The organism is Bariatricus sp. SGI.154, assembly GCF_050313795.1.
In the GTDB taxonomy this organism is placed as follows: domain Bacteria; phylum Bacillota; class Clostridia; order Lachnospirales; family Lachnospiraceae; genus CAMBRQ01.
In genome coordinates this window covers 1-57,671 of record NZ_JBNPMC010000016.1, presented here as the reverse complement: position 1 = coordinate 57,671, position 57,671 = coordinate 1, and the positions used below count along the sequence as shown (strand labels likewise).

The following is a 57,671-nucleotide window of genomic DNA, read 5'->3' as shown; positions in this document are numbered from 1 at the left end:
ATACCATTAATCGAGTGTCATTCTCTATAGAATTATTGGTCCATGTCCAAGGTGCTTCTGGATCACCTACAAAACGAGTTCCATCCATATTTTGAATTTCTTGCCATGATACGATTTCTTCTTCTAAAGAACGTCCTTTTATTTCTTGATTATGTTCATCATACCAATAATACGGAATCATCTCACAAGAAAACACTCTGCTTTCTCCACATTTAGGGCAATAAATGTCAATTTTTACATGTCCCCCTACCAAGTCAGCTAATTCAAAAATATTATCCTTTGTAATCTCTATTTCATCGTACAAGCCTTTATTTACAAGAAAATCCCCAAATACATTATCTATGCTTTTTATTTCTCTTGGTGACCGTTCATTAAACACATTTCTAACCATATGTATTGTTTTTGTCATTTTTTCATCTCCCATCCAATCATTTTGAAATACTAAAATCAACCTATGCTATCGTGTATATTTCAGCAAACAAACCGGAATTTAACTAATCTACAAATTATAATCGTCTAACTCTTTTTCTATTATACTCTCCCTATACAAATCCTACAATCACTCTCCTGATTTCTCCCCGTTCTTCTCCAACTCCGGAGCATAAACTGCTGTAACCTTCAGTTCCTCTTCCCTGCTGTCATCGACCTCGACATAATAATCTCCCACATAATATGAGCTATAATTACCTTGCAGGGAATACAGCTCCAGTGTATTAAAATCCACAAGACACAAATCTCTTGGTTTCCACGGTTCATCCTCTGGTCCATAAGTCTCCATCACTGCTATTAATTTATCCAGACAGTCCTGACAAAGATGTTTCCGGATAAATTTCACATCCAGTATACTGTTCTCACCGTAACTTACAGTTACATCTGAGATTCCCCTATCAGAATTCGGGCTTGCATGAAAAAAGCATCCTCCCTCCCCGGTTCCAGTAAATGTCGTATTAATATGCCCTTGTGGACCTGTCAGATTCCCTGCATCATCATGATTCCGTATCTTCATATCCAATACATACCAGTTATTCACACAGATGATTCCAAGATCATCATATTTACGAAACAGCCCCATCAGACTGCGGTTATCATAACCACACAAGTAACATTTGTCCGGATCCTTCAACTTACTCTTTACCGATTCCGGTTTTTTCCACTCACAGACCACAGATTCTTCCTGTACCTCATTCTTATTATTTTGCCTATAACCTTCTACTCCTTTTCCAACTCCAATGCCTGCCATCAGACTTACTATGGATACTGTGATAATTATTCCAATTTTCTTCATACTGCCTCCGCACTTTAGAATTAGTAGATTAACTCTATTAGCGTTAGTATAACAGATATGAAAATGTATTTCATCATATAGCACATGAATTCCAAATATTCACGCACTATATTGCATCTTCCGGATCTTCAAAAAGTCCACGCCCATACGCACACTATTTCCCCGCCTCTTCAATCATCACTTCCAAAACACGAAGAATCTTGTTTTTCTCCTTTGCTGGCAAGTGTTTCATCTTTTCTTCCAATTGCGTACATCTCGTTTTTGTGCCTACTTCCAGCACATCCATCAGGATTTCGTCTGCTGATACATTCAACGCATTAATAATCCTTACAAATGTATCCAGCCTTGGCGTCTTCACATCCCGCTCTATGGCACTTAAATAATTACAACTCAAATCAACCATCTCTGCCAGCTGTTCCTGCTTTAGTCCGGCAGCTTCCCTGCTCTTTTGAATCCTTTTCCCTATTCCTTGCATATTATCTTCTCCTAATCATACTAATTCTTACGGCGTTACAATCGTACTTTTAGTATATTTGCCAAGGATTTTTCTATACAGTATCTGGTAGAGTTGCACCAACTCTAATGGTGTTGAATCAATGCACTTTTGATGTCATGGCACAGTTATGGCTCTTCCACGACCTAAACTGGCACAGTTCTGCGATTTACATGTAAATATACACATGCTAAAATTGGTATTGTCAAAATTATATGCAGGAATTGCGCAGCGGTACCGGAGTCATTGCCTCTCCCTTTTGGTACTGGCTGCGTTTTTTCTTGCAGGAGGTGAATCGGCTTTACAATTTTATACTGTATTTGCATCAGGCAGCCTGTATTGACCGGGCTGCTTTTTTGCTGCCGGATAAACTGGCATGAGGCACTAAAAAACTATAAGCATCGGGGCAGGATGGATATTCCATACTGCCCTTTTCATATGAAGGAGGTTTAACTTACGTGAGAAAACATACAGTCAAAGAAAACCCGCCGAATGAAAAGCGTCGTCCTGACTACATGCGGATTATTTACACAGCATCCCTGCTGTTCACGCTTCTGGCATGCAATATCCAGCCGGTCTTGGCAGCTAACATGTGGGACAAAGCAAATGAAATCATGAAAGATGTCTACAACCAGATTATCCTGATTTCTACCATAGCTGCTGTTGTAACAGCATCTGTGGCTCTTTTAATGATGAACTTTTCCAAATCAGGAAAAACCGTGGACGAATCCCGTGCATGGCTCAAGCGTATCGTCATCACCTGGGCAATCTTAAACGGTCTTGGCTTCATCATGGCTTACATCACACCGTTCTTTGCCGGAGGTAAATGGAATGGCTAATCCAGGAAAGGAGGTGCCTAAATGGGAATCTTAGATGGAATTGTAGAATGGATTGCAGAACAGGTCATGAACATTCTGGATCTTATTACCACTTCGGTCTTAGGTGCTCTGGGATGTTCCATGGATACCTTTTTAAGATATTTCCCCGCAGCCGAGAGCATGTATCAGGTATTTCTGGCTCTGGCAATTGGTCTGATCCTACTGAACTGGGTCTGGCAGTTATTTAAGAATTACTTTGCTGGTGCCGGAATTGAGGCAGAAGATCCACTGAAATTATCCATGCGCTCTTTCATCTTCCTGTTCCTTACTTTCTATGCAAAAGATATCGTAGATCTTTTACTTGACATTGCAGGAACACCATATAGCTGGATACTGACAGAAGATCTGCCTCCGCTAAAATTCGCAGACTTTAACTCCGTTATCACAGTTATCCTCGGTGTCTGTGCCAATGGAGCTGTTGCGATTACTGCACTGATCCTGGTACTGATACTGGCATGGAATTACATCAAACTGCTGTTTGAAGCGGCAGAGCGTTACATTCTTCTCGGCGTTCTCGTCTATACAGCCCCAGTCGCTTTCGCAACGGGCTCTTCTCAGGCAACCGGTAATATTTTCAAGAGTTGGTGTCGGATGCTTGGGGGACAATTTTTCCTGCTGCTGATGAACGCCTGGTGTTTACGGCTCTTTACTTCAATGGTCGGGACCTTCCTTGCCAACCCATTATCTCTCTAATGTGAGATACAGAATAACTTGAAATTCAACACTGATACAAAACAAAGAAAGGAAATTTAAATATGAAAAAAGCAAAAAAAATAATCGTAATGTCCTTAGCAACAACCATGCTGCTTGGTTCAACCCTTACGGCACATGCAGCAACACCACAATATAAACCGTTATCAGAATACGGATATACCGGTGTCCCAAATATTACTGTGAAGCTGCCTGACAGTTACCAAACTGGAATATCTAACGCAGTAGAAGATGCTGTGAAAGACTTAGATATTAAGCTTCTGAATACCACGACAATCACCAGAGCTACATATATACACAGCAATGTGTTCTATTCAAAAAGTAGATTGAATATCCAGTGGAATGCTGTAGATGATGCAACATCATACGAGATTAAGATTACAAAAGCAGATGGAACGGAACACGTATACACTACAACAAATAATTATCTGACTGTAAATCAAGGGGCAGATGAGTTTGTAACAGGCTGCTTAAAACAGAAGGTAGGAACGAACTGGGAATCTGCAACCGTGGCAGTTCGTGCAGTTAAAGATAATGGCAGCGTCTACAGTTTATGGTCTGAAAAAGCAGCAATATCCTGTAATGCAATCCATTAAGCAACGAATCCCCATTTATCGTCCCAATGGTAACCTTACTTTTTCAGGAGGAACACATGAAACATAAGAGAAATATTATTTTATTGCTGACACTTACTGCCTGCATGGTCATACTCTGTTCCTTCCCAGTCTTCGCGGCAGAACTTACGGAAGCAGAAGTGGAACAGGCAGTGGCAAACCAGGGAAAGGAAGCCGTTACCGGTAATATATTCATCTGGTTTCTCTGCGCCATCGCATTTTTAAAAGTCAGCCAAAAGATTGATTCTTTCATGGCAAGCCTCGGCATTAATGTAGGAAACACTGGCGGGAACATGATGGCAGAGCTTTTAATCGCCGGAAGGAGTCTGGCAAGTTCCATGCATTTACGTGGCGGCGGTAGTGGCGGTTACCGAGCCCCCTCTTCTCCAGGTGATGCTGCTGTCGGTGGAAGCTTCCTGTCAGGTGGACTGGCCGGAGCTGTCGGAAGGCAGGTGGAACGTAGCGCAGTCAATACGGCAACTGGCTACACAGAGCATTCCAGCATCGGCAGTGTCATGTATCATTCTTCTTTAAATAAAGGTGGAGACTTTGCCAACAATGTGATCAGCCGCATTGCACAGGGTAACTACAATCAGGTCGGTTCCATTAAAGGAGCAGATGCAGAAAAGGCTTATATTTCTTATATGGGCATGAAAGTAGATTCCACACACCCTTTATCCAATTATTCCAATATGGAAATCGGAGGTGGACGGATCACCGGAACGGAATCTACCGAATCAGGTTCCAGAGAGTTTGCTCTCTATCATGCAGACCAATATATGGCACCCTCACAGGGTACATATGAAACTGTGCAGTCTGTAGACGGTGCTACATGGTACAAGCAGTATGCACAGGATGCAGTAACTAAAACCCCTTATGACGCAGGCGGTGGAAAAGTTGCCTACCATGAATCCATCGACCAGAAACTGCCCCCGACACCTCCAAGAAAGGATCGAATTTAATTGGCAAATCATCAGACCGGTCTGAATGAAGCAGTTCGGGTAGGCAGAGCTGCAGCTTCTATTTCAGGTGCTGTAAAAGGTGCCACAGCCGGTCCCTTTGGAGCCGTCATTGGTGCTGCAATTCAGAACCGGGAAACCTTTAAAAAGGCAGTCGCCGTAATTATTTCTGTGCTTCTAATTCCAGTATTATTCATTGTCATGCTTCCAGGACTTGTCTTCGGAAATCTCTCCGAAAATACCGGAGCACTTACCAGTAACAGCAGGATCAATGAAAATATACGTGCTGCCAATGAAGCCATTGTAGAAGTCTTACAGGAATGTCACGATGAGGTACTTGCTGAGGTGAATGCCGCGGCTTCTCGTGTACCGGAAAATGATGCCGTATCTATTACGGATCCCTATGCTTACTATATCTCTGTAAATGCCAATCAGCTCATTGCCCAGTTCTGTGCAAGTAAAGACAACTATCGGGATATCAACCTTACGGAACTGAAGCGGGTCATCCGGGCGAATAAGGATGGACTTTTTACTTATGAAGTATCAACAGAGAGAGTTACCATGGAAGTTACGGTGGATGCCGGCGCAGAAGGGGACGCCGGTGAAGGAACAGATTCTCATACTCAGACAGTTACCTTTACCCGGCATAACTTTGTAATCAACTATGCCGGTGATTCTTATTTTGCAGACCATGTCTTTCATCTGAACGACAAACAGAAAAAAGTGGCAGACGCTTATGCAGAAAATCTGACCCTCTTTTTTGGTTCCTCTGCTTCCGGAGTCGCAACTGCCAATGTATCCGATGAGGTGCTTCGCTACCGGGCAACCGTAGAACGGATTGCTACAAAATACGGAATGACTCCCTATGTGGAACTAATCCTTGCTGTGATGATGCAGGAATCCGGAGGACGTGGTCTTGATGTCATGCAGGCGGCAGAAGGTGGATTTAATAAGAAATATCCCCATGTGCCTAACGGTATTACGGACCCAGAGTACAGCATCGAATGCGGAATTCAGGAACTCAAATATGCCCTGGATAAAGCCGGATGCACCGGTCCAACAGATCTTGACCGGATCAAGCTTGCTTTGCAGGGATACAATTACGGTTCCGGTTATATTGACTGGGCCATGGAACGGGACAGTGGTTATACCAAAGCAAACGCCATCGCTTATTCTGATATGATGTGTGCCCGCCCTAACTGGCCTTATTCCAGATATGGCGATAAAGAATACGTAGACCATGTACTCCGGTACTACATCATTACTTCTACAGGCGGCACCTATCCTGCAAATGGAATGCAGATACCTCATTACCTGCAGACAGATTACGGAAATATTCCATATGGCGGAGGTTCCATTGCAACCAGCGGATGTGGCCCGACCAGCTTTGCCATGGTCGCAAGTTATTTAACGGGCAAAACCATCACTCCGGTAGATGCAGTTTCCTGGTGTGGAAATTCTTACTACAAACCAGGTGTCGGCACTTACTGGTCCTACTTTGCAGCGGCAGCCAGTCATTTTGGATGCGGATCGGTCACCCATACCAACGATCCCAATAAAGTCCTAAAAGCACTGTCAGAAGGCCATCCTGTCATCAGTTCCCAAAGTGCAGGCTTATTTACCAGAGGCGGACATTTCATTGTCCTTCGTGGTGTAACGGCTTCCGGAAAGGTACTGGTTAACGATCCGAATGACAGTGCATCCAAAAACTATATCAACCGGGAATTTGATATGATGTCAGAAATTCATGCAACAGCAAGTGCATATTGGATCTTTGACAAGAAATAAAGGAGAGCTTATGAGCAGAAAAAAATTGATTCTTTCCATCCTGCTGATGATCGGCATGATCGTAGCAGGCATTGTACTGCCTGCCTTATGGAAAGCAGAAAAACAGAAAAACCATACGGCTGACCCAAATCAGCCCGCAAAAGAAATCCAAACGGAAGGAGAGAATACTGCCTCACTTCCCACATTGAAATACGTTGCCTTTGAAGAATTACAGGCATTTTTTGCAGACATCCAGATTAATGAACTAAAGCAACAATTTTCTCTGTATCTCAAAGAAACTGGGAAAACAGACATTACCTCTGTGACCTTTCTTCCAGAACAGACCACCTATCCGGAAGGAAACGACATCATGCTTACTTTTGCTTTCTCTGATAATACTACCCTTCCAGTTACCTGCAGCACCAGTACCGGTGCTTTTTTATTTGGGGAAGAAAAACTGCAAGTCAGTGAAAACATAATTACCTATGAACGTAAGACGGATCAAAAACTTCCAGCTGTTACTACAGAAGAAATAGAATCCATGCAGGAAGGCGGTTTTGCTGATACCCCAAACGATATCGAAGCAACAGAACCGGAAAAGAAAACTAATGCAAAGGAGGTGCAGCCGTGAACAACCCTGAAGAACAACAAATTGCCTTAATCCCCCGTAATTTTATTGAGCGGGGTACATTCATGGGAGGAATGTTCAAGATCCGCAATGCAATTGAAGGCACCATTCTTGCCATCGGGATTGCAATACCTGTTGTGCATCTTCCCCTGTCCCTGACCATACGGATCATCATTTTATGTATGACATCTCTTCCAGCAGCCATGGTCGCCCTGATCGGCATTGGAGGGGAAAGTCTGACGGCTTTCCTGATGAATGCTGTCCGTTTTTTGTTTAACCGCAGAATCCTATACCGGCTGGATACCAAACCGGAGCTAAAGGGAAAACAGCGTAAAAATCCTCGTCAAAAAGAACCAAAGACGAAAAAGAATCGGGAGAAAAAAAAGAAGCTATCACCTCAACCAATGGAGACAGCCACACATGATAAGGAGGTTACCTATAATATGCCATCTTCTTCAGAGGAAGGGATTACACCCGATTCAAAAGTTGCTCCCACACCAGCTTCTAAAAAAAAAGAACGTCGGATTTATGATATATCTACAAAACGCGGCATCAAGAAGCAGGCCAGGGAAGATATACGGATTTTGAAATTTGAAAAGAAACAAAGAAAAAAGGAACAGGCGAAAGCCCTCAAAGTTGCGAAACGTGAAAAGAAACAGCGTTTAAAAGCTGAAAAGCAAAAGCATAAAGAAAAACTGCATCAGGATAAGCTTGCCCAAAAGGAGGCAAAACGTTTGGAGAAAGCTACGAAAAAAGATGCACGCTCCAATAAGAAACAACCTGATCCTTCACCTTCCGCTTCCTCGAAAAAGAAAAAGCGAAAGGACATGACACTGGAGGATTATCTTCCGATTGATAAAATTGCCAACGGGATCATCTATACCACTGACCACCGATATGTAAAGATTCTGGAGATTGAACCTATCAACTTCCTTTTGCGAAGCGCAAGGGAACAGCAAGGCATCATTTACAGCTTTATCTCCTACTTAAAAATCAGCCCGGTCAAATTACAGATTAAGATGATCTCCAAAAAGGCAGATATCAATAAACATCTGGAACAGGCAGCACTGGAACTGTCCCTTGAGACTAATCCTCACTGTCGGGAACTGCAGAAAGATTACATCCAGTTCGTAAAGAAATTAAGTTCCAGAGAGGCCGTTTCAAGACGGTTCTTTCTAATCTTTGAGTATGAACCATTCAATGTAAACCGGAAAGTAGAAGAAAAAGAAATCCTTGCTGCACTGGAGACAGCCGCCCAGACAGCTAAGACGTTCTTATATCAATGCGGAAATCAGGTGGTTACCCATGATAATGAAGATGAATTTACAACCGATGTCCTATACACATTATTAAACCGAACCCTTTGTACGGAAAAGCCTCTGCAGGATAGAATCGCAGATGTCCTTGCACGCTATATGAAGGAAGGTCGCCAGGAAGAACTGGATCATATCCGGATCAACGAGTTCATTGCACCGGAGTCCGTAGATTTCCGACACTCCAATTATGTGCGGATCAACGGAATTTATCATGCATACCTGTTGGTTCCAAGCGACGGCTATAAACAGAAGGTCGCACCCGGCTGGCTGTCCTTACTGATCAACGCCGGGGAAGGCATAGACATTGATTTTTATCTGCATAAACAGCCAAAGGATAAGATTCAGCAGCGACTTGGACAACAGATCCGTATCAACAGGTCAAAGATCAAGGATGCATCCGATACAAACGCAGACTTTGATGATCTGGATTCTGCAATACGATCCGGATATTTCCTGAAAGCTGGTCTGGCAAATAATGAAGACTTTTACTATATCAATCTTCTGATTACGATTACTGCTTCGAATCTTGAGGAACTGCAGTGGCGTATTCAGGAAATGAAGAAACTATTGATTTCCCAGGATATGGATCTGCACTCCTGCTACTTCTTACAGGAGCAGGGCTTCCTATCCTCACTGCCGCTTGCAAACCTGGATAAAAAACTCTATGAACTGTCAAAACGAAATGTCCTGACTACGGGAGCTGCAAGCTGCTACCCGTTCACCAGCTACTCCATCTGTGATGACAATGGCATCTTATTCGGAGTAAATAAGCATAACAATTCACTGGTCATAGCGGACATTTTTGATTCCAAACAGTATAAAAACTCCAACATTTGTATCCTTGGATGCTCCGGTGCCGGTAAGACCTTCACCATGCAGACTATGGCACTTCGGATGCGGCGGAAGGGAATCCAGGTCTTCATCATTGCTCCTCTGAAGGGGCATGAATTTTACCGGGCCTGTAAAAACGTAGGTGGAGAATTTATCCAGATCTCTCCTGCCAGCCAAAATTGCATTAACGTCATGGAAATCCGCAAAGTTGATAATTCTGTCAATGAACTGCTAGACGGACCAACACTGGATGCTTCCGCTCTGGCTTCCAAAATCCAGAGGCTCCATATCTTCTTCTCTCTCCTGATTCCTGACATGAATCATGAGGAGAAACAGCTTCTGGACGAGACACTCATTAAAACCTATGCCAGAAAAGGGATTACACATAAAAACGAATCCCTCATTGACCCGGATCATCCAAACCAGTATAAGGAAATGCCGATCCTTGAGGATGTCTATAACATCCTGATGGAAAGTCCGGATACCAAACGTCTGGCACATATCCTAAACCGTCTGGTCCATGGCTCTGCTTCTTCTTTCAACCAGAAAACGAACGTAGACCTGACGAACAAATATACAGTACTCGACATTTCGGAACTGACAGGTTCCTCTGACCTTCTGACGGTCGGCATGTTCGTTGCCCTGGATTACGTCTGGGATAAAGCGAAAGAAAACCGGACAGAGGAAAAAGCGATCTTCGTTGATGAGGTATGGCAGCTCATCGGTGCTTCCAGTAACCGTCTGGCTGCAGAATTTGTTCTGGAGATTGCCAAAATCATCCGTGCCTACTCAGGAGCCGGCATTTTTGCCACACAAGATTTAAATGATTTCTTTGCTCTGGATGATGGTAAATATGGAAAAGGTATCATCAACAACTGTAAGACCAAGATCATCCTGAACATGGAGGACGAAGAGGCACAGCGGGTAAAAAATATCCTGCACCTGTCAGAAACCGAAGTCATGAATATCACACATTTTCAAAGGGGGAATGGCCTGATCTCAACAAACAACAATAACATTACGGTGGAATTCAAAGCATCCACACTGGAAAAAGAGCTGATTACCACCGACCGGCAGGAGCTTCTGGAAATCATTGAACGCCAGAAACACAAAGAAGCAAAAGCCGGTTAACACCCAGGGCAGCAAAATCGCTGCCTTTTTCATATCTTCAAAGTAAGGAGGAGACTTATGTTAGAAAGAACAAATCAATCCATCCACCGGCTGCTCGCATTTCTGCTTGCAGTACTGGTTACTGTCGGCACCGTATTTTCCGGCGGCATGACTGTTCATGCGGCAGACGGTACCGTCAGTTTTCACGCAGGAGCGAATATTCCGTATGGAGACTACTTTACTTCCCGCATGACATTTGATGGGAACAATACCGCTTACTGTGTGGAACCACTCAAGAAAACCCCTGCTTCCGGCAGTTATTCCTATGACCTTCTGGCAAAGGATTCCCCGCTTCGGAAAGCACTGTATTACTTAAATGGCGGTTATGGCTATGAAAAAACTGTAAAAGACAAATATTTCAGCGGCTGGTCTGATGACAATTCCTATGTAATCGGACATCTTGTCGTCGCCTATATTTATGCAGGGTATTCTTCAGATACCGGAGCCTTCCATGGTGCACCCCAGAGTTTCATTGACAAAGCAAAAGAAGTTGCACAAGCAATCAAAAGCCTTCCTGCTCCCCCGGAAAGCTTCCGGGCATTTATTATTCCTGGAAGCGGAAGCCAGACTGTTGTTGGAAGCTGGTATCAGGTTCCTTACGGTTATCTGGAAATCCGTAAATCTTCAGCCAACGCCTCTGTTTCCGAAGGGAACAGTAACTATAGCTTACAGGGTGCCGAATATGGCATCTACAAAGGAGACAAACAGGTACAGACATTGACAACAGATAAAAACGGCTATGCAAAATCCGGAGAACTGGAGGAAGGTAATTACACGGTAAAAGAAACCAAAGCTTCCAAAGGATTCATCCTGGACACCAAAACCCATAACGTCACTGTCAAATCCGAAGCAACCACGCCTGTAAATGTGACGGAAATCCCACAGAGCAATCCAATGGATCTGCTCCTTCAGAAACTGGACAAGGAAGCACAGGAAGCACAGCCACAAGGATCTGCATCTCTTGCGGATGCACAGTTTACAGTAAAATTCTATACCGAACAATCCGATCAGGATCCTGCCACAAATGGGGCTAACCCGGCACGCACCTGGATATTTAAGACCGATGCAGAAGGGAAATCTCATTTCACCAAAGATTATATGGTATCTGGAGATGCTTTCTATACACAGACGGATGGAAAAACCATTTGTCTCCCGCTCGGTACAGTGACTGTTCAGGAAACAAAAGCTCCTGTCGGATACTTTTCCAATGATACTGTATTCGTACAGAAGATCACAGCCGATGGTGTCAAGGAAACCGTACAGTGCTACAATACTTCATCTGTCGAAGAACAGATCTACCGTGGCGATCTGGAACTGGTAAAGGTATCCGATGGAGAACAAACACGTCTTTCTGATGTTCCATTTACCATCACCTCTGTTACAACCGGAGAAAGCCATACCATCGTGACGGATAAAAATGGATATGCCAGTACTTCTTCCAAATGGAACAAACACACCCAGAACACCAACCGTGGAGAAACATCTGAAGATGGGGTCTGGTTCGGATCTTCCACGCCAGACGATTCCAAAGGTGCCCTTATCTATGATCAATATGTCATTGAGGAGCAGAGATGTGAATCCAATAAAGGAATGAGTCTTTTAAAATTCGAAGTGACTGTATATAAAGATTCCGTTACCATTGACCTTGGAACCCTGACCGATGACCTGATTGAAATCGGCACAACAGCTCTGGATAAAGAAACAGGTACCCATATGAGCAAACCGGAAAAAGAAGTCACTCTTGCAGATACTGTCGAATATTCCGGACTAAAGAAAGGTCAGTCCTATAAGCTGGTTGGAACACTAATGGACGCTGAGACCGGTGAAGCAATTCAGATTGACGGCAAACCTGTAACTTCTGAAAAGACATTCACAGCGAAAAAATCCTCTGGTACAGTAGAAGTTTCTTTTACCTTTGATGCTTCCTCACTTTCCGGAAAAACAACTGTTGTATTCGAGGAACTGTATCAGGAAGATAAACAGCTGGCTGTCCATGCGGACCTTTCTGATGAAGACCAGCAGATTTCTTTCCCGGAGATCGGCACGCAGGCCATAGACTCTGAAACCGGTGAGCATATGGCAAATGCTGATGAGAAAGTGAAACTCATTGACACGATCCAGTATAAAGGGCTGGTTCCAAACCTTAAATACACTGCAACGGGTACACTCATGGATGCGAAAACTGGAGAACCTGTTCTAATTAATGACAAACAGGTAACTGCCAAAACAACCTTTACGCCGGAAACTAGCTCAGGCACCGTAGATGTAGTCTTTGAATTTGATGGCAGTTCGCTGGCCGGTAAGACAACCGTTGTTTTTGAATCTGTAACACAGGATAAAAAAGAAATTGCTGTTCATGCAGATCTCGAAGATGAAGGCCAGCAGATCTTTTTCCCGGAAATTGCAACTCAGGCAAACTGCCCGGATACCAATACCCAGATGGCAGTTCCAAAGAAAGAACTGACCATTACGGATACCGTTTCCTACCATCTCATTCCAAATAAAGAGTACAAGTTAACCGGAACTTTAATGGATAAGGAATCTGGCGAACCTTTGCAAATCGATGGAAAAGAAGTTACGTCCGAACTGACCTTCACACCAGAAGATGCGGAAGACACTGTAGAGCTTACTTTCACACTGGATGCCACTGCTCTCGCAGGCAAAACGATAGTAGCCTTTGAGTCTGTATCTTATCAGGACAAAGAAGTTGCTTTCCATACCCAGATTGATGATGATCCACAGACCATCTATTTCCCAGAGATTAAGACTACCGCTAAAGATGGAAAAGACGGCGACCAGGAAGTCCTTGCAGAAAAAGAAACCTCTATTATTGATACCGTTTCTTACAAGGATCTGGTAACTGGCCTTACCTACCGGGTCGTAGGTACTTTGATAGACAAGGAAACCGGTAAGGAAGTACTGATTGACGGAAAACCTGTAACATCTGAAGCAACTTTCAAACCGGAAAACTCTGAAGGCACTGTAGAAGTAACCTTTACCTTTGATGCTACTTCTCTTTCTGGACACGATGTAGTTGTTTTTGAAAAGCTCTATGTATCTACCGGTGATAAAGACAACAAAAAAGAAGTGGAACTGACGAATCACGAAGATATAAATGATAACGACCAGACAGTGAAAATTACCGATGTACCAAAAGATACTCCGGATATCTCCACACCAGTCAAGACCGGCGATGATACCCCACTTCTTCTTTACGCAGGTATTGCTGCAGGTGCCCTTCTGCTCGCAGGTATTGCTACAGTAATCTATTTCCGGAAAAAGAAACAAAAATAATCTTTAATTTCAGTGCAGGCGGTCCATAGAGACTGCCTGCTTTTTGGTGATGAATATGGAAACAACCTATATCCAGACAGATATCAAACATGTTCGTAGATTTTTAGATGCCTGTGATGGGAACTGGCATCACTGCATCCATGTGACCTGCCCTTCCTGTAAAACTTCTGGTATATGCAGGGAACCCGGATTCCTATTTCATCCGGATACCACAGCAGAACCGCTGATTCTTCCTCTTTCCGATGCCCGGATTTTATTTTCCTGTTATCCGGAACCGGAAGAATGCATAAGCAACATATCTGTATCTGCTTTTTTATCCTTATATCGCTCTTACCTGAATACTAAAACAGCAGTCAAGTCCGACTGTCCCTGTATGGAACTCCTAAAAATGCAGGAAGAGAAAAACTATGACTGGTAAGTTGCGTTTTTGCTTGTTTCTGCGTACAGAATGAATAAAGACAAGGAGGTGTGCAACATGCTTACTCTGATCATCCAAACGATTGACAAGGGCTTTACTACCCTGATTTTTCTCCCTATGGTTTATATCCTGTACTGCAGATTTACTTCTTTACACAAAAAGAAAAGGCAGGCGCTCACCATCTACCGGATCTGCTTGATACTAATTGCACTGTTCCTGCTCCGATACTTTTGTAATAAGTTTATCTTCACGGCAGTTAATTACCAACGTTTTACAGACAGTGGCCTTTTTCCATTAATCAAAACCATTTTCTATCCAGAACATTCATAAAAAATGGCAGAAAGTGGTAATAAGGGAACATTTGGGTACCTGTTTCCGTCCCTGATATATGGGAATTCATCACACTTTTACTTACAATATACGTATAGAAAACGTAATAAACTTACTAATAAAGGATAAATGTACGTATAAAAAACGTAATGCGAGGTGAATCATGATGAAGAAACAAATCATACGCTGCCCTTACTGTGGCAGCCCGGCCATTTTAAGAGATACATGTTATGTCCATGGAAAAAATGCATGGGAAGGCAAACTTTATGTATGCAGCCGCTATCCGGTCTGCAATTCCTATGTCGGCGTCCATCCCGGCACCACTCGCCCTAAAGGCACTCTGGCAAATAAATCTCTTCGTGAGAAACGAATCCGTGCACACCGAATCTTTGACCAGATCTGGAAACAGGGAATTCTATCCAAGAAAGATGCCTACCGGTGGATGTCAGACAAATTTTGCCTCGACACCACACAGGCACATATCGGTAATTTCAGTGAGTACATGTGCGAACGACTTATAGAAGAATCAGAGAAAGTCCTTCGCTACAACCATGTACCGCTGTGCCTTGCAGGGTAAGGAGGGTGGATGACATGAAAAATAATCCTATCCCCTACAGCCAGCTCATGGAAGAAAATATGGATTTGGTGCCGCAAATGGTAAATGTCCTGACACGGAATTATTCGAATCTTTCTCTGGAGGAATATGAAGAGCTTACGCAAACCAGTTACCTGGCACTGTGCAATGCAGCTTCTAAATACGATGGACACCGTCCCTTCCGACCATATGCCAGAGCTGCAGTCCGTAATGCGATCTACGGATACTGGCGTACCGTTTACCAATATAATAAACGATTCTGTTCCTTAGATGCATTGCTGGAATCCGAGGACGGTCACTCTTATGAAGGTGAGTTTCACCAAAATCGTACTTCCCTTTCCACGGAGCAGGAAGCGATACAAAACCTGTCCACTGCATACTTGAAGGAACTGGAAGCAACAAGCAGCAATATGATACAAAAAGGAATTGCCACTCTCCGTCTGCAGCAAGACGGTTACACCGATCGAGAGCTTGCAAAACTATATCAGGTTCCTTCCAACAGGGTAAGGGCATGGCAGAGCAAGGCGAGAAAATGGCTGAAAGAAAATGAGCTATTATATGAGCTATTAGCATCATAACAAGAAGGAGGCAGTTCTATGCTGACACTTTATACCGCCATCGGCACATTAAAATTTGTCAAAAATACAGATGGGAAATCCACTCCTATGGTTCTGAATAATCATCAGGAATTCGGACTATGCGATCACGAACTTATTCTCTGGAGCTGCCTTGCCTTCCAGATTCTGCAGATACACGAACTGGAATCTGCTTACAATGTGCGGCTTAAAAACAGCGGCAGACCGGACGGACTGGCATTTTCCCACTATCTGAACCGACTGCTTTTGCGCGGTCTGATTGCAAAAGGAGAAGGAGTGACCGGCGTAGATGCACTCTATCAGCTTTTAGGAAAACTTCACATCCTTCCGGTTCACGAAACTTTCTCCACCCGGCTATTTACCTGTATCCAGCTCTATGTAGATGGTAAAATCAAGCCCGGAGATTTTGGAAAATATCTGCGGAAAGAAAAAAACACGCCTATTGAGGAAACCGTCATAAAGCTTACAAAAGCCATTCCGCTAACCACTGCAGAACTGGTGACCTGTGTGGAGCAAAAGAAAGCTCCAACGCGGGAAGAAGATGTCCTCACACAACTCTATGATGGGACAGAATATACCTACCAGACACTGGCTGACCAGGCACAGATTCTGCATATCCAGTATCCGGTCCTGCAGGCTGTCGGCAATCTGTATCTTAATAAACAAATTTCATTCCAACGATTCTGAAAGGAGCACTATGCCAAAACCATTACTATCCAAGCTGGTTGCCCAGGCGGCAATCGGCTTTTTTTGTGTACTGTTCGGATGCATCATCGGGATGCAGACAAAAGATAAAATCCTTCTCATTATGAGCCTCGTAATCGGTGTATGTTGCCTGATTCGGTGTATCAGCCTGTACCATCTCATCCATTCCGGTTCCTACCTGACAGTGGAAGGATATTGCAGCAAACGGGAAGTTTCAGCCTTTAAGAAAACACAGCAAATTCATCTTATCGGAACCGATGACCGGGAATATCAGTTCACGACAGATAAAAGTGTAAAACTGCTTCAAGGGCACTATTACCGAATGTATTTTCGCAAATCTCCTTATAACGAGGAAGAAAGTATGGGGATCAGTGATAATTTGCTCGGATTCGAGGAGCTATCCTCGGGTTCTCCCTCAAAAGATTGATCCAGCTCTCATATACTTATCAACACAAAAGGATTGCCGTAGCAAGGTTCTTCCTTGTCTACGGCATCTTTTATATTACCAGTTAACATGGTAACACTCATATTTCATAATGTATTCTTTCATAATGTATTCTTTCATAATGTATTCTTTCATCCTGACCTACACTTAACGATATTTATGAATCAGCCTTTCCAGCGATTCTGCAAACCGTACATCATCTTCAGCGGTACGTTTCGCTGGACCTTTTATATGGTTTCTTTTTTTCGCATTTCGTGCCTTTTTTGCTAAGTGCCTCTCCATAAGCATCTGGTCAATATTTTCATTCGTATACCATCTGCCACTCTGATGTATCCCGTATGCTCCTTTTCCAAGAATCATCGCAGCAACACCATAATCCTGTGTTACCACAATGTCATCCTTCTGGCAGACGCTGACCAACTTGAAGTCTACCGCATCAGCTCCTGCTCCAACTGTCAAAACTTCGCTGTAATCAGACTGCAGAATATGATTCGTGTCACACAGTAAGATTACTGATATCTGATATTTTTTCGCAATATGCTCTACAATAGATACCACCGGACAGGCATCTGCATCTACCAAAATCCTCATGCTTTCTTCCCCTTTGTTAAATCATAGCTTTCACCAATCATCCGTTTGATATCTTCCTCCGGGACAGTTCCATCCAGAATGATAGAATTCCAGTGTGTCTTATTCATATGGTATGCAGGAACAACCGATGTAAAAGTACTTCGCCAGAAGTCCCTCCACTGCGGATCACATTTCACATTAATCCATACATGTCCATCTTTGTTATAGATTAGAGCAAATGTCTTCTTAGACCCTTTATGGCGCATCACACACCAGTTAGAATCGTGGAATGGATAATCCTCGTATACCTGCTCAAAAGAATGACAATATGTAATTACTTCTTGTTTGCTTTGCATGGTCATTTCCCTTTATCTATAATACAGCTAATTACAGTTTACCAACAGAATACAAAAAACTATATAAACTACTATCGCTTGTTTTTATCATATCATAAAAAATGAGGCTACTTTCTTTTTCCTCCGTTATAACAAAATATCTTTCTGATATAAATGCTATATAAGTATCTTTTGTTACTTTCATTTTTCTATATGCTAATAAACTTTTCAAATCTTTAGAAATACAATCAGCAATTAATTTAGCACCTTCAAAATCTGTTTCTTGATTCTTAAATGAATAATCATACGGAAGGAAAAACATAATATTTTTGTTAACAGATATCTTTTGCATTGTCTGTCTTATAACCTTTCCTTCAGGAAGCTTTAATAATCCCTGTTCGATATTTCTTAAATCCTCTTCTGTTTTTCCTCGAAAACACTTTATTATATCAAAAGCAGTTTTACTACCAGAAAATTTAGAAGGACCAATTTGTGTAACCCCTGGGCAAAGTTCTGTAACTGAATTACTCAATGTGCTTTTTGCTTCCATATATCGGGTATCTACTAATATCTTAAAATCTAACTCATAAAAAGAATTATAAATATCACTTTGTTTCTGACTTTGTTCACAATGTTTTCTTAAGATGAAGGTTTCATTTCCTTTATCCTTTTTCAATTTAGAAAAATTAACGAATTCTGTTAAATATTCTTCACAATCAATCGGATGTCCCTCTATATAATTTTTAATTATTACTGATGCAGGTAATGGTTTTATAAATAATTGCATTTTATCATATGTCATATATTTACTCTTTTCTGATTTATTATTTGTAAATTCTATTGTACTATATACTTTTGTTTTTTCATAGTTCAATATGTAGTAGATTCTCCTCCGAAACCAATATATAGCATTTCGTTCATTGACACTTACTATATCTTGTGTTACTATAATACTGTACTTGAGTTTTTGTGTTATCCCCTAAAGGGAGTCTGGACCATTCTTCCAGAACACACGTAAGTTTATGTTGGAAATTAGAGTCATTAGGATAGCCGTATTATGCGGTCACTTAATGGCTCTTTTTTTATTTATGGGAAATCTGGTATACAGGTTTCCTATTCTTTTATTCATTTTTATTATTTTAAAGCCCTAAGAGGCAGAAAGGAGAATTTTTATGTCAGCAATTATTCATGTTATGGGAAGGGTAACAAAGGATCCTGCCATGCAGCAAGGAAAGAACAACGGATCAGAGTACATCAGTCTGGATCTTGCTTCCTCTCAGAGGAGCCAGAACACACAAAATGGTCAGAATGGATACGAGTCCATGTTCTATCAATGCTATTTTAACAAGTTCCTGGCAGAGCGTCTGATCAAAGCCGGTGTAAAATCCGGAACCTGTATTTATGTCTATGGAGATCTGGAAATCCATCCATTTCTCTATCAGCAGGGACAGAAGGCTGGGCAGCCAGGAGTTGGAGCCAAAATTAATGTCAAGGACTGGCAGTTTTGCCTTTCCAACAAGCCGGAAAATGAGAATAACGGAAATTCTGGAAATCATCAAAATGGCAATAGCATGCCTAATAACAACAACGGAGGTGCGGCTACCCCAGGAAGTGGCAGTTATCAAAATCGCGCTGCTCAGGGAGGCGGCTACATGAATGGTGCTGGAAATCAAAATGCAGGTATACCAAACACCGCAGGTGCCAGAACACAGGGCAACTCTTATGCAGTTCCACCTTCTGGACCGATTGGAAACAACATGTACCAGCAGAGCTATTATCCACAACAGAACATGGCATATGGACAGCAAAGTGGCTTTACCGGGGACGGTTTTCAGGGAATCCCGGAAGGCATGGCTGACCAGCTTCCGTTTAACGGATAACTCAAAAGAAATAACAGGTTGAGGAATTGCTTACCCATCGGGCATGGCGGTTCCTCTTTTTTTGTTTACAGGAAAGGAATCATACAATGAAAGTACGAAGGAAAAAAAGTAAAGGTTTAAAAATATTAAAATCTGTTGTTCTCGTTTTGTTTCTGTCATTACTGTTTGTACCGGATAATATAAACCGCTCAGTGATTGCGGGCATTGCACTTGCAGGTATTTTAGGAAGTCTCCTCTTCCTGATTGTCCCGCGTCTTCCCCGCATCCCATCTCCGGCACTCAAACGAAAGTCAGCATATTCCTCTGGGAATCCAGACGGTATCACCGATATGGAAACTCTGCTCTGGAGACAGATCAGTTACCAGATTACAGGGAAACTGAAGTCCTCTTATCCGAATGCCACATGGGAATTTACTAAAGAACCAACTGTAGACAGTCTTCTGAATGGAAATGCCCTGCGTATTCGTACCTTCCATACGAAAGAATATAATTTTGCTGAAGTCCGGCTGGACTGTTATGGAGAACTGGTACTTTCTATGATGACGATAGAATCATTAAAGCCAAAGTCGGAACCTGCAGGCACTGATTCCATCGGTCAGGTGGATCCCCAGTCTTGGTATACCCTAATTGGCAAGCCATTACTCTCCAATCTGATTGGAGATCTGCAGGCAAGAGGACATCAAAAATTATTTATCAGCGAAAATGGAGAAATATTTATCAAAAATGGAGATTCCAAGGAAATCAAAGGTACTTTCGAGCATTTTCCGCCCCAAAACTACTGGGCAGCTCTCACAGATATTTTTATCCGTGATGAGCTGAATGCAAAAGAAAACGAAGGCACCCTGGAATTATCCTGGATGTAAAAAAGGAGGAGAAATACTATGCCAAATGGAAACCTGATCAGTAACTGGTCTTTCAAGCGAAAACTTCCGGAACCTTTTGAAGATTATACGGATGATCCCATCAGGAAGGATGTCTATTCCAAATACTGCACACAGCCTCAGAAACGTTCGACACTTCATGCGTCCACGCTCCGGGCGATTCTTGCATACATGGAACTGGAAAATCCGCCCGGTGGAACCGCTTCTGAAGAACTCGGGGCAATTGGCAGCCAGGGGAATAATTATACAATAGCGGAATATCCCAGCAAAACCGGAGATTTGCATGTGGTGATCTATAACCGGACAAACGGAAAATTCATTGCCGGTATTTATCCCAAACCAATAGATTCCGAAACAACAGCCGACCAATATCTTTTGAAGGAAGATAAGAACAGCGGAGCTGCACTTTTGTTTGCACTTCTCCCTACCATTATGCAGGATGACGAGTTTAACGAATATTATCAGGAGTTGAAAAAGCACCGTGACAATGGTTATACGGATATGGAAGAAGCCGTGAAAACTGCAGCCGTCCTTTGTGACAATATCTATCGCAGATTACGATACGGAACTTCTCTTTCTACCGGCGGGATTCCCAATGATACTCCTGCCAATGGTGCTATTCCTAAGCTCAAACCATTCGCAGTACAGCAGGGTACTTACGCTCCTACAAATACGCTCTTTGGTACTTTTCAAGTGCTGATTCCCGGTTTCACCACAAAAAGGAACACGGAATCCATTGCCAAAGAAGACTTTATCAGTAAATACGTCTTATCTGAATCACGGATACTCACTCCCCAGGAAGAACTTACTGTTCCAACGCTGGAACCATGGTATATCATACCGCCAGAGATCAAGCGGATCTGTGAACATGCAAAATTGACAACAAATACTGTTTCACCTATGCGGAATTTTCTTCTGCGGGGTCCTGCAGGAACCGGAAAAACAGAAGGTGCCAAGGCGATTGCTGCTGGCTTACATCTGCCCTACCGTTGCATTACCTGCTCTGCCAATACGGAGATATTTGATCTGCTCGGTCAGATTCTTCCGGACGTGGATGGAAAATTATCCAGCCTTCAGAGTGAATATCCATCTTTCCAGGATATCATGTTAGACCCAGCAACTGCTTATCAGAAGCTGACCGGTATTTATGACGAAGAGGTGACGGAGGATGTGGTATACAAACAGCTCATCGACACAATCTTTGATGAAATGCATGCGCATTATAAGAACCAGTCTTCCCACCAGAAGTTTAAATACGTAGATACCCCTCTTGTTGAGGCAATCCGACACGGTTATCTGGTGGAACTTCAGGAGCCGACGGTCATCGCAAACCCCGGTGTTTTAGTAGGACTCAATTCCCTTCTTGACAGATGTAACAGTGTATTTCTGCCAAACGGAGAAGTGATCAAGAGGCATCCGGATACGACCATCGTTGTTACAACCAACAATGATTATGCAGGCTGTAAACAGATGAACCAGTCTGTCATTTCCAGAATGAATCTGGTGATCGATCTGGAGGAGCCGGATGAAGAAACACTGGTACAGCGCGTTCTCGGGATCACCGGATGCAAAGATAAGAAAATGGTCCGCACTATGGCACAGATCGTCAAGGCTGTTTCCGAATACTGCAGTGAGAATCTGATCACAGACGGATGCTGCGGTGTACGTGAACTGATTTCCTGGGTGCAGTCCTATATGGTCTGTGGTGACGTCCGGGAAGCTGCACATTACACGATCCTTTCTTCGGTATCTGCTGACGCAGAAAGCCGTTCGGAAGTGGAAACCGGCTGTCTGGATTCTATTCTCGCAGCATAGGAGGGTTGGTACATTGACACAGAGAAAACCTTATAACAATTTAAAAATTACAGAAGAAGATATGCTGGATATTTTCTCCGCAAATATCCATTATCTGCGGAAACTACCACGCTGGAATCTTTCCCAGAAAACCCTGGCAAGGATTCTGCATATTCCAACAAAATCTTACCGTAAGTATGAATTAGGAAGAGGCTTTCCACCCGTATTTGTGGTCTACCATCTGGCAGTCTATTTTGGATACACCATGGAAGAGCTTTTGACTGAAAAATTATTTTAAAAAGAAAGGACGAATTAAAATTGAATAGCAACCAGAAAAAATTAAAACAGATGATTCGGGATCAGGAACTTGCCATCAGTGACAAGGAACTGTTCACCTCATCTGCTTACCAGAAATACCTGACCTCTATGGCGAAAGCGGCTACCAGCCGCTACCGTCAAGGTCTTCAGACTCTGATGGAATGGAATGCCCGGGCAGACGCAGGCATTGCACATACGGATAACTATAAAATCCATATCAATGCTGCAAATGAAATCACCCAGAGTTTTCCTTCCCGGTATCTCCGTTCCGAAAGCCTTGTCGGATTCAACGGGCATGAGACTGCGCACCTGCTGTTCTCAGATTTTACAGCCCTAGGGCTGTATCTTGGCAACATAGAAAAAGGTGCCTTCTACCCATCCAATCCTTCCTTTACGGAATTTTCCTATCAGACAAATTGTGAAGAAATACTGGAGGCTATGGATAGCAAAGATAAAGCGACCTGCCTGACTCTGGCATCCTGCGCCTCTCATATCAATAATATTTTGGAAGACATCTATATAGAGGCACGAATGTGCACTTCTCATCCGGGCACTTTCCGCCGGGGGATTGAACTGAATAACCTGCGGATGTGTGAACAAATGCCATCAATCCAGAGTCAGATTGAAAAGAAGTATTCTGATTTTGCAATCATGGCAAATCTTCTGCTTCAATACTGCAGGGCGGGAACCATCAATAACCTGTCCGGTTATAAAGGTCCTTATTTGGATTATCTGGAAGATTGCATGCCATATGTAGATGTTGCCATTTATTCAGATGAAACAAAGGACCGTTTTCACGCTTCTAATCACATTGTGGCTATTCTATGGGAATACATCAAGCCTCTGATCGAAGAGACAAAAGAACGAATGGAGCAACATTCTGCATCGGATGCAAGTCAGATGTTAGAGGAACTTTTGGGTAACCAGATTCATGGTGCCACCCCATTGCCTTCTGGCAAAGGCGGTACTATGCCAAAGCAGGCTGAAGAAGGGAAAAAGGAACAGAAAGCAAATCCCTTACCGTGTACTCCTCCTGCCATGCGTCAGGAAAGAACGCAGGCTGCCCAGGATGTTGTAGCCGAAGAAGGAAACCGGATTGCACTTGCGAAAACGAATACCATCCTTGACGAAAATAATCCAGGAATTACTTATAATCACCAGTACCTTGGCACCGGTTATGAAAAGTCTGCCAACGACTTGTTCCGGATCCTGAATGGCATCGCTACAGAGAAAGCAGAAACACAGTACCAACAGGAAATGACCGAAGAACTGCAGAAGGCAGCAAACGATATCCATTACGGAAATGCTCATACCGGAGTTCATGTTACAATCAACCGAATGGCATATGTACCGGATTCTTTAAAACAGTCATATCAGGCCGTAGCACCAATGCTTATCCGGGCGTCCAAACGCCTGCAGAAGTCTATCGCACCGCTTTTAAAAGAAGAAAGTGAGGGTGGAAAATTAAAGAACCTGCAATTTGGAAAACGTCTGGATACACGTGCAATGCACCACGAAGATGGAACCTTTTTCACCAGGACCAGGCTTCCTTCTGAAGAGCAGAAACTTGCAGTAGGACTTTTGGTAGACGAGAGTGGATCAATGAGCTGGGGAGACCGGATTACACATGCGAAAAAGACGGCCATTGTGCTTTATGATTTCTGCCAGAGCCTTCAAGTGCCCATTACTATATATGGCCATTCAACTGGTGGCAGAGGCGTAGAACTTTATTCCTATGCAGAATTTGATTCTATCGACACATCAGACCGCTACCGGCTCATGGATATGTCTGCAAGAGGTGGAAATCGTGATGGTGCTGCTCTCCGTTTTGTGGCGGAGCATCTGGCAAAACGTCCGGAAAAGCAGAAACTTCTGATTATCATTTCTGACGGACAGCCTGCAGATACCGGCTATTACGGCACTGAAGCAGAAGCCGACCTGCGTGGCATTAAAAAGGAGTATTCCAAAAAAGGGATCAAACTCTTTGCTGCAGCAATCGGAGATGATAAGGAAAATATTAAGCGAATCTATCAGGATGGCTTTCTGGATATTACAAAACTGGAAGACTTACCAAAAAACATGACGCTGTTAGTGAAACAATACCTGAAGTAGAAAGAAGGGAAAAGCTATGAATCAGAATCAACCACCACGGATCTCCGAGCAGATCTATAAAGTACAAACGGATCGCAAACTCATTGCTGTTTATGACAGGCTTAGGTATGCACCACTGACCAGTTATGCTCAAATACATGCCAAAGGTGAGTACCAGGAAAACGGTCATAATGTCAACTCCCTGATTGGAATCACGATCCAGGATTATTCCAATGGAACGGGAAATAAAAATATCATCGTCCAGTTCAATCTGGCACCGGAACAGATCCAGTTTTTCTTAACTAGGATCACTGCCGGCTTCCAGGAATTTGAATGGTCGCTGAGCAAAATATACGGAAACCCTGATGCCCAGGGCTACTCCATTGCACAGCAATTTTCTATTTCCCGGCATGTAAATGACCAGAACGGGCGGATGATGAAAAGCCCCTGGCGGATTCAGATTGTAAATGGCAAAGGCATCAAGGTCAAAAATCAGAATGGCGGCTCTTATATGAAATCCGGGAGTTTTATTTTAGAAAAGAACGCCTTTATCCAGCTAACGGACATGGACCTGTATACGTTACTAAAACGCACGGATTCTTACATTACCAACTGGGAATCCTGTATGGCACCTTCCCTTATTTCAAATGGGAAGCGGGCTTATGCAGAACAACAATCTCAAAGAATCCAACAAAACGGACAATATCAAAACCCGGCACAGGCATCGCCTTATGACGCATAAAGTTTATGGAAAGGAAGCGGCATTTGCTGCTTCTTTTCTTTTAGAAAGAAAGGTGAACATATGAAATACTCAGATATCTGCACCATAGATTCGCAGGGACGTATTGTTATTCCTGCGAAATTGCGCAGACTTTTAAAACTTGAGAATGGGAATCCCCTGGAAGTAGAATTATCCAATCAGGAAATCCGAATTCGAAAATGCAGAGAACCTCATCAGGATACCATAAAGCTCCAGAGTATTCTTTCCATTCTTTATAGTTCAATCAAACACGGAGCCTTTATCTGCACAGCCCAGTATGTCATTGCAACAACAGGGATATATCTTCCAGAAGGCACTTCCCTTCCGGAAAGACTGGAGCCTTATATCGCCTCTGGAAATGAGGTGGTTCTGGATATAAGTCAGCCTCTTTATATGCTTTCCCATCACAGGGAACCCGTAGCGGCACTGTTTCCAATCCGCAATGACAAGGAACTGCCTCTCGCTCTGGCTGTCTTATCCAAAACACCACTTAATGAGATGGAAATGGGATGTGCAAGGTTAGTGGCAAAAACACTAGAGAAAGAATTTTGTTAAAAAGGAGTGTGATCACCATGAAAAGAACAAATATCAGACCGATAAGCAACATTGATAAAAAGGCAATTACCGTGACTGGAACCTTATTCCTGCCGCTTCGAATCGGGGAACGTGCATGGATTTCTACTCAGACACATACTTTCATGACAACTGCTGTGGAACGTATTCTGGAAGTTTCCAGAAACAACATTGTTTTCGAAACCCGTAACACCCAATATAACCTGAAATATGAAAACATACCGAATGAAACTGAGGTGATGTGTGCTTGACTACTTATGAACTGGGAAGCAGCCTGGAAAAGCTGCTTTCCAAACTAAAGCAGAACCGTGAGAATGTCCCTTTGGATATCCTGAAGACCTATTATAAAGTTCCTTACGAGGAATTAATTGCACAGGTAACTCAGACAGCCACTGCCTTTGTCAAATCAATTGTAGCCGGTCAGTTACTGATCAATCCTGACGTGTCAATGGACGAGCAGATAGATGTAGTCAATCAGACGATTCAGGATTCAGGAATGATCAAACAAATCAGCCACTGTATGTCACAGACCTATGATGTGACTCTTATACATCTGATGGCTTTAGAACTACGGGAAAAAGTAGAGGCAGCCTTATATCCCTATATTGCCAGGAAAAACTGTCTCGTGGCAGATCTTGACGATATCGAAAAGGAACCAATTATCTACAATACACTCACGAAACAAGTATATGAAAATGACCACTGGATAGACCGGGAGTTGGACCTAAAAGGTAAGCTCCTGGTTTACCCCAAAACAGAAGAAAGGGATGCATTATGAAAGTTTATGTATTATGCAGTTATGGGGATTCGCTCAATGATCCGTCCATATCCACTGACTATCAGGAAATATATGAGAAAATGGAAAAAAGTTATAAGATGGTTCTTGAAGACGTTTATCAAACCGAGGAAGAAAAAGAATATACTTATATTTCAGGATACAGTGCCCGTGCTGTTATTCACGGTGACTGGTTGGAGTGGTCCATTACCGAGCTTGATCTTACGGTAGCACCCCAATATGATATCCGAAAAATACAGCAAGCTTAGAATTGTAATATTCTGTATCAAATTACTACGAGCCGCCCATCTGGACGGCTCATATATTTTAAATAAAATCACGATCACAAATAGAAAATAAATATCTCTTACAAACAAAATAAAAGCAGTATCCAAAGACGATGTTTCTAAATATACAAACAAGAATCTGTCGGGCTCTTTGCAGAACCATCACATTTGTAACCATTCTTACTTCTTCCCTCGATTGATAATCTCACCACTATCATCTATCCACTGTTCATACCATCCGGCATTGTCATACACATAAGGAGTATCTTCATTTTTCAGAAGACTTTCCGGCATTGTAATTAAAAGCATACTTAATACCACAAGAACTGTTACACCTCCAATCACATCCCACTTTTTAACATGAGTCTTTACAAAATACACAGTATATGAGATGGCAAGAGGAAGCCAACAAATAAGAGCAGTAAGCATTCCCGGACCATAAAACGGAGAGTAAATGCCGTTTTCCAACAGCATTGTTCGGGAAGAAGTTGCTCCCAACAAATGAATGATTACTTCTGCATACCCGAATAACATCACAGCAAAACTCATTTTTCTCTCATACTTGTTCGTCTGTACAAGAATAAACCAAATCAATGCCCCACCAAAGTTGGTAATCATGTCTGTAAGTTCATTCATGGGATACCGATCTCGCAAAATAGCATCCGAAGAAAGATTGTAATAATAATGGAATCCGCCTGGAATGACCCACTCTTCCCAGACATGGAATACAAGAACAATGACAGTAAAAGCCGCCAGCTTTCTGAGTATATTCCAATCTTTCCAATGTACGATTAACTGTACTGTCAATATAATGCCCATGATCAGCATACAATACAGCCATCCTTTTTCAACAAACCAAAGCCACATAAGCAAAACTCCTTAATAAGTAAAATACATCCGATAAGAAATGTTTTATCAGTTTTCAGGGATAATCGGCACATACAGGAAACTATCGTACTTTCCCCCGGTGTATATGCGGTGCCTGCCTTTATTATGGTCTTTCGGCATATTGGCGGTGTCTACCTTTGAACCGGCGAACATCTCCGAGCCTCCAATCGTATACATTTCAGGTTTATCATCCGGAAAATAAGTGTATCCCTCTTTCGGAATCGTTATTTTTGCCATTTTCAGCTTGAATGGTCCTGTCCACATTTTCTGTGTCTTATATGGAGAAACAGTAATACGCAAAATATCCCCCTTTTTGAATTTCAATCCCATTGGCCATATCAGTATATCCACAGGGACGATTTCGCCACTTTTCAGCTTTTGTTCCTGTTTCATGGACTGTCTTGGATTTTCCTCTGTACTCTTTTCTTGGTCGAGTTCACGCAGAGAGACACGAATATAACCTTTTGCCGATGTATCCATGCCCGGACCTAAGGAGTATTTATATTTCAGTCCGTTCGGACGGCGTTTTTCCAGCATTACGCACAAATCCATATCATCATGGTCAAGAGCAGAAACCCACAGCCGCAGCTTCATATAACCGGTAAGCTCTGTGTCTTCCGACATCTTCATACTAAAGCTGACACCACTTCTTTTACGGTCTGAATTATACCCTACATAACTTTCTAATGAAACCGGACATTCTCTTAGAGCATTTTCTCCGGCGTCAAGGTACAGCCTCTTATATCTGGTACGGGGAATAGGAAAATCTTCCTCCTCACGGTCAACAATGTCCTTACCACCGGGATTGAGAACGCTGACACGTACTTTCGGAGTGTTCTCCCAGCCATTATCTTCACCTTTCAGATAACGGTCAAAAAAGTATCGCAGTTCTTCGGTATGCCCTTTGTGATAATAATCATCCCATTCACCTGTATTGTGGATGCGCAGCCATTTATCTTTTGAAGAAATCCGGCGGTAGCCCTCCAGTGTTCCGTAGGTGTGGATAGGATTGGTATAGCTGGCTACAATGTAGGCCGGTATATCAATTGCTTCCAGATCAGCTTCTTTGTCCTCCCACCAACTGCATATTGTGGGCTGCTTATTCATCATGGCAATAACATCTTCAATACCACCGTTTTCCGTAGAAGCAAAGGAGTCAGACAGCATCTTGACAAACTCCGGCATCATCACACCTCCACGTGTGGCAATCTCCCGATAGCAGTCAGATAAACCTTCCCATGGAGCAATCGCTGCAAGGTGCTTCGGCTTTTGTGCGGCAACAAACCACTGGGAAATAGCAAGCCATGAATTTCCGCTCATACCGATTTTCCCATTGCACCACTGCCTACTTGCCGCCCACTCAATAATATCCGCGCCATCCCTGCCATAGTCACTACCAAAAAAGAGGATAATGCCTTCTGAATTGTACGCTCCACGCACATCAGGATTAATGATTGCATAACCGTGATTACACCAATAAGCAGGATCAGGACCTTCAAACTTTTGCAGACCCGATGTAGCATCCATAGGAATGCCGGCATGATTCGGTGTATCGTCCAGCCATTGGGAACCGATTTCTTTTCCATATGGACTCATAGCCATAATAGCCGGATGTGGTTCATCATCATTCGGACGGAAAATATCCGTATAAATTGTTACACCATCCCGCAAGGTTATTGGTACATCTCGTTCTAAAATAATGTCACAAGGCAGAGGCATATATCCTTTCAAGCGAATTGTCCCCTTTTTCAGAAGAAGAGTTTCCTGCTTGAAGCCTGTATAGCGAGCACAGGGAGAATCCACCGGCAATGCACCTCGTACTGCTACAGTCATTTCTTTTCCATTTTTATCTTGTAAAATCATCGTATTGTTCTTCATTTACTGTTCCTCCGCTTCCGGTACAAAATATTCGTATCCATTGTCCTGTTCGTATTGTTCTCCATACTTCTCATAGTAACCACGATCGGTAAATTCGTAAGGAGTGTTTTCACTGCTGAGTATCGCTTCAGGCAGATTGATTAACAAAAATCCAAGTGCCCCCGTTGCAACAATCGCAATAATCCATTGTGTAAGCTTTGGCCGATTCTCTTTTTTCTTAAACAGATGAATGGCAAGGCCAATACAGACAGGAAGGAAACCAAACAGCGAAGTAATAAGCCCTGGCGAATAAATGGTACTCATTCCATATTTGCTAAAAATCTGCATATCCTGGATTCCAATACCGATGTGCATCACCACTTCCATCGCAGAGAATAGCATGATTGCAATTCCTGCAGGCTTTTTAAATCCCCATACCCTGAGTACAACACAGCCAATGACAACTGCACCGAAGTTGGTAATCATATCGGTCAATCGGTTCATCGGATATTTGCTTAGAAGCAAAGAACCGTGATTGATGTTATAGGAATAGTGCAGTCCTCCCGGTAATACCCATTCCTCAATTACGTGCAATATCAGTACAATGACCGCCAATGTACAGAGAATATTGAGTATCGACCAGGTTTTCCTGTTTTTATAAATCAGATAGCTTAATATAACACCAATCGCTCCCATCACATACAGCCATATAGATAACCACCCTTGTATAATTGCTTCCATACCCGTCGCTCCTTTTTAATTTTATTTACGATACAATTGTAGCGGAAATAAATCTGTGATACAATTGTTTCAAACCAAGTGCTACACACAACCCAAAACTTGTAGCGAAAAAGCGGAGGAAGCATATGTATCATATCAGTAAAGATAAGCGAGCCGTTCAATCATCCGAACTTATTTATAAAGGACTGTTGGAATGTATAAAGAAAAAACCTTTTGACCAGATCACGGTGAGTGATTTGCAAAAGGTTTCCGGAGTAGCGAGAACAACGTTCTATCGGGCATTTGACAATATTTCCGATGTGCTGTATTGGAAATGCGATACTTGTTTTTATGAAGTTTTAGGAAGCTATCACCCGAAGCTGTTTCAGGGAGAACTTGATCTTGCCAGACACTATTTTGACTATTGGGTAAATCATAGTGACATATTAGAACTGTTGATGCAAATAGGCAGACAGGACATTATCTATGCCTGTCATATGAAAAATGCTGATATTTTGCAACAGCGCTTTGGAGAACTTCCTGGAATTAATATGAAACACGGCAATTATTTTATTGCTATCCGTACCGGATTTACCATCAGTATACTAACCGTCTGGCTCAAAGGCGGAAGAAAAGAAAGTGCTGATGAATTGGTGCAGATCATTGAAGAACAACTCAGTATATTGACAAAAAGTATAACAAAAAGCTAATGATACTTTTTCTTAACTTTTTTATACCTTTTTCCAAATCAATTTCTAAAAATGAATGTAATTTTTCTTATGCCTTGGTGATTACTTCTTGAACAATATTGCTCCAAAGCACTTCATCTCTATATTGAACTCGAATCAAATCTACAGTATACAAGTCGCCTATCCGGACGGCTCTTTTTATTTGTACCTGATATAGTAATCCTCAAAAGAAATATTACATTCATCTTTCGCTGTAACAAACTGATATGTTTTAACCAACGTCTTCCTTTCTTCAGCATCCTTTTGAATTTTCATGAGCAACGATGAAACCTGAAAATCATCATAAGCATGTTCAATTAGGATACTCATAAGTTCGTTTAACACTTCCTGTCTTTCGTAGTCAGATTTTAAATCTATTCTCAAAATCCCCATACGTTTCCCATCTACTGCATATTTTAAAGAAGGACAAATCTCTATTGTTCCTATCAGATAATTGGTTTCTTTGTCAAGGATGCTCCAGCGTACAAAATCCTGTACTTCATACCGCTCCAGCCAGAATTCTACACATTCTTTGAATTTTTCCAAATCTGTATAATAAAAATCATCCCCACAGCAATCTCCATTGAAAAATCTTGCCGCATCCGAATCTGAATAGCAGGAAAATAATGCCTCTGCATCTTCTCGCTTAAGTTTTCTTATAATAAAATGCTCTGTTTCATACACAGGGCAATCTATAAATGGATTCATCTTTTGTACTCCTTTCTATTCCGGGAATATCATATCCCACGTATTATTTTCCGGATGGTAACATAGGATAAAGTTCTGCATCCGATTATTCACAACTGCTCTGCAGTCATATCGATACATCAGAATACCCGCATAATGCTTCTTATCAGATTTTAGCACTTCAATATCTTTCAGTAAATGCCTGGCTCCCTCAGTATCCTCATATTTTATCATTCTGGGGATCATTTTACCGGTGCTGGTAAACCAGCAGTCTGCTGCAACCTTATGTGGCACTCCCCGAATTGCTTGCTCCTGAAGCTTTTCCTCTTCCATACCGATTGAAAATCCCATCAAATGACACCTCCTATTCTACCTTTACTTTCTTATAATCAACTGTACGTTTTTCCCGACTGATACCACCTGACATGTGATCAATCCTGCTTCCTACAAATACTGCCCGTTTTAAAGAATCCCTGCCATAACGCATCCGAATCTTATCTACAGTTGCATCCATATGCTCCAGCTTTTCATAATCCGTTGTATCAAACATATCAAGCTGCCGCATATCCATATGATCCTTAATCCTGCTGGTATGAATGCCCAGATGCCGGATTGCTTTCCCATTCCAAAGAGAATCAAAGAGCTGACATGCACAACGATGGATTTCTATCGTAATGTTGGTTGCATTATTCAATGTCATCTGATGGCTTGCATACTGAAGATCAAATGTTTTGATTCCGACGGCGATTACCTCTGCACGGACGCCTGCCGCCCGCAGTCTGGTTCCAACTGTCTCTGCCAAAGCAAGGAGAACCAGCTTGGCTGTAGATACATCTGTAACATCAAAAGCAATGGTGGTGCTGTTTCCATATCCTTTATTTGCTGGAGCTTCTGACTGAACCACAGAAACATCCATCCCGTTCGCAAATGCCCAAATCACCTCTCCATGCTTTTTCAAATGACTTTTCAGCATAATCGGATCAGACTGTGCCAGCTCACCAATCGTATGGATTCCCATATGAAACAATTTCTTTGCAGTAGCTCGCCCAACGAAGAACAGATCCGTTACCGGTAGCGACCACATTTTCATTTCAATCTCATGCTTCCATAAGGTATGGACTCGGTCAGGCTTTTGGAAATCACTTGCCATTTTCGCCAGCAGTTTATTCTCCGATATCCCGACATTCACCGTAAATCCTAATTCTTCCCTGATTTGATTCCGAATACGGTTGGCTGCAGTGACCGGTTCTCCCCACAAACTTTCGGTGCCGGTCATATCAACAAATGCCTCATCCACGCTATATTGCTCAACATCCGGAGAGTATTGCCGAAGGATCTCCATAAAAGCAGCGGAACATCTTTCATACAAACTATAATTCGGAGGAACCAATTTAAGCTGCGGACACTTTTGAAGTGCCTCCACAATACTCTCGCCGGTTTTGATATTATATTTCTTTGCCGGGATTGATTTTGCCAGGATAATTCCATGCCTCATGGCCATATCACCTCCGACAGCAGCTACTTCATCCCGCAGATCTACTTTTCCTCCTAAATGATAGAGGCGGTAAACAGCCTCCCAGGAAAGGAAGGCTGAATTCACATCAATATGAAAAATCACTTTATCCAAACTTATGTTCGCCTCCTTTTAAATTATTATATCGAACTGGTATTCTTTTTACAAGAGTGAAAATATGGAATCTACACCTCATCTGATATTTTTTACAATCATTGATGTTATAAATTCCCCGTATATACAATATATAGTTTTTGATCATTTGACATCTTCTATATATAGTGTTAAAATAATTTTGTAATCATTATTTGTGTCATCCGTAATGGATATTCACACGCAGTTTAGGTTTGTATATAAGTCAGGAGGATTTCTCTGCCATCACAGAGCAGAGCCTTCTGGCTTTTTTATTTTGCAGGAATCTGCAGCATATTAGAGAATGAACGCATTTGTGTCCATTCTCTTTTTTTGCCTAAATGCAGGAAGGAGGGAAGGACAAACGAATTATTCACAAAAATGATTGCCCAATAATTTACCAGAAGGGAGATTTTTATGAATTACAACGAATTTCAAGAAACATTACTCAAAGAACTGGAAAGCAGGCTTGATTCCCATATCAGCCTGAATCCTATCACAACGACTAAGAACAATAACACCCTGAAGCATGGAATTGAATTTTCCAATGATACATCCAATATAAGCCCTGTTTTGTATCTGGACGAATGGTATGAATTCTATCTGACCGGAAAATCTCTTTCACTGATTGCAGAAGATATTGTTGAGCTGTATCACCAGGCGGCAGATGTTTCCTTTACGGACACAGAAATGCTACTCAATTATGAAAAACTTCAAGAAAAGCTCCTCTACAAATTAGTCAATTTCAAGTCAAATCAGTCGCTACTAAAAGATGTACCGCATATTCCTTATTTGGATCTGGCAATTGTCTTTTATGTACTTTTGGACTGTAAGGATAGTAGAATGGCAACGGTTCTGATTCGAAATGAACATCTAAAGACCTGGGGAAAAGATCTAAATACCATCTTCTCAGATGCAAGAAAAAACACTCCTCGTGTCTTTCCTGCTGAACTCACACCTATGTCTGATTTTCTGCAAAATGCTTTTCCTAGCTCAAATGAGTTTATAGATTCAGACAGAGATTGTGTCATGAAATCAGAATTGTTCATACTCTCTAATGCTATAAGACAACACGGTGCTATCTGTACACTGTATGATGATCTCATGAATCAAATCGGTAAAACATTACAGGATGATTTTTTTGTCATTCCCAGCAGCGTACATGAAGTTCTGTTATTAAAAGCTTCTGATACTGACTGCATGGAATTAAACGAAATCATTCGGGAAGTCAATGAAACAATGGTCATCCCAGAAGAAATTCTTTCAGATCATGCATACTTTTATTCTCGGGATCGTAAGGAACTCCTGTGTGCTTAACCAAAAATGCCATAAAATAACACCGAGCCGCCTGATTAAATTCAGACGGCTCCTTTTACATTAAAAATAAACTCTGTTGTTCATAGTCCTGCCTTCGTGCCAACTGTGGCGGCTTTTTATGCAGTGCATATTCCAAAAACGTGTCTTCATATACCCAATCTTCCAATTCGGATCTTTCCAGAATCAACGGCATCCGATGATGCACAGGACTGACCGATTCATTTGCCTGGGTAGTTAAGATAATGAAATGGTCTTCATCCTGAAAGCGATTGTAAAAACCCGCCATGAATAAGACCGGCTGATTTTCTCTCAGGAAAGTAACTTTATTCTTATCCGGATCCCATTCATAAAACTGCTTTGCCGGAATGATACAGCGTCTGTGCATCACACTATCCCGGAACGACTTTCTTTCCAGAGCTGTTTCTGCTCTTGCATTAATCAGCAGCCCTTTTTTCTGATATTGCGGAAAGCCCCATAACATTTCTTCTGCCAGAAGATGTGGTTTCCTTCCGGTGATCACAGTTGCAGACTGAGAGGGATAAATATCACCCCTGCGCTCTCTTCTCAGTTTCTCATCCACCTCCCGGACCACTTTTTCTATTTCTCTGGCTGTATCATCATCCACATAATATCGTCCACACATTCCAATCTCTCCTCGTTTCGCAAGATCACTGATAGAAAAAGACAGCACAAAATGCTGCCTTATCCTCTATGAATTTCTCTTTATCCAGCGTTTTATTATGTATTCCCAATCCATACCATCCTGAAGCACACGAAGAATTGTAACCGTTGCAGTTCTTTCATCAATAGTATAAAACAGCAAATGATTACTTTGTGGCTTCATATAGATATTGTAACCTCGATACTGAAACCCTGTCGTTTCATATCCTGTCGGAAATACTTTTAATTGCATTGCTGCTGCTTTTATCTTTTGCGAAAAGCTTTCTGCATATTCACGATATTTGAAATGCTGGAGAATATATTTCTTTTTCTCTTTCACATCACGCTTACCGCTTTCAGCAATTACAACACGGTATTTCTTATTTTCCATTTGCGTTCCTTATACTGCGTCGATTTCCTCCCAGGCTTCCTCGATGGTCTGCACTCTGCCATTTTCCATATCGTCAATCGCCTCGTCCAGCTTTGCCAGCAGAACATCCATTGCATGATCAATTGTATAAGTTGCTTCTTGAGATTTTGTAGCCTGTGCCAATGCCATAACCATCACCCTTTCTCCACGGAAAATCTTTACTATCTTTATCATACTACTATCTGATGGAAATATCCATTTCTTTTTCATTTGGGATTCATGCACAACATTCAACCCTATTCTTATTTCTTTTGTATTGTACAATGTAAAGTAATTTCATATTAGGATCACTGAACTGTCTTTTAATCCCAGTTATATAATACTGATAATCCCTGCTAAAAAATCTGCCTTGAAGCCCCACTAATTGTTCTGCAATCTTTTCTGTTTCTTCAGAAATCAACGGATAGTTTTCGTATTTACCAGTCTTCAATGATTTTTTATGAATCTTTCTAACAACTATCTCGGAGGGTTTCAGATCATAAATATCACGCATTCTTAATCCGGTTTCTGCAGCAATCCGCAGAAATAAGATGCTTCCCAAATCATGTTGCTCATACAATTTTTGTAAAGCCACCATATATTGTTCTTTGATCTCTTGATCCGATAGCGGTATTCTCTTATTCAACAGCCTGTTTCCACATGATTTTCTGTAATTATTGTAGTACATTCACATTTTCCTCCGCTCGTTTCAACGGTTTCAAAAGAGACTCTGCATTACTGATAAACTGTTCCTTTGATTGATCCGCTATATAGATTTCCCATAATTGTTTATGTATCACTCTTACAGTAATTCCATTGCACTGATTCTCTAACATCTTCAGAAATGGAAAAATCATCGTTTTTTGAATATCCTTCCCTTCAAGTACATGATGTTCCTCCTGTCCGTACACCTCATATAGACATTCCAATATAATATTCATATCTGTCACAAACTTTATCATTGGTTTTTCATACTTCCTTTTCTGCACGGCTGCCATCTGAAACTCCTTTCACATCCGGACGGTTAATCCATCAAGCCTTTTCAGCGGCAGTCCCACCAGATACCAGTCTTCATCCATTTCAATCCGGACCGGCACCCAGACATCATTAATTTTTACTTCAAAACATTCTCCACAATGCAGACCGCCATAATATGATTCCATTCCAAATCGGATATCATAACGTCCACTTTCCTTGTCATAAAAAAGATTACCTTCTCGTTTCTCGCTCATTCTATTATTCCTCCTGAAAAATTATCTTTTATACTTAGTAATAGTGACGTTAATCTGATGATTGCAAAATCTCAGGATGTTTTTCTAAATATTTTTTTCGATAGCGATAAAACGTCGTGTGGGATAATCCTAATTCTTTCCGAAGCTCTGTCGGTGTAATCTCTCCGGCAATTACTTTTGAAAATGCTGCATCAAACTTATCTTCTCCGATTGCTGCAGGTCTTCCATAATCATCCCATTCTCCTCGGAGCTTCTTCATTTCTATGCCTTCTCTCTAGCGCTTTTCTTTTTTCTCAATTTCTGCCTGTGCCATAGAAGCATAAAGTTCCAGCATCATATTATTGATGGTTTCCATCATAAGACAAGCCATGGTGTTATCCATTTTTGACATATCCATCAATGTAGTCGGCAACTCCAGAACCATTAGCCGCACGCCCATTTCCTGCAGTTGTCGAATCTGCTCCATGGTATCCTTCTTATTCCTGCCCAACCGGTCCAATTCCGTAATAATCAAAATATCTCCTGACCGCAGAACATCTTCTACCAGCACAGTGTATCTTGGTCTGTTGAAATTCTTTCCTGTCTGCTGATCCGTAAAGATATTTTTCAGCTCCATTTCGTGTTCCTTACAGAATTGCCGTATCTCCTGAATTCCTCTGTCAAGATGCTGGTCCCTAGTGCTGGTCCTGTGATAACCATATACAGCCATTTTGCACTCTCCCTTCTGCAAATGTTCCAAAATGTAGGCATTTCTTCTGGAATATTCCAAAAGGAATTATCCATACATTTCGGTACAAAATTCACGTCTCTTTTTCCATATTCCAAATTGTGTACTTTTTGAAATATGCTTAACTATTCTGTATGTAATAGGAAAGGAAAACGCAACCTCTAAGCAAAATAATATCCCTGACTCTAGGATTTAGATTTCAATTTACCCAACAAATTTGTATCCACTGTTTATCACTGTCTCTATATAACCGTTTCCAATTTTTCTTCGAATCTGGCTGATCACATTTGCCACAGCACTTCCGCAATATTCCTGATCTTCTTTCCAGACAGCTTCATAAATCTGTTCTTTTGAAATCACCCATCCAGGATGTAATGCCAGATAAGAAAGGGTCTGAAACTCTAAATGAGAAAGAGAAATAAATCTACCATTTTGGAAAATCATCTGTTTCTGAAGATGAATTTCCAACTGAGAGAAAGTAAGTATATTGGGATCATGAGTCATTGTAGCGGATTCTGCATTTGGCAATGAAACCAGAACAGTCTCTGTAATATTCCCCGACTTTCCAATCTTCCTCATTACAATCTCTATCATTTCTTTCAACACCACCACCCACTATTTCACTTCAAATCATGTGATATCCCTAAGGTTCTATTTCAACAAAAATTTAAAAAAGTTATTGTATCTATTCATCAATAAATAATAATCGGATAACCTGCTTCAATCGTATCATAAATAATTTTTGCCTGTTCTTTAGGAAGATTGATGCAACCATGACTTCCCTTTGTCTTATATAACTCGCCACCAAATGCATCCTGCCAGTCCGCATCATGGAGTCCCTGTCCATACACAAACGGCATCCAATATTCCACTTCTACCTCATATCCATAAATATCACTGCTCAGTGTAAATGGCCTTGCTTTATATGCAATTGGCCATGACCCACGATACGTCTGTAATCCCTCACTAGGAAGTCCGCTGATAATATCTGTTTCTGTAACAAGCTTTCCATTTTTATAAAGCCATAAATATTGTTTATCTAAACTTACTTCTATGTAACTTCCCTGAAGATCATCACTTCCGTTCCTCCTCAACCCCTGTTTACTGTAAACCGGTTCTCGTTTTACATCACTACCACTCTTTATATCTTCTAACAACTTCTGCAATTCCGCATCTTTGTCAATCCAGTAACCATATTCATTTCCACTGATAATTACTTTTTCTCCAAAAGAAGTCTTAAAAGAACGAGGCACGTACATTGTGTTATATTTTGAAGACAATTCTTTAACAAAAGCTACTACGTCTTCTTCCTTAACACTTATACTGTCCCCACTGACAATTAACCATGAACATATTTTTTCATTGTCCAAAACTTCGACAGTATCGCCAAATATATAAGAAACCGTTGTTGTCCGGTATTGCAAAAGCTGTCTGTTTAATTCTTCTAATTTTCTATTTAGATCACTTTCTTCTGATGATACAGCTGTCTGATATACCTGACGATTTATTTTTATTTCTAAACGACTAGAGATCAGCTGTTCTTCAAAGTCTTCTGCTAAAGCATTATACACTTGTTCAACCAACTTCTTTTTGTCAATCTGATTACCTTGTATTTCATCCACTAAAATAAATGCTTCTTTCTGTTTGTCGTAAACGATATAAGCATCTGATGATTCTATTCGTTCTCCTAAATTGAAATCCTCGATATTCAAAACATCTTCCAACTTATTTTCCATTTTAATTTCATACTCTATCGAATAATTCTTTCTTTTTTCAATCAGGCCACGCTTTTGGTCTCTTTGTTTTTTTATTTTCAAAAGTTCTTTCTTCAATAAAGACGGCTCCAGTGCATATCCCATATTTCCCACTGTCGTCTCAAATATGTTTTTCCCATTTTCCTGGAAAACAACTTCTTTATTTCGAAATGTCTCTTCAATCTCTTTTACTGCCTGTTCCAGGGTACATTTCGAAATATCCATTCCATATATGGATATTCCGCATCCCATTGTTTCTTCATCCACCTTTTTTTCATAAATAGCCAGTACAATTCCAAGAAGCATCATACATAAAATACTACTCAGTAAAAAATATATTAACTTTAATTTTCTACATTTCATTTCATAACTTCGCCTCTTTTTCTATTCTTTTGGGCAAAGTAATAAAAAATAAGGTTCTTATGTCTCTGTTTTCTGCCCAAATTTTCCCACCGTGTCGTTCAACAATTGCTTTTGTTATTGACAATCCAATCCCCATTCCTCCAGTTTTTGAATTTCTCGATTTATCTACTCTATAAAAGCGCTCAAACAGATGTGGCAGACATTCTTTGGGAATTGGATTTCCTATATTTTCTACTTGGATTTCAATCATATAATCCATTTCTAAATACCTTATCCAAATGGCTGTTTGGGGTTCGGCATACCTTATTGCGTTACCAATTAGATTAACCATACATTGCATAATACGCGCCCTGTCTCCCCAAATTATATCGCCATGCTTTATACACAAGTTAAATGTCAGATTTTTCTTATCCAATTGAACATCAAAATTGTAGTATAACTGCTTACACATATCATAAAAATCAAAATCCTCGTATCTAAGTATTCCCTTCCGATTCTCCAACAAATACAGTTCCTGGAGTTGCTTCACAATCCCTGACAGTCTGAGAATCTCTTCTCTACAGCTTTCCAAACGTTCTCCTGTTGGCTCCCATATACCATCAATCATCGCTTCCAAATGACTCTGTATGTTGGTTAAGGGTGTCCTAAGCTCATGAGCTACATCCGCAGTAATCTGCTGCTTTTGTTCTTCCTCTTTTTTCAATGTTTGCGACATTTCATTAATTGCAGTAATCAGCTGTTGAGTCTCTGCAGTACGGCTTGTTACCAAAGACTTTACTCCATATTCACCATTCGCTATTTTTTCCGCCACCCGGACAGCATCTGAAATTGGTTCCGCTATTTTTCGTGCCATGATTCCTCCCATTATAATAGCTATTACAACAAACACCCCACCAATAACTACAAAACAGATGTTGAGATTATTCATCAAACGCAGTTCCTCATCAGAAAAAGAATACGGTCCATAATAGCCAACCGTAAGTTTTCCAACGCTTTTATTTTCATAAGACAGAGTATATATTTCTTCCTGATATTTACCCTGAAAATTAAAATATCTGCTACGCATATTACTCTCAGCATGTTCTAAAACAAGTTGACATTCTTCACTCTTGTGTGTTTGAATATCCCAATCCATTTCTCCACCTTTTGTTTCCAAATGGATAAAAACCCCATTTTGCATTGCAGCATTTCCTATAACTTCTACCTGTTCCTGACTAAAACTTCCAGTTTCCGCATCATATAAGTCCTGTAATTCATTCACGATATTGGATATTCTCTGTTCCTGCTGTCGTTTAGCATAATTTTCAAATTCTCTCTCCATATTAAATATAAACGCAACAGCAATGGAACAGATGACGGCAATAGAAATCAAAGAATATGTCAAAATCAATTTACTCTTAATGGTTTTCATATTCACCTCTTATAACACAAATTTATATCCAACACCGTACACTGTCACAAAATATCTAGGCATCTTTCCATCTGGTTCCACTTTCTGTCGTATACTTTTTATGTAAGTATCAATACTCCGATCATATCCCGCAAATTCATCCTCCAATGCATAAGATATAATCTGTTCCCTGCTAAATACACGGTTTGGTGACCTAACCAATAGTTCAAAAATTTTATATTCTGTCGGTGTAAGATGGATTTCCTCCCCCTGCTTTTCTACCTTCCGATATGTAAAATCCACTGTAATATAATGATTTCCTATGATTACAACATCCTGCTTATTTTCCTCCATCCTTTTCTGAGTGCGCCTTAACACCGTCTCTACTCTGGCCAATACATTCCTTGGACTAAAAGGCTTAACAATATAATCATCCGCACCAATCTGCAGACCCCTGACCATATTATTTTCTTCTATTTTTGCAGTCAACATAATGATAGGTATATCCTGCTTCTGATGAATCATCTGGCAGACATCTTCTCCCATAATATCCGGTAGCATCAAATCCAAAATAATCAAATCCGGCTTCAGTTCCTCTGCCGCCTCTATTGCTTTCTGTCCACTATGTACTGACTTTGTTTGATATCCTGCATTTTTTAAATATGCTTCCAACACTTCCGTAATCTTGATCTCATCATCTACAATCAATACCGTCCTTTTTTTTGTACTTTCCATTAGTTCCATATCCTGTCCTCGCTTCAATCTACCTCTATAATCGTAACTCTATAGTCCAATATAGATGTGATGGTAATAATCGCATTTATAATCCTCGGCATAGATACGTAATCTGCTTCAAGAATCATTTGCCCCGTCTCAAAATAAATTTCTATTTTATTTATTCCTACAATCTTCTTTAGTTCCTCACATATCCTATCTGCAGAATCTTTATTGTTCAGTCCCTGAATCATAAATATTCGCCTTTCCATAAAATAATCTCACCTCTCATATAGGAATATTTTCACATGTAACCTAATTAATCTTGTTCGTTTTACTATATCAGAATGATGTGGGGATTATGTGGAGATTAAGCTAATAAACTTTCACTATTTCCGGGCTGTAACAATTTCTATTCCTAACTTGGTAACCAAACTCACATGGCAATCAGATACAGAATAATATATCTGCTTGCCCTCTCTGCGTCTTCTTATGAGTTTATGAGCTTTTAATATATTTAACTGATGGGATACCGTAGACTGTGATGCATTGAGATAACCTGTCAACTCACTGACACAAATTTCTCTGTCAGACAGCAAAAAAAGTAACTGAAGCCTTGTAGGTTCACCCAACACCTTAAAAAATTCAGCCAATTGACTATAATCAACCTGAACCGTATCGTATACATTTTTCATTTGTATATTTATTCTCCTAAAAAAGGCGCAGTCTTTTGGTGTCTGCGCCTATATATTTAAGTTTATTACAAGTCAAACATTAATCGTTAATTATCATAGATTGTGTACTCTCAAAGCACGTATTGCATTCAATACTGCGATTACTGTCACCCCTACATCAGCAAAAATTGCCATCCACATATTTGCAATACCAACCACACCCAAACCAAGGCAAACAAATTTTACAACTAAAGCAAATACAATATTCTGATAAACTATAGAGATGCACTTTCTAGAAATTTTAATCCCTTTAGCAATCTTCATTGGATCATCATCCATTAATACCACATCTGCTGCTTCTATAGCCGCATCGGATCCCATTGCTCCCATAGCAATTCCTATGTCGGCACGTCCAAGCACCGGAGCGTCATTGATGCCATCGCCTACAAAAGCTAGCTTCGCTTTTTTCCCTTTCTGTTCTAACAATCGTTCCACTTGAGTAACCTTATCGCTAGGCAGTAATTCACTGTGGACTTCATCTATGCCAAGGTCAGAAGCAACTTTTTCAGCAACCCTCTTTGCGTCTCCTGTAAGCATAACAGTCTTTTCAACTCCAGCTTTTTTCAATTCCGCAATTGCCTTTTTAGAATTTGGCTTTTCAATATCAGAGATTACAATATGACCAGCATATGCCCCATCAATTGCTACATGAATGATAGTTCCAACTGAATGGCAGTCCACATACGGAATATTCAGCCTTTTCATCAACTTAGGATTACCGACCGCCACTTCAATGCCGTCTACTTTTGCGATCAATCCATGTCCGCTGATTTCTTCAATATCTGTCACACGACTACGGTTAATTTCTTTTCCATAGGCCCGCTGAAGGCTCTTGCTAATCGGATGGGAGGAAGAACATTCTGTCAAAGCTGCGTATTCTAAAAGTTTCTCCTGCTCCATCTCATTGTGATGAATACCGCTCACCTCAAATACTCCTTGAGTCAGTGTCCCTGTCTTGTCAAAAACTACAACTTTCGTCTGGGATAATGTTTCCATATAATTTGAGCCTTTAATCAGAACACCTTCTTTGCTGGCTCCACCTATTCCAGCGAAAAAACTGAGTGGCACACTAACTACTAATGCACACGGACAGCTAATTACAAGAAATGTAAGCGCACTATAAATCCAGTTTGCCCAGTTTGCCGCATTTCCTGTAATTAAATTAAAAACAGGTGGTAAAACTGCCAGCAACAGTGCAGCAATACATACTGCTGGTGTATAAATTTTTGCAAATTTAGAAATAAAATTCTCCGAATGTGACTTACGAGAGCTAGAATCCTCCACTAGCTGCAAGATTTTAGAAACTGTTGATTCTCCAAATTCTTTTGTAGTCTGGATTTTCAGTACCCCTGTCATATTGATACATCCACTGATTACCTCGTCTCCCTCACCGGCCTCTCTTGGCATGCTTTCTCCGGTAAGTGCGCTGGTGTTCAAAGCTGAAGTTCCTTCTATGATAACTCCATCAATAGGAACTTTTTCACCCGGCTGTACCACGATCACGTTTCCAATACCAACCTCATCTGGATCAACCTTTTTCAACTTCCCATCACGTTCAATATTTGCATAATCTGGTCTGATGTCCATGAGGGCAGTAATGTTTCTGCGGCTTTTACCCACAGCGTAACTTTGGAACAATTCTCCTACTTGATAGAACAGCATAACAGCAATTGCTTCACTATAATCACCACTCTTTTCATAAGTAGCAAGTGCAATAGCACCGACTGTCGCCACAGCCATCAAAAAATTTTCATCAAACACCTGACCGTTCACAATTCCCTTTCCGGCCTTCCGTAATATATCATAGCCAATCACCAAATATGTCGCCATATAAAGTACTATATTTATAAATCCATTAAACGGCAGGAGTTTTAAACCTACCACCATGACCGCCGAAATAAGAATCCGAACCAGCATTTTTTTCTGCTTCTTTGTCATAACGAAGCCTCCTTTCAATTTAATATTTGCTTATTTGTTGAATTATATACTTCAAATCAGCGCCCCTTCCGCTTTCTGCATCCGGAGCGCCATAAAATACTGCTTCTAACTAAATCTCAATTTCACAGTCAGGTTCTACTTTCCTACAGGCTTTTAAAACTTCTTTCATTACCTGCTTTGCATCCTTGCCTTCTTCAAACTCTACAATCATCTTCTGAGTCATAAAATTAACTGTAGCAGAAGCAACACCAGCTGTTTTTCTTGCTGCATCTTCCATTAAATTAGCACAGTTGGCACAATCAACTTCAATCTTATAGGTTTTCTTCATTACAAATTCTCCTTTTCACTTTTTAGATTTAACCATTAAGCACTTGTTTAATTGTTATGTTTGTAGTATAATTACTGCACAAATGGAAGTCAACAGGTTGCAGACAGTCCCTTCCAAAATGGATAAAAACATTTCTAAAAAGGATATTTTTAAACAGTAGATATTGATAATCTGACTATTAATTATCAGAAAGACGAGGTGCCTTTTGTATAACGAATATATTACACAAATCAAGAATGAACTCATAAATATCCCGGACGGAATCCTTTTTGAACAGACATATCCCTGCATAGATACTCCTGTCTGTTCTGAACACCTTGATACGCTTCCAAATGGTAAGGGCAAAAAAATTTCATGGAAATTATTGACTGGAATTACTATTATTTTTCAAGATTATTTAGCAGAACAGATTTCCTGTAACCACAAACCAGAAAAGGAACTTTTGGAAATTAACTATTGTCGCTATGGACGAATCGGCTGGAATATGAAAAACGGTCGTTCCATCTACCTTGGTCCTGGTGATTTCTCACTTCACACAAGGCAACTATGCGCCGGTTCCGTCATGACTCTGCCCAGCGGTCATTATGAAGGACTTACTGTCTGCATTGATCTTTCACAATTTGATCAGGCACCCCCAGAACTCTTAAGAGGGACAAAAATAACAGGGCAGATGCTTTCGGAAAAATTTTGCTCTCGTGGAAATTTCTCCTTACTTACAGGCAATGAAAAAACAGAAGCAATCTTTTCTGGATTTTATAATTTATCCGAAAATCTCAGGAAACAATATTTCATATTGAAATCCCTCGAGCTACTTCTCTATCTTAGTGAATTTAAAATCACTTCCGGAAAAGAACCAGGGAAATACCAGTCGGAACAGGTGGAAATTATCCGCCAAATCCATGATTACCTTTTACAGAACATAAACCACCGGATAACAATTGAAGAGTTATCAAAACAGTATCTAATGAACCCTACAACTTTGAAATCTGTATTTAAAGCAGTATATGGAGATTCTCTTGCTGCACACATGAGAGAGCACCGACTAGAAAAAGCTGCTATACTGCTTACCGAAACCAATAACAGCATCTCACAGATTGCTAAAGCAGTCGGTTATACAAGCCAGAGCCGCTTTTCTACAGCTTTTCATGAAGTATACCAAATGCTTCCGTTGGAATATCGAAGAATTCATTCCAACATTCACTAAAATATATATTTCTTAATAAAAAGCAGACCATAAGGATAATCAGACAGTAGCTAATTATCTTTATGGTCTCTATTATATCTTACTTCCAATACTCCACTCATTTTATATATATTTGTCAGTAAAGCCTGTTTTTCAGCTTTTGACTTAATCAATACATGATAATAATATTCACAGCTTTTATTTTTTTCAGATGTCCTTATCATGATCAATTCCTTCGATATGGTAAATTGTTTTATAACTACATCAAAATTTATTTTATCCATCCGTTCTTCTGGAACTGTAATCTTCATCATGTATTCTTTATCGTCTGTTTCCAAACTCCCTTTAAGTATGTGATACCTCGTCATGATAACAGCAAACCCAATAAGAATCATGACTATAGCAAACACTATTATCACCAAAATTACAATCTCTTTATATAACAGCATAATGATGGTCTGTACTGTCATGGAATAATTCCCAATGGCAGTACTAGATCTTCCTTACTATCCTCCTCTCTATCAATTTGATAATTTACCCAAGGTTATTCTGTATGTATTAGTTTAAAACTATTTCACAATAATGAAATCTCATAGGGCAGATGGGATTGAAAACATGTGGTTGCATAATCTCTATCTACTCAAACCCCTTCTTTCCCATCTATTGCCCCTTTATATAAACATCAGACATATTATTTTATGCATGCCGATGGAATTGCTTATATGTTAATTTCCCGAATCCTGTGCTTGCACCCCAGAGCTATCTGTAATATTCATACCACTTTGAAGACTCGGGTCAAACAGTTTCACATCCACATTACCACCTGATGAATCAACAATATACATCTTTACTGTTGGAAGAATCTTATCCAATGTCTCCAGAAGCAATCTGTATTTTGTCGTATCCTCCGTATAAATTGCAGAATTATTCTGGTATTCTTTTAGCATACTCAGGAATTTTTCAGTATCACCTGTTGCGCGCGAAATCTGTTCTTCCTTATAAGCCTCCGCCGCAGAAATTTTTTTCTCTGCATCAGCACGCGCTTGTGGAATCAAGCTGTTAGAATAACCATTTGCTTCGTTAATAGCTGTTTCTTTCTCCTCTTTTGCAGTTGTAACATCCAAGAAGGCATCTGATACTTCACCCGGTGGAACAATTGACTTAATATTAAAAGCCGTAATTTGCATACCTGAATCATATTTATCTAAAATATTCTGTGCAATTTGCAAAATATTGTTCTGTGCTACAACCTTTTCCGAACTTAGTACATCATCCACGGCAGTGTTTGCCATCATTCGTACAAGAGCAGATTCAACACTGTAACGTACCAATTGCTCACTGCTCCCATTGATGTTATACAAAAATTTGGCTGCATCCACTACTTTATAATGAACAACTGCCTGTGTCGTAATGATATTCTCATCACCTGTTAACAACTGAATCGCCTGCGGTTCTTCCTCTGGCTGATGTACATGTTCCGGTAGCGACATCCCTACATCAGCTCGTCTTACTTCTGATACATTTACCTTTTGCACCTGGTCAATCGGGAATGGTAATCTATAGTGTAATCCTTCCTCCACCGGCTGTACCTGCACCACTCCAAATCGTCGAATGACAGCTTGTTCTCCAGGACTAACAATATATATTCCTGTTAGCAAATATATAACAACTACCGCACCTCCAACAGCCAGAATCGCTTTTCTAGGATTAATATGACCAAATGCATTTTTCAAATCATTTATAGTATTCCCACCGGTTCCTCGGAATATCTTCTTTATTATAACTGTAATTTTTCTCACAGTTCGGCCTTCTTTTCCATTTATTTTTCCAGCTAGTTTCTTCCCTTTTTCTAAGAAGCTTTCGCCTTTTTTATCTGGGGAAACTCTTTTTTTTCGTTTCCACATAGCCTGTCCTCCTCGCCTTATTTTGAACTACCACCTAGATACTTCAAGATTTCCGCCGTGGACGGTAATATCAAAGTAGTATTTCCATCTATCGTTTTTTCGTAAGTCTCCAAGGTACGGATAAATTCATAAAAATCAGGATCTTTCTGGAATGCCTCTCCATAAATTCTAATAGCTTCCGCATCACCCTCTCCCTTGATTTGTTGCTCTTTTTTATAAGCTTCAGCTAAAATAAGCTGTTGCTCTTTTTCTGCATCAGAACGTATATTTGACGCTTGTTCACTTCCTTCTGCACGATATTTTTGTGCCATCTGTTCCCGCTCTGCACTCATTCTGTCGTAGACACTTTGCTTATTTGCTTCTGGAAAATTCAATACACGAATCTGTGCGTCCACAACTTCTATTCCATAATCTGCCGCCTGATCTTTCGCATATACCACTACTTCTTCTGTCATTTTATCTAGTTCCAATTTCTGTTCATCTGTATTAACAAGCTGTTCCAGATTATATTTTCCCATTTGCACTCCTAGACTTGAAGAAAATACATCCATAAGCCGTGATTCTGCACCCACTTGATTTTTCACCGTTTTCAAGAATGCTATCGGGTCTACTATCTTCCATGTTCCATAATAATCCAATGCCACACTTTTCTTATCCAGTGTTAGTAGTTCTATAGAAGAAGTCTGATATACCTGTACCCTCTTATCAAGATACTGAACTGACTGGATAGGATCCGGAAGTTTCACTTTCAAGCCTGGATTTTCATCCACTCTTACCGGATTTCCAAACTGTGTCACTACCGCATATTGAGTAACATCCACCTTGTAAACTACAAGAGCCGCTACAAAAATTACTATTGTCAACAGACCTCCAACTATCATATGTTTAGATATTCTTTTCTTTATTTTTATCATCTCGATTACCTCCACCGTTTTTTCACATCTATTCCTCCGATTGTGTTGATGCATTCTTCTGGTTTGCAATCCATAGTTCTGCGTTATCAACATTAACACCTACTCCTAATAGCACCTTTTGTACATTTGGCAAGACCTTATCCATCGCTTCCATATACATCCGGAACTCAGTAACCCCCTTTGACTTCGCATATTCCTGCTGTCTTGCAGTGAACAGGGACGCATCTCCTTCCGCTGTACTGATTTTATTCTGTTTATAACTCTCTGCATCAGCTACCAGTTTATAAGCGTCTGCATTGGCCTGTGGAATAATCGTGTTTTTATAAGCCAATGCATCATTGATGTATATACTCTTATCTTGCCGTGCTGTTGCTAAATCCTGAAAACTTGCCATTACACTTTCCGGCGGATCTGCCTGTACAAGCTGTACATTGACAATTTCTATACCTGTACCATTCTTTTCCATCACAGCTTCCAAAAGCCCTTTTGCACTTTTTTCAATATCTGTTTTTCCTTCTGTAAGAATATAATCAATTGTACTCTTTCCTACTATTTTACGTATGCTTGTGGTTGCTCCTGACTGAATCAGCAACTCGGCATCAGATACATTCAACACATAATCCGATGTGTCATTAATCCGATAATTTACCACTAGGTTGACATTAACCAAGTTTGTATCTCCAGTCAGAAGTTCCTGTACCCCTACCTCAATCTTCTGAACATTATCTGACTTTATAATACTAACCTCTTCAAACGGAGCTGGCAGTCGATAATGAATCCCAGGCGTTACTTTTTCGTTCACAACAGCTCCAAACCTGCGAACAACTCCGGTTTCATCTAAACCCACAAAATAGATTCCGGACAAAAGATAGGCAGCGGTCAGCACACCAGCTATACCGGCAATCATCTTCTTATTTCCATGAAAACCATGCACATGTCCCATATGTACATCCGTCCTCTGTTCCATTTCTGGATGTAGCAGCATAGACAAATTAGATGTAAATATTTCATAGCCTGATATCATCAGTAATACCATTGCAACAACCGCAGAGATCTTATCCAGATCCGGCATTCCAAACAAGGAACCTACGATTCCCACTAACACAGCTATAGAGCAGTACATATCCATTTTTGAATGGTAACCATCCGCTATAAGGCTTGACGACCCTGTTTGCTCTCCTACATAAATTTTGTACCTTGCCATGAAATAATTAATTGCTACTCCGACAAAAGCTGCAGCCGCTACAAATGGCACATATTTAAGCTCTGTCTGTTCCCCGCTTAATGCATCAGACAAGATTTCTATTCCCATAATAAATATAAATACTGATACAAAAATTGCGAGTAAATGTTCCAACTTTTTAGATGCCAACCGTAGTTTTTCTGTGCCATGTCTCGCTGCCATCAGTCCGGCAAATACTACACTTGTCACGAAAACATCCGTAAATGAATGCCATGCGTTTGCCTCCAGTCCTATGCTCCCCGATATTTTTGCTAGGAAAAACCGCAGTACAATCAAAATGATATTTGCAATAAGCGTTATGAATATCGTTTTTTCCTTTCTGCCCATTTTTCTCTCCTTTCAAATGTGTCTATGTGTTATTTTTTTCTTCTTTTAGAAGTTTCTTTAATGTTCTGTTATATATTTTAAACTCCGCCTCTTCCAGCATTTTCTCTTCCATGTCCTGTATCTGCCGATCATGTTCCTGCTCTTGTAAATGACTCTTTATTCCTTCCGACAATTCCTCCAAAGATGCAAGGTTCTCCTCCATGCGATTTCTTACATAAAAAATGTAATATCCTTTATTGTAATCCAGCACTTCGCTAAATTCCCCCTTTTTCAGAGAAAAAACAACATCTGATATTTCCTGCACCATATGACCTTTATCGAAGGTACCAGAAAGCTCCCCACCGGAAGATGCAGAAGAATCCTCCGAATACTTTTTTGCCACCTCCGCAAAATCCTCTCCATCACGTACGGAAGCAAGCGCTTCATTTGCCTTTGTCAAAGCCTGCTCTTTTTTCTCCCCATTTGTTCCCTGATCAATCCAGATCATGCTCAATTCCACAGTAGCAGGCGTTGTTAAGAGTTCTTTATTTTCCTCATAATATTTTGCAATTTCTTCTTCCGTAGGCTCTTTCAAGTTTGCATCCACTTCCTCCTGATGCATGACTTGGTAAAGATACTGTATTTTCAGTTCTTCAAAATCATGTGTTTTACTGCCGTCCGAAGAAGCACCGTCCTCACTTTTTTCAAGTAAGAGTTCTTTTGCAATGATTTGCTCTACAAGTTTTTTTCTTGATTCATAAGTCAAAAGTTTCTGTCTATAAACTTCCGAGAGTTCTTTGAATTCCGTATAGAATTCACCTAAAGTGTATCGTCTGCTATGAACAGAAAAGAGCATATCATTTTTTCTTTCTGTATATTCTTTATCCATTTTTTCCAGCATAAGGGTTCCTTTGATTTTATCCGAAACCTCTGAAATAGGTTTGGTCCCGGTTGCCTGCTTTTTATCCAGCTTCAGAATACTTACCGTTCCATCTGTATTCACAATAGGATCGCTGACTTCCCCTTCCTTCATTTCCCAGATAACAGCTTTTGTACTACCGTCATCTGTCCCTTTTGTCAGAGTTCCCTTTGTCACTTTCCCTGATTGTGAAAAAGCTGTCGCCACATCTTGAAAACTTTCACCTCCTTTAATCCTACGTATCGCTTTATTCGCTATGTCAGCTTTTTCCTTAGCTATTTTAAACTCACTGTATTCAGCCTTTTCTTCCGTCCGATATTGTTCCAGGTTAACATTATAATAGTTTTTTATCTCTTCATCCGTCGGAGAGTCTATTTGTAGCACTTCAAAGTTGACTTGCAGACCTGCTGTTTTTTTCAACTCTTCAATATAATCACTTATAAAACTCTCATCTTTTTGATTCGACAATGTCTGGCGAATTTCATCCTCCACCTCTTCAAATGTCTTGCCATCAAAATCCTTCTGGTTTTTATTGTAATATTCTTGCACTTCTAGCTTTGGAATAGATTCCGGAACAATATTATCTTCATGCAAATCTGCCATATATTGCTCTACCGTAGCGTCATTCAGCAAATCCTCCATCCCATGCTGCACTTCTTCACGGTTTGTAATTCCTTTTTTCTCCGCCCAGTCATTGACAATCTTCTCTACTGCCAGCTTGGTAACCATTTGCTGATAACCGTTAAGTGAATCAATAGGATGAACTTCGCATTCCTCTGTGGAATCGCATTTTGAATGATCATATCCATGAGTTGGGCAAAAAATATGTTCCTGTTCTTTTGCTGATTCAACTTCAATAAATTGATTCAACTGATCAATAGTTATATTGTTACCGTTATATGAACCCACCACGTCAGGTTTTGGAGGTCGAGACTCAACTAAATCCGGAAGGAACTTCCACACAAGTCCACCAACGACCCAAAATATAGTCACTGCTATTCCTATAATCTTCCACCTTGTATTGCGTTTGGTTGGCGTTTTATTTAATTCAAAATCATCTAATGAATCAGATAGTACCTGCTCTATCTCTTCAAGATTAATATTTTCTATCTGAAGCGGCGTATCCTCCTGATTTCTCTGAAAGTTTTTTTCTTCATTTCTATTTGTAATATCGTCATATATTTTCTCTGCCTGTTCTTTCCCTTGTTCTTTAGATTTTTTCTTGATTCCAAGAACATGTAATAAATCAGAAACTACCGATTCCTCATTATTTTCATCCAAATTACTTTTTTTTATCTCTTGATTATTGCTGTTCTCCTGAATGTCTGGATTTCTCTCCTTATCCTCCATTTCAATCCCTCCTGTAAGCATTCGTGAAGTGTAAAAATAGTATAAATAATGAATGTGGGAATATTATGGGGAAATTATGAGGATAATATGGTAATTACGAAAAAGACTCTTAAAATGATCTATCCAAACTAAATAAAATCCCAGAATATCCTCTGGGATTTTATTATGGATTTCCATCCTCGAAATATTTCCATGACTAAAACATATGGATTCTATCGCAATATTTAATTTATGCTAAACTGCTTTTAATATATCTATAAAACTGTTCATGTAGCTGCCTCATCTCATCTGGCGCTTTCATTGAATGTTGATACATGAACATATTTCCAAATTTGCTTCTGAACACGAAACTCAATCCCATGCTCAATATAGAAACCGGTGCAAGACGAAAGAAATTCATTTTGGGCGGAGATAATTCTATTCCCAATTTATGAAGTGCTGAAAAATTACGCTGCATTTGTTTTGCAGTATAGAGCATCACTTTTCCGTCATACCCCGCCTTTTCTGGGTTGTCTGCCATATAATAAGCATCCGCAATAGGTACAACCATTGCCAAGTGACTCAATTGCCAGGCATGCATATCCTGAACAATCTGATACGGTATATTAGCTTGCTTAAAGAGAGATGCCAATTTCAACAATCTTTCCGTTTTTTCTCCCGAAATCTCAGCAAAAGTTGTTTTCTGAATAAGCCTCGGAGTAAGAGCTGCGTGAAGCACATTTTCATCAAAACTTCCGCCCGCCCCCGGAAACGCAGGAACAATTCTGCCTTTTCCACAAATTTCTTCCCAATTACTATATGGTTCCAGTGTGTTGACCATTGTAACAATATTAGGGCTACAATTATTCTTTAGCTCCCTTAATGCAATATAGACTTGATTTTCTCTGACAGGCAAAAAAATAAAGTCATATAAATCGTCATCTTCCAATTTATCAATGATCGTTAATTCCGCTTTCAGAATGCTATTATCCTTAGAGTACAGCAATCCATTTTTCTTTAGAATTTCCAGCCGCTGTCCTCTTGCGTATATGCAAACATGGTGTCCGGCATCACTGAACAATGCCGCATATAAACACCCGATAACGCCAGCTCCATAAACAAGTAATTTCATCGCACAAAAACCTCTCTAATTTTTGACCAGTTTACTTAATTCTGATTATGCTACTTAGCGTAGCAAGCAATATATCTATTATTTTGCGAGTGAACGACCAATGATATATACTCCAACAGACATCTCTCCAACAGATATCCCTGCCATTAATCTGGACAGAAAATCTGTTCCGCCAAACAACCTGGAAAAAGCGAACAATGCGATTCCCATTACTATCAACAGTATACCAAATATGTACATTTCCTGTTTTCTAGCTACTGTATCCACCCAATCATGTCTAATATTTGTTCTTCGCTAAACTCTCGAATACTACTATCCGCTTTACCATTCATTAACTCGGATATGGTAATGCCAAGCTCCTGGCATAACATTTTTCTTTTGCCCACGAGAGGTAAGTCGGAACAATCGTATTGAGCGATTGTTTTACATAGGTAATATCCTATGTAGAAATTTCACCGATTTTTTGAAACGCACTTCCGACGACCTCCGTATCGCCTATGGCAATCATTGCCCATGCATTGTCACCGAGAGCGAAGTATTTACCAACAGATAATGCACCCACAGCAGGAAAATCGCCGATTGCAATTGCACCGAGGGAAATGATGCCAAAGCTAATTGCCCAGGTTGCAAATACTTCGATGAAAAAACAGCCTGTTAACAAAATACCAAGGGCAAACATAGCGATAGAAAGCAAACATCACACCGAAAGGCAAAATTTCATATTGTGAAAATCTACCTTGAGAACTCTTTATTACAATAAGTACTTTTTTAGGATTTTCTTGTCCAATGGCAGTCGCAGCATGGTTCTCCACCAGCTAGTGTGAATTTACGAATAAATGTACTACCACTTAATTCTGCCATATCATAATCATAAGTACACATTGCCGGGCAAATCTCTGGTATATCCAACAGCTTCAACAAGTACAATATACCACAGTGGGTAAAAATAGCTGAGTAACAGTTAATGTTCCTCCCCGTTTCGTAACGAAAACACCATGTATAAGGATTTCTTTCTGACCGCCTCACACTTTCCTCACCTTGTCGTTTCAACTTTGCCTGCGCTTTTGGCGTGTACTTGCTACCCAATTTAAGGAAACACTTCATAATCATATTGTTGGTCATGGCATGATGATAAAAGTCGGTAACTTGTTCAAGGTTTGGTTTCTCTTCCAATTCCAGATATACCGATGCCAGCATTGCTGCACTCAAAATATTCGTAAGAAAAGGATCTCCTTTTTCAAATTCTGGTATATCTACTAAAATATTCTGATAGCATTTCCTGGCCTTTGCCATTACTTTTCGTGGATTCTCTTTGCTCATACGATACATTTCTCGCATAAAAGAACCCTGAAAGCACCGCCACATAGCTTGTGGCATTAGCCCATTCTTCATTTTCTTATTCCCCTCCCTTTTCTTCAAAAACTAAAATGTAACATATTCCCAGTACACTAATTCAATGATTGCTTTTTTGTTGTATTTTTCTGACAAATGCATCCTTTGTTCATCGTGACATTCTAAACGAGTTCTTTTTGGAGTTCGCATGAACAATTAAACAACCTTTTAACTAACGTTACTTCACTATATAATTCTGGCAAATACAAGTCAATAGTGTAACATAATAAACCTTCCATTTGGGCGAATATAATTTCCATTTGGGCTATTCTATTCAAAATTTAAGCACTTGTTTAATTGATTTGAATATGGTAGAATCTACTTGCACACAGATAAGAAACGAAAGGAGTCATTGTAATGTCTGCAGATATTTTGCCTCACCATCATCATAATAATCAAGAAGTAACTCAGTTGAAAACAACATTAGATAAAACAGATACTTTTCAAACTGTTGCAGATATGTTTAAGCTACTTGGGGATAGCAGCAGAATTCGTATTTACTGGTTGTTATGTCACTGCGAAGAATGTGTTATCAATATCTCTGCACTGGTTGATATGACAAGTCCAGCAGTATCGCATCACCTGCGCCAGCTAAAAGACAAAGGATTGATTGTCAGCAGGCGAGATGGAAAAGAAGTATATTATAAAGCTGCGGATACAGAGCAAAGCCATCTTCTACATCTGACGATAGAGAAAATAATGGAAATCACTTGCCCGGAATCTGCACATTTTTTGAAAGGAACAAAGTAGAATACCAGAAGATTGCTCCTCTGGTATCTTATTTATTTAATCAACGATTATTCTTTCTATCAACAAAACTATAATTAAGCTCTTTACCTATTATCCAATCGCATCTCCCCGCTCTTCTACCAAACGGTATCCGACGCTCTCTACTCTCTTTTGGAGACACTGTCTACACTCAGCCGCTTCATCACCAGTACAAATCTTATTATCGTACAATTCATACAACTTACGTTTCTCTATCGGTGACAAGTTAGGCATCACTACATTCGCTCCGACAGCAAGTCCCTTCTCTCTTCCCAGCGGATCCACCGTCCCCAATGCGGTAGTTGCCGGAAGGAGAATCTTGGGAAACATAATTCGGATAACTGCCAACAGAAACAATGTCATTTGGAAGCTTCCTACTGTTTCGCTATCATATATTGTATCATGATGAGGAATAAATGGACCAATCCCCACCATTTCGGGATGAAGTTCCTGCAAAAACACCAAATCTTTTGCAAGGTGAGACATTGTCTGTCCTGGAATTCCCACCATAAAACCAGCTCCTACCTGATATCCAAGTTCTTTCAAATTATATAGGCATTGTTTTCTATTCTTATTGCTCATGGATGTAGGATGCAGTAAATGATACAATTCTTTATCCGCTGTCTCATGCCGTAGCAGATATCGATCTGCTCCTGCATGACGAAATTTTCGATAACTCTCATATGATTTTTCTCCGATAGATAAAGTAACAGCACATTCTGGAAATTGTTTTTTAATATCTTGAATAATTTCTACTATATACGCATCTTTATACCACGGATCTTCTCCGCCCTGCAATACAAACGTGCGATACCCGAGAGCATAACCGCTCTGACAGCATGCAAGAATCTCTTCCTTAGTAAGGCGATACCGTATGATATTACAATTATCTCTCCGAATACCACAATAGTAGCAGTTATTCCTACAGTAATTGGTAAATTCTATCACCCCTCTGGTATGTACCTTATTTCCATAATATGTTTTTCTAATCTGGACCGCTTCATCTTTAAGCCTAGCAAATACTACTTCATCGTTCCAATATTCAAGTAGCTTAATATACTCTTCCTCTGTAAGACTGTGCTGTTCTAGAAATTTATCTATTACTACCATACCCGTCACCTATCTACTTCACTCGTTACTTTTACTACAAGTATAATCATCCAGAAAATTATATTTCGCACCATCCATCTG

63 protein-coding genes (1 of these 63 running past the window's edge) are annotated in these 57,671 nt (G+C 40.5%); 26 read left to right on the top strand and 37 right to left on the bottom strand.

Going from position 1 to position 57,671, the window contains the following annotated elements:
• From ACQRBN_RS09130 to ACQRBN_RS09120, 3 genes are all read right to left on the bottom strand, one after another.
• Positions 1-409 carry the start of a hypothetical protein gene (locus ACQRBN_RS09130; RefSeq protein ID WP_427738662.1) on the bottom strand. Its footprint begins 560 nt before the window's first position, so only the first 409 of its 969 coding nucleotides appear in the window; its start codon is at positions 407-409; the stop codon falls past the left edge of the window.
• Positions 410-559: 150 nt separating this feature from the next.
• The gene (locus ACQRBN_RS09125) at positions 560-1,285 is read right to left on the bottom strand and encodes a hypothetical protein (RefSeq protein WP_427738661.1); all 726 of its coding nucleotides are present in this window, start codon (positions 1,283-1,285) and stop codon (positions 560-562) included.
• 154 nt (positions 1,286-1,439) lie between these two features.
• Complete coding sequence (locus tag ACQRBN_RS09120; protein ID WP_288859599.1) at positions 1,440-1,760, bottom strand: helix-turn-helix domain-containing protein; 321 nt, start codon at positions 1,758-1,760, stop codon at positions 1,440-1,442.
• A gap of 476 nt (positions 1,761-2,236) precedes the next feature.
• Here ACQRBN_RS09120 and ACQRBN_RS09115 point away from each other — a divergent pair, with 476 nt between their 5' ends.
• The 12 genes from ACQRBN_RS09115 to ACQRBN_RS09060 all read left to right on the top strand — a co-directional run bounded on the left by ACQRBN_RS09115 (position 2,237) and on the right by ACQRBN_RS09060 (position 17,017).
• On the top strand, positions 2,237-2,617 hold the full coding sequence (locus ACQRBN_RS09115; RefSeq protein WP_427738660.1) for a fimbrial protein: 381 nt from the start codon (positions 2,237-2,239) through the stop codon (positions 2,615-2,617).
• Positions 2,618-2,638: 21 nt separating this feature from the next.
• Positions 2,639-3,349, top strand: a complete 711-nt coding sequence (locus ACQRBN_RS09110; protein WP_288859596.1) for a hypothetical protein — start codon at positions 2,639-2,641, stop codon at positions 3,347-3,349.
• Positions 3,350-3,411: 62 nt separating this feature from the next.
• Positions 3,412-3,963: a hypothetical protein gene (locus ACQRBN_RS09105; RefSeq protein ID WP_427738659.1), complete on the top strand. Its 552-nt coding sequence runs from the start codon at positions 3,412-3,414 to the stop codon at positions 3,961-3,963.
• Positions 3,964-4,019: 56 nt separating this feature from the next.
• On the top strand, positions 4,020-4,943 hold the full coding sequence (locus tag ACQRBN_RS09100) for a hypothetical protein (RefSeq protein ID WP_427738658.1): 924 nt from the start codon (positions 4,020-4,022) through the stop codon (positions 4,941-4,943).
• Positions 4,944-6,728, top strand: coding sequence for a lysozyme family protein (locus ACQRBN_RS09095; protein ID WP_427738657.1), 1,785 nt, complete (start codon positions 4,944-4,946; stop codon positions 6,726-6,728).
• 10 nt (positions 6,729-6,738) lie between these two features.
• Positions 6,739-7,338 carry a DUF5038 domain-containing protein gene (locus tag ACQRBN_RS09090; RefSeq protein WP_427738656.1) on the top strand — a complete coding sequence of 200 codons (600 nt, stop codon included), beginning with the start codon at positions 6,739-6,741 and terminating at the stop codon, positions 7,336-7,338.
• Complete coding sequence (locus ACQRBN_RS09085) at positions 7,335-10,613, top strand: ATP-binding protein (RefSeq protein WP_427738655.1); 3,279 nt, start codon at positions 7,335-7,337, stop codon at positions 10,611-10,613. Before ACQRBN_RS09090 ends, ACQRBN_RS09085 begins: the two co-directional genes overlap by 4 nt.
• Positions 10,614-10,670: 57 nt before the next feature.
• Positions 10,671-13,946, top strand: coding sequence for a VaFE repeat-containing surface-anchored protein (locus ACQRBN_RS09080; protein ID WP_427738654.1), 3,276 nt, complete (start codon positions 10,671-10,673; stop codon positions 13,944-13,946).
• 911 nt (positions 13,947-14,857) lie between these two features.
• Complete coding sequence (locus tag ACQRBN_RS09075; protein WP_427738653.1) at positions 14,858-15,271, top strand: zinc-finger-containing protein; 414 nt, start codon at positions 14,858-14,860, stop codon at positions 15,269-15,271.
• A 14-nt stretch (positions 15,272-15,285) separates the two neighbouring features.
• Positions 15,286-15,867 carry a sigma-70 family RNA polymerase sigma factor gene (locus ACQRBN_RS09070; RefSeq protein WP_427738652.1) on the top strand — a complete coding sequence of 194 codons (582 nt, stop codon included), beginning with the start codon at positions 15,286-15,288 and terminating at the stop codon, positions 15,865-15,867.
• Between the two features lie 18 nt (positions 15,868-15,885).
• Positions 15,886-16,572 (top strand): cell division protein, encoded by a 687-nt coding sequence (locus tag ACQRBN_RS09065; protein ID WP_427738651.1) that lies wholly within the window; start codon positions 15,886-15,888, stop codon positions 16,570-16,572.
• Between the two features lie 10 nt (positions 16,573-16,582).
• Positions 16,583-17,017 carry a hypothetical protein gene (locus ACQRBN_RS09060; protein WP_320813111.1) on the top strand — a complete coding sequence of 145 codons (435 nt, stop codon included), beginning with the start codon at positions 16,583-16,585 and terminating at the stop codon, positions 17,015-17,017.
• Positions 17,018-17,182: 165 nt separating this feature from the next.
• On the opposite strand, the gene ACQRBN_RS09055 is transcribed toward ACQRBN_RS09060, so the two are convergent.
• Genes ACQRBN_RS09055 through ACQRBN_RS09045 form a run of 3 tightly spaced genes read right to left on the bottom strand, consistent with a single transcriptional unit; the run spans position 17,183 to position 18,814 of the window.
• Complete coding sequence (locus ACQRBN_RS09055; protein WP_320813110.1) at positions 17,183-17,626, bottom strand: YaiI/YqxD family protein; 444 nt, start codon at positions 17,624-17,626, stop codon at positions 17,183-17,185.
• Complete coding sequence (locus tag ACQRBN_RS09050; RefSeq protein WP_320813109.1) at positions 17,623-17,961, bottom strand: MmcQ/YjbR family DNA-binding protein; 339 nt, start codon at positions 17,959-17,961, stop codon at positions 17,623-17,625. Before ACQRBN_RS09050 ends, ACQRBN_RS09055 begins: the two co-directional genes overlap by 4 nt.
• A 31-nt stretch (positions 17,962-17,992) precedes the next feature.
• Complete coding sequence (locus ACQRBN_RS09045) at positions 17,993-18,814, bottom strand: hypothetical protein (RefSeq protein ID WP_320813108.1); 822 nt, start codon at positions 18,812-18,814, stop codon at positions 17,993-17,995.
• 298 nt (positions 18,815-19,112) lie between these two features.
• On the opposite strand from ACQRBN_RS09045, the gene ACQRBN_RS09040 reads away from it, so the two are divergent.
• The 10 genes from ACQRBN_RS09040 (at position 19,113) to ACQRBN_RS08995 (ending at position 27,281) form a co-directional block, all read left to right on the top strand.
• Complete coding sequence (locus ACQRBN_RS09040; RefSeq protein WP_427738650.1) at positions 19,113-19,820, top strand: single-stranded DNA-binding protein; 708 nt, start codon at positions 19,113-19,115, stop codon at positions 19,818-19,820.
• An 86-nt stretch (positions 19,821-19,906) separates the two neighbouring features.
• Entirely contained in the window at positions 19,907-20,683 is a 777-nt protein-coding gene (locus ACQRBN_RS09035) for a hypothetical protein (protein ID WP_427738649.1), read from the top strand.
• A gap of 18 nt (positions 20,684-20,701) precedes the next feature.
• Entirely contained in the window at positions 20,702-22,516 is a 1,815-nt protein-coding gene (locus ACQRBN_RS09030) for an AAA family ATPase (RefSeq protein WP_427738648.1), read from the top strand.
• Positions 22,517-22,529: 13 nt separating this feature from the next.
• Positions 22,530-22,793 carry a helix-turn-helix domain-containing protein gene (locus tag ACQRBN_RS09025; RefSeq protein ID WP_427738647.1) on the top strand — a complete coding sequence of 88 codons (264 nt, stop codon included), beginning with the start codon at positions 22,530-22,532 and terminating at the stop codon, positions 22,791-22,793.
• Between the two features lie 20 nt (positions 22,794-22,813).
• Positions 22,814-24,925 carry a vWA domain-containing protein gene (locus ACQRBN_RS09020; protein ID WP_427738646.1) on the top strand — a complete coding sequence of 704 codons (2,112 nt, stop codon included), beginning with the start codon at positions 22,814-22,816 and terminating at the stop codon, positions 24,923-24,925.
• A 16-nt stretch (positions 24,926-24,941) separates the two neighbouring features.
• Entirely contained in the window at positions 24,942-25,646 is a 705-nt protein-coding gene (locus ACQRBN_RS09015; RefSeq protein ID WP_427738645.1) for a hypothetical protein, read from the top strand.
• A 60-nt stretch (positions 25,647-25,706) separates the two neighbouring features.
• The gene (locus ACQRBN_RS09010; RefSeq protein WP_320813692.1) at positions 25,707-26,219 is read left to right on the top strand and encodes an AbrB/MazE/SpoVT family DNA-binding domain-containing protein; all 513 of its coding nucleotides are present in this window, start codon (positions 25,707-25,709) and stop codon (positions 26,217-26,219) included.
• A gap of 17 nt (positions 26,220-26,236) precedes the next feature.
• Complete coding sequence (locus ACQRBN_RS09005) at positions 26,237-26,488, top strand: hypothetical protein (protein ID WP_320813691.1); 252 nt, start codon at positions 26,237-26,239, stop codon at positions 26,486-26,488.
• Positions 26,479-27,015 carry a hypothetical protein gene (locus tag ACQRBN_RS09000; RefSeq protein ID WP_320813690.1) on the top strand — a complete coding sequence of 179 codons (537 nt, stop codon included), beginning with the start codon at positions 26,479-26,481 and terminating at the stop codon, positions 27,013-27,015. Before ACQRBN_RS09005 ends, ACQRBN_RS09000 begins: the two co-directional genes overlap by 10 nt.
• Positions 27,012-27,281 (top strand): hypothetical protein, encoded by a 270-nt coding sequence (locus tag ACQRBN_RS08995; RefSeq protein ID WP_320813689.1) that lies wholly within the window; start codon positions 27,012-27,014, stop codon positions 27,279-27,281. Before ACQRBN_RS09000 ends, ACQRBN_RS08995 begins: the two co-directional genes overlap by 4 nt.
• A gap of 198 nt (positions 27,282-27,479) precedes the next feature.
• Here the strand turns inward: ACQRBN_RS08995 and ACQRBN_RS08990 are convergent, their stop codons facing one another.
• Genes ACQRBN_RS08990 through ACQRBN_RS08980 form a run of 3 tightly spaced genes read right to left on the bottom strand, consistent with a single transcriptional unit; the run spans position 27,480 to position 30,785 of the window.
• Positions 27,480-28,166 carry an HXXEE domain-containing protein gene (locus ACQRBN_RS08990; protein ID WP_320813688.1) on the bottom strand — a complete coding sequence of 229 codons (687 nt, stop codon included), beginning with the start codon at positions 28,164-28,166 and terminating at the stop codon, positions 27,480-27,482.
• A 48-nt stretch (positions 28,167-28,214) separates the two neighbouring features.
• On the bottom strand, positions 28,215-30,065 hold the full coding sequence (locus ACQRBN_RS08985) for a CocE/NonD family hydrolase (protein WP_320813687.1): 1,851 nt from the start codon (positions 30,063-30,065) through the stop codon (positions 28,215-28,217).
• Positions 30,066-30,785, bottom strand: a complete 720-nt coding sequence (locus tag ACQRBN_RS08980) for an HXXEE domain-containing protein (RefSeq protein ID WP_320813686.1) — start codon at positions 30,783-30,785, stop codon at positions 30,066-30,068.
• Positions 30,786-30,910: 125 nt separating this feature from the next.
• Between ACQRBN_RS08980 and ACQRBN_RS08975 the strand changes: the two genes are divergently transcribed.
• Positions 30,911-31,474: a TetR/AcrR family transcriptional regulator gene (locus ACQRBN_RS08975; RefSeq protein WP_427738644.1), complete on the top strand. Its 564-nt coding sequence runs from the start codon at positions 30,911-30,913 to the stop codon at positions 31,472-31,474.
• A gap of 177 nt (positions 31,475-31,651) precedes the next feature.
• On the opposite strand, the gene ACQRBN_RS08970 is transcribed toward ACQRBN_RS08975, so the two are convergent.
• The 3 genes from ACQRBN_RS08970 to ACQRBN_RS08960 are packed head-to-tail and all read right to left on the bottom strand — an operon-like array spanning position 31,652 to position 33,812.
• On the bottom strand, positions 31,652-32,200 hold the full coding sequence (locus tag ACQRBN_RS08970; protein WP_320813684.1) for a GNAT family N-acetyltransferase: 549 nt from the start codon (positions 32,198-32,200) through the stop codon (positions 31,652-31,654).
• 15 nt (positions 32,201-32,215) lie between these two features.
• Positions 32,216-32,530: a hypothetical protein gene (locus tag ACQRBN_RS08965; protein WP_427738642.1), complete on the bottom strand. Its 315-nt coding sequence runs from the start codon at positions 32,528-32,530 to the stop codon at positions 32,216-32,218.
• A gap of 13 nt (positions 32,531-32,543) precedes the next feature.
• Positions 32,544-33,812 (bottom strand): DNA polymerase Y family protein, encoded by a 1,269-nt coding sequence (locus ACQRBN_RS08960; RefSeq protein WP_427738672.1) that lies wholly within the window; start codon positions 33,810-33,812, stop codon positions 32,544-32,546.
• Positions 33,813-34,241: 429 nt separating this feature from the next.
• Between ACQRBN_RS08960 and ACQRBN_RS08955 the strand changes: the two genes are divergently transcribed.
• Positions 34,242-35,141 (top strand): DUF5688 family protein, encoded by a 900-nt coding sequence (locus ACQRBN_RS08955; RefSeq protein ID WP_347375395.1) that lies wholly within the window; start codon positions 34,242-34,244, stop codon positions 35,139-35,141.
• Between the two features lie 55 nt (positions 35,142-35,196).
• On the opposite strand, the gene ACQRBN_RS08950 is transcribed toward ACQRBN_RS08955, so the two are convergent.
• The 16 genes from ACQRBN_RS08950 to ACQRBN_RS08875 form a co-directional block, all read right to left on the bottom strand.
• Positions 35,197-35,784, bottom strand: a complete 588-nt coding sequence (locus tag ACQRBN_RS08950; RefSeq protein WP_235251282.1) for an SOS response-associated peptidase — start codon at positions 35,782-35,784, stop codon at positions 35,197-35,199.
• A 66-nt stretch (positions 35,785-35,850) separates the two neighbouring features.
• A complete protein-coding gene (locus ACQRBN_RS08945) occupies positions 35,851-36,192 on the bottom strand; it encodes a type II toxin-antitoxin system RelE/ParE family toxin (RefSeq protein WP_235251281.1) in 342 nt (113 codons plus the stop codon).
• Positions 36,193-36,201: 9 nt separating this feature from the next.
• On the bottom strand, positions 36,202-36,405 hold the full coding sequence (locus ACQRBN_RS08940) for a hypothetical protein (protein ID WP_235251279.1): 204 nt from the start codon (positions 36,403-36,405) through the stop codon (positions 36,202-36,204).
• A gap of 43 nt (positions 36,406-36,448) precedes the next feature.
• Positions 36,449-36,898: a hypothetical protein gene (locus ACQRBN_RS08935; protein WP_235251278.1), complete on the bottom strand. Its 450-nt coding sequence runs from the start codon at positions 36,896-36,898 to the stop codon at positions 36,449-36,451.
• Positions 36,885-37,208, bottom strand: coding sequence for a hypothetical protein (locus tag ACQRBN_RS08930; RefSeq protein ID WP_235251277.1), 324 nt, complete (start codon positions 37,206-37,208; stop codon positions 36,885-36,887). The genes ACQRBN_RS08935 and ACQRBN_RS08930 overlap by 14 nt, the downstream gene beginning before the upstream one ends.
• A gap of 12 nt (positions 37,209-37,220) precedes the next feature.
• Entirely contained in the window at positions 37,221-37,442 is a 222-nt protein-coding gene (locus ACQRBN_RS08925) for a DUF5348 domain-containing protein (protein ID WP_154322120.1), read from the bottom strand.
• A 49-nt stretch (positions 37,443-37,491) separates the two neighbouring features.
• Positions 37,492-37,701: a hypothetical protein gene (locus tag ACQRBN_RS08920; protein WP_331472910.1), complete on the bottom strand. Its 210-nt coding sequence runs from the start codon at positions 37,699-37,701 to the stop codon at positions 37,492-37,494.
• Between the two features lie 15 nt (positions 37,702-37,716).
• On the bottom strand, positions 37,717-38,151 hold the full coding sequence (locus ACQRBN_RS08915; protein ID WP_331472909.1) for a recombinase family protein: 435 nt from the start codon (positions 38,149-38,151) through the stop codon (positions 37,717-37,719).
• A 222-nt stretch (positions 38,152-38,373) separates the two neighbouring features.
• Positions 38,374-38,763: a winged helix-turn-helix domain-containing protein gene (locus tag ACQRBN_RS08910; protein WP_235250839.1), complete on the bottom strand. Its 390-nt coding sequence runs from the start codon at positions 38,761-38,763 to the stop codon at positions 38,374-38,376.
• Positions 38,764-38,861: 98 nt separating this feature from the next.
• On the bottom strand, positions 38,862-40,286 hold the full coding sequence (locus ACQRBN_RS08905) for a L,D-transpeptidase family protein (protein ID WP_347375394.1): 1,425 nt from the start codon (positions 40,284-40,286) through the stop codon (positions 38,862-38,864).
• Position 40,287: 1 nt separating this feature from the next.
• Entirely contained in the window at positions 40,288-41,697 is a 1,410-nt protein-coding gene (locus ACQRBN_RS08900; protein ID WP_235250835.1) for a sensor histidine kinase, read from the bottom strand.
• A gap of 9 nt (positions 41,698-41,706) precedes the next feature.
• Positions 41,707-42,411, bottom strand: a complete 705-nt coding sequence (locus ACQRBN_RS08895; RefSeq protein WP_235250833.1) for a response regulator transcription factor — start codon at positions 42,409-42,411, stop codon at positions 41,707-41,709.
• A gap of 23 nt (positions 42,412-42,434) precedes the next feature.
• Positions 42,435-42,662: a hypothetical protein gene (locus tag ACQRBN_RS08890; protein ID WP_347375393.1), complete on the bottom strand. Its 228-nt coding sequence runs from the start codon at positions 42,660-42,662 to the stop codon at positions 42,435-42,437.
• A gap of 117 nt (positions 42,663-42,779) precedes the next feature.
• Positions 42,780-43,085 (bottom strand): ArsR/SmtB family transcription factor, encoded by a 306-nt coding sequence (locus tag ACQRBN_RS08885; RefSeq protein ID WP_235250829.1) that lies wholly within the window; start codon positions 43,083-43,085, stop codon positions 42,780-42,782.
• A gap of 93 nt (positions 43,086-43,178) precedes the next feature.
• Positions 43,179-45,062 (bottom strand): heavy metal translocating P-type ATPase, encoded by a 1,884-nt coding sequence (locus ACQRBN_RS08880; RefSeq protein ID WP_235250827.1) that lies wholly within the window; start codon positions 45,060-45,062, stop codon positions 43,179-43,181.
• A 109-nt stretch (positions 45,063-45,171) separates the two neighbouring features.
• Positions 45,172-45,390 carry a cation transporter gene (locus ACQRBN_RS08875; RefSeq protein WP_235250825.1) on the bottom strand — a complete coding sequence of 73 codons (219 nt, stop codon included), beginning with the start codon at positions 45,388-45,390 and terminating at the stop codon, positions 45,172-45,174.
• A 205-nt stretch (positions 45,391-45,595) separates the two neighbouring features.
• On the opposite strand from ACQRBN_RS08875, the gene ACQRBN_RS08870 reads away from it, so the two are divergent.
• On the top strand, positions 45,596-46,594 hold the full coding sequence (locus ACQRBN_RS08870; protein ID WP_427738641.1) for a helix-turn-helix transcriptional regulator: 999 nt from the start codon (positions 45,596-45,598) through the stop codon (positions 46,592-46,594).
• Positions 46,595-46,644: 50 nt separating this feature from the next.
• Here the strand turns inward: ACQRBN_RS08870 and ACQRBN_RS08865 are convergent, their stop codons facing one another.
• The 8 genes from ACQRBN_RS08865 to ACQRBN_RS08830 form a co-directional block, all read right to left on the bottom strand.
• Entirely contained in the window at positions 46,645-47,043 is a 399-nt protein-coding gene (locus ACQRBN_RS08865) for a hypothetical protein (RefSeq protein ID WP_427738640.1), read from the bottom strand.
• A gap of 255 nt (positions 47,044-47,298) precedes the next feature.
• Positions 47,299-48,477, bottom strand: coding sequence for an FtsH protease activity modulator HflK (gene hflK, locus ACQRBN_RS08860; RefSeq protein ID WP_235250993.1), 1,179 nt, complete (start codon positions 48,475-48,477; stop codon positions 47,299-47,301).
• A 17-nt stretch (positions 48,478-48,494) separates the two neighbouring features.
• Positions 48,495-49,391: a protease modulator HflC gene (gene hflC / locus ACQRBN_RS08855; protein WP_235250994.1), complete on the bottom strand. Its 897-nt coding sequence runs from the start codon at positions 49,389-49,391 to the stop codon at positions 48,495-48,497.
• A 28-nt stretch (positions 49,392-49,419) separates the two neighbouring features.
• Positions 49,420-50,961, bottom strand: coding sequence for an FtsH protease activity modulator HflK (gene hflK, locus ACQRBN_RS08850; protein WP_235250995.1), 1,542 nt, complete (start codon positions 50,959-50,961; stop codon positions 49,420-49,422).
• 22 nt (positions 50,962-50,983) lie between these two features.
• Positions 50,984-53,209, bottom strand: coding sequence for a peptidyl-prolyl cis-trans isomerase (locus ACQRBN_RS08845; RefSeq protein WP_347375390.1), 2,226 nt, complete (start codon positions 53,207-53,209; stop codon positions 50,984-50,986).
• 229 nt (positions 53,210-53,438) lie between these two features.
• Entirely contained in the window at positions 53,439-54,320 is an 882-nt protein-coding gene (locus ACQRBN_RS08840) for a ketopantoate reductase family protein (protein ID WP_235251227.1), read from the bottom strand.
• A 439-nt stretch (positions 54,321-54,759) separates the two neighbouring features.
• Positions 54,760-55,014: a hypothetical protein gene (locus ACQRBN_RS08835; RefSeq protein ID WP_235251223.1), complete on the bottom strand. Its 255-nt coding sequence runs from the start codon at positions 55,012-55,014 to the stop codon at positions 54,760-54,762.
• A 74-nt stretch (positions 55,015-55,088) separates the two neighbouring features.
• Positions 55,089-55,712 carry an L-2-amino-thiazoline-4-carboxylic acid hydrolase gene (locus tag ACQRBN_RS08830; RefSeq protein WP_235251222.1) on the bottom strand — a complete coding sequence of 208 codons (624 nt, stop codon included), beginning with the start codon at positions 55,710-55,712 and terminating at the stop codon, positions 55,089-55,091.
• Between the two features lie 357 nt (positions 55,713-56,069).
• Here ACQRBN_RS08830 and ACQRBN_RS08825 point away from each other — a divergent pair, with 357 nt between their 5' ends.
• Positions 56,070-56,462, top strand: a complete 393-nt coding sequence (locus ACQRBN_RS08825) for an ArsR/SmtB family transcription factor (protein WP_235251057.1) — start codon at positions 56,070-56,072, stop codon at positions 56,460-56,462.
• A 90-nt stretch (positions 56,463-56,552) separates the two neighbouring features.
• Here ACQRBN_RS08825 and hydE read toward each other — a convergent pair whose 3' ends face one another.
• Positions 56,553-57,590: a [FeFe] hydrogenase H-cluster radical SAM maturase HydE gene (gene hydE / locus ACQRBN_RS08820; RefSeq protein WP_347375389.1), complete on the bottom strand. Its 1,038-nt coding sequence runs from the start codon at positions 57,588-57,590 to the stop codon at positions 56,553-56,555.
• Between the last annotated feature and the right edge of the window lie 81 nt (positions 57,591-57,671).

Excerpts from the sequence above, each read along its gene's own strand:
- ACQRBN_RS09015 (WP_427738645.1), top strand. The coding sequence starts at position 24,942 with ATGAATCAGAATCAACCACCACGGATCTCCGAGCAGATCTATAAAGTA.
- ACQRBN_RS08930 (WP_235251277.1), bottom strand. The coding sequence starts at position 37,208 with ATGGCAGCCGTGCAGAAAAGGAAGTATGAAAAACCAATGATAAAGTTT.
- ACQRBN_RS08910 (WP_235250839.1), bottom strand. The coding sequence starts at position 38,763 with ATGATAGAGATTGTAATGAGGAAGATTGGAAAGTCGGGGAATATTACA.
- ACQRBN_RS08920 (WP_331472910.1), bottom strand. The coding sequence starts at position 37,701 with ATGAAGAAGCTCCGAGGAGAATGGGATGATTATGGAAGACCTGCAGCA.
- ACQRBN_RS08985 (WP_320813687.1), bottom strand. The coding sequence starts at position 30,065 with ATGAAGAACAATACGATGATTTTACAAGATAAAAATGGAAAAGAAATG.
- ACQRBN_RS08925 (WP_154322120.1), bottom strand. The coding sequence starts at position 37,442 with ATGAGCGAGAAACGAGAAGGTAATCTTTTTTATGACAAGGAAAGTGGA.
- ACQRBN_RS09120 (WP_288859599.1), bottom strand. The coding sequence starts at position 1,760 with ATGCAAGGAATAGGGAAAAGGATTCAAAAGAGCAGGGAAGCTGCCGGA.
- hflK (WP_235250995.1), bottom strand. The coding sequence starts at position 50,961 with ATGGGCAGAAAGGAAAAAACGATATTCATAACGCTTATTGCAAATATC.
- ACQRBN_RS08990 (WP_320813688.1), bottom strand. The coding sequence starts at position 28,166 with ATGTGGCTTTGGTTTGTTGAAAAAGGATGGCTGTATTGTATGCTGATC.
- ACQRBN_RS09030 (WP_427738648.1), top strand. The coding sequence starts at position 20,702 with ATGCCAAATGGAAACCTGATCAGTAACTGGTCTTTCAAGCGAAAACTT.
- ACQRBN_RS09075 (WP_427738653.1), top strand. The coding sequence starts at position 14,858 with ATGATGAAGAAACAAATCATACGCTGCCCTTACTGTGGCAGCCCGGCC.
- ACQRBN_RS08905 (WP_347375394.1), bottom strand. The coding sequence starts at position 40,286 with ATGAAATGTAGAAAATTAAAGTTAATATATTTTTTACTGAGTAGTATT.
- ACQRBN_RS09040 (WP_427738650.1), top strand. The coding sequence starts at position 19,113 with ATGTCAGCAATTATTCATGTTATGGGAAGGGTAACAAAGGATCCTGCC.
- ACQRBN_RS08830 (WP_235251222.1), bottom strand. The coding sequence starts at position 55,712 with ATGAAGAATGGGCTAATGCCACAAGCTATGTGGCGGTGCTTTCAGGGT.
- ACQRBN_RS09055 (WP_320813110.1), bottom strand. The coding sequence starts at position 17,626 with ATGAGGATTTTGGTAGATGCAGATGCCTGTCCGGTGGTATCTATTGTA.
- ACQRBN_RS08940 (WP_235251279.1), bottom strand. The coding sequence starts at position 36,405 with ATGATAAAGATAGTAAAGATTTTCCGTGGAGAAAGGGTGATGGTTATG.
- ACQRBN_RS08970 (WP_320813684.1), bottom strand. The coding sequence starts at position 32,200 with ATGAATCCATTTATAGATTGCCCTGTGTATGAAACAGAGCATTTTATT.
- ACQRBN_RS08915 (WP_331472909.1), bottom strand. The coding sequence starts at position 38,151 with ATGGCTGTATATGGTTATCACAGGACCAGCACTAGGGACCAGCATCTT.
- ACQRBN_RS09070 (WP_427738652.1), top strand. The coding sequence starts at position 15,286 with ATGAAAAATAATCCTATCCCCTACAGCCAGCTCATGGAAGAAAATATG.
- ACQRBN_RS08935 (WP_235251278.1), bottom strand. The coding sequence starts at position 36,898 with ATGTACTACAATAATTACAGAAAATCATGTGGAAACAGGCTGTTGAAT.
- hydE (WP_347375389.1), bottom strand. The coding sequence starts at position 57,590 with ATGGTAGTAATAGATAAATTTCTAGAACAGCACAGTCTTACAGAGGAA.
- ACQRBN_RS08950 (WP_235251282.1), bottom strand. The coding sequence starts at position 35,784 with ATGTGTGGACGATATTATGTGGATGATGATACAGCCAGAGAAATAGAA.
- ACQRBN_RS09035 (WP_427738649.1), top strand. The coding sequence starts at position 19,907 with ATGAAAGTACGAAGGAAAAAAAGTAAAGGTTTAAAAATATTAAAATCT.
- ACQRBN_RS08945 (WP_235251281.1), bottom strand. The coding sequence starts at position 36,192 with ATGGAAAATAAGAAATACCGTGTTGTAATTGCTGAAAGCGGTAAGCGT.
- ACQRBN_RS08865 (WP_427738640.1), bottom strand. The coding sequence starts at position 47,043 with ATGACAGTACAGACCATCATTATGCTGTTATATAAAGAGATTGTAATT.
- ACQRBN_RS08975 (WP_427738644.1), top strand. The coding sequence starts at position 30,911 with ATGTATCATATCAGTAAAGATAAGCGAGCCGTTCAATCATCCGAACTT.
- ACQRBN_RS08845 (WP_347375390.1), bottom strand. The coding sequence starts at position 53,209 with ATGGAGGATAAGGAGAGAAATCCAGACATTCAGGAGAACAGCAATAAT.
- ACQRBN_RS09105 (WP_427738659.1), top strand. The coding sequence starts at position 3,412 with ATGAAAAAAGCAAAAAAAATAATCGTAATGTCCTTAGCAACAACCATG.
- ACQRBN_RS09080 (WP_427738654.1), top strand. The coding sequence starts at position 10,671 with ATGTTAGAAAGAACAAATCAATCCATCCACCGGCTGCTCGCATTTCTG.
- ACQRBN_RS08895 (WP_235250833.1), bottom strand. The coding sequence starts at position 42,411 with ATGGAAAGTACAAAAAAAAGGACGGTATTGATTGTAGATGATGAGATC.
- hflC (WP_235250994.1), bottom strand. The coding sequence starts at position 49,391 with ATGATAAAAATAAAGAAAAGAATATCTAAACATATGATAGTTGGAGGT.
- ACQRBN_RS09110 (WP_288859596.1), top strand. The coding sequence starts at position 2,639 with ATGGGAATCTTAGATGGAATTGTAGAATGGATTGCAGAACAGGTCATG.
- ACQRBN_RS09050 (WP_320813109.1), bottom strand. The coding sequence starts at position 17,961 with ATGCAAAGCAAACAAGAAGTAATTACATATTGTCATTCTTTTGAGCAG.
- ACQRBN_RS08885 (WP_235250829.1), bottom strand. The coding sequence starts at position 43,085 with ATGAAAAATGTATACGATACGGTTCAGGTTGATTATAGTCAATTGGCT.
- ACQRBN_RS08995 (WP_320813689.1), top strand. The coding sequence starts at position 27,012 with ATGAAAGTTTATGTATTATGCAGTTATGGGGATTCGCTCAATGATCCG.
- ACQRBN_RS09005 (WP_320813691.1), top strand. The coding sequence starts at position 26,237 with ATGAAAAGAACAAATATCAGACCGATAAGCAACATTGATAAAAAGGCA.
- ACQRBN_RS09010 (WP_320813692.1), top strand. The coding sequence starts at position 25,707 with ATGAAATACTCAGATATCTGCACCATAGATTCGCAGGGACGTATTGTT.
- ACQRBN_RS08900 (WP_235250835.1), bottom strand. The coding sequence starts at position 41,697 with ATGAAAACCATTAAGAGTAAATTGATTTTGACATATTCTTTGATTTCT.
- ACQRBN_RS08875 (WP_235250825.1), bottom strand. The coding sequence starts at position 45,390 with ATGAAGAAAACCTATAAGATTGAAGTTGATTGTGCCAACTGTGCTAAT.
- ACQRBN_RS08965 (WP_427738642.1), bottom strand. The coding sequence starts at position 32,530 with ATGGGATTTTCAATCGGTATGGAAGAGGAAAAGCTTCAGGAGCAAGCA.
- ACQRBN_RS08825 (WP_235251057.1), top strand. The coding sequence starts at position 56,070 with ATGTCTGCAGATATTTTGCCTCACCATCATCATAATAATCAAGAAGTA.
- ACQRBN_RS08840 (WP_235251227.1), bottom strand. The coding sequence starts at position 54,320 with ATGAAATTACTTGTTTATGGAGCTGGCGTTATCGGGTGTTTATATGCG.
- ACQRBN_RS09100 (WP_427738658.1), top strand. The coding sequence starts at position 4,020 with ATGAAACATAAGAGAAATATTATTTTATTGCTGACACTTACTGCCTGC.
- ACQRBN_RS09125 (WP_427738661.1), bottom strand. The coding sequence starts at position 1,285 with ATGAAGAAAATTGGAATAATTATCACAGTATCCATAGTAAGTCTGATG.
- ACQRBN_RS08880 (WP_235250827.1), bottom strand. The coding sequence starts at position 45,062 with ATGACAAAGAAGCAGAAAAAAATGCTGGTTCGGATTCTTATTTCGGCG.
- ACQRBN_RS08980 (WP_320813686.1), bottom strand. The coding sequence starts at position 30,785 with ATGGAAGCAATTATACAAGGGTGGTTATCTATATGGCTGTATGTGATG.
- ACQRBN_RS08890 (WP_347375393.1), bottom strand. The coding sequence starts at position 42,662 with ATGGAAAGGCGAATATTTATGATTCAGGGACTGAACAATAAAGATTCT.
- ACQRBN_RS09065 (WP_427738651.1), top strand. The coding sequence starts at position 15,886 with ATGCTGACACTTTATACCGCCATCGGCACATTAAAATTTGTCAAAAAT.
- ACQRBN_RS08955 (WP_347375395.1), top strand. The coding sequence starts at position 34,242 with ATGAATTACAACGAATTTCAAGAAACATTACTCAAAGAACTGGAAAGC.
- ACQRBN_RS09090 (WP_427738656.1), top strand. The coding sequence starts at position 6,739 with ATGAGCAGAAAAAAATTGATTCTTTCCATCCTGCTGATGATCGGCATG.
- ACQRBN_RS09060 (WP_320813111.1), top strand. The coding sequence starts at position 16,583 with ATGCCAAAACCATTACTATCCAAGCTGGTTGCCCAGGCGGCAATCGGC.
- hflK (WP_235250993.1), bottom strand. The coding sequence starts at position 48,477 with ATGTGGAAACGAAAAAAAAGAGTTTCCCCAGATAAAAAAGGCGAAAGC.